This window comes from Allobosea sp. ASV33, from assembly GCF_016428755.1.
Taxonomy (GTDB): domain Bacteria; phylum Pseudomonadota; class Alphaproteobacteria; order Rhizobiales; family Beijerinckiaceae; genus Allobosea.
Window position 1 is genome coordinate 1 of record NZ_JAELTI010000044.1, and the last position, 40,469, is coordinate 40,469.

Consider the following 40,469-nt stretch of genomic DNA (forward strand, 5'->3'; position numbering starts at 1 on the left):
CGTCGGCGGCATGGCCTCCTCCTTCAAGGATGCCGAGGGTTACACCTACGATTTCGGCGCGCATTTCGTCAGCAACCGCCTGGCCGATGCGATGGGGGCGAGCGCGATCTCGCGGACGGTCCGGCACTATGGCGAGGCGGTCGCGCTGGGGCAAAAAAGCTACAGCTACCCGTTCGGCCTCGCGCTTTCGCCGCGCTACGCCACGAGCGCCGTCGCCGCCCGCCTGAAGCCCCGGCCGGTCGGGAACGCGGCCGACTGGTTCCGCAACGCCTATGGCGAGGCGCTGGCCGAGGATGTCGCGATCCCGCTCGCCGAAGCCTGGTCGGGCGCGCCGGCAGACCAGCTCTCGCCCGCCGTCGGCAACAAGCTCGCCGCCGGCGTCATGAAGACCTTCATGCTCAAGGCGGCGTCGCGCCTCTCGGGCCGGGCGGTCTGCAACGGCTATTCGCACGAGATGCCGGAAAGCCCGCGCGTCTACCATGTCTATCCGGAAGGCGGCGTCGCCAAGCTGCTTGAGCCGACGGTCGCCCGCCTCGGCGACAGCATCGCGCTCGAGTCGAAGGTCGAGCGCGTCTATGTCGAGAACGGCAGGGTCGCTGCTGTGAAGGTCAACGGCCGCGAGATCGGCGTGTCCGCCGTGATCAGCACGGCGCCGGTCCATGTCCTGCCCAGGCTCGTCGAGGGCACCGGTGCGCTCGATGAACTCGGCGGCTTCCGCTACCGCCCGATGATCTTCGTCAACCTGCGCTTCGAAGGCCGCAATCTCCTGCCCGACACCATGCTCTGGGTGCCGGATCGCACGCAGCCCTTCTTCCGGGTTACCGAGGCACCGTTCTCCATGCCCTGGCTTGCGCCGGAAGGACGGACGCAACTGACCTTCGACATCGGCTGCGAGGTCGGCGATTCCTGGTGGACGATGTCGGACGAGAAGCTGGCCGAGGCCTGCCTGGACGGTCTCTGCCGCATCTACCCGCATCTGCGCGAGCGCTATATCGGCGCCGGCGGCTTGCTGAAGACGCCCTTGGCCTACCCGGTCTATCTCGCGCGCTACGAGGAGCGCCGCCGGAATTTCGCCGAGAGCACCGGCGTTGACGGCCTTTACAGCATCGGCCGCAACGGCGAGTTCGCCCATCTCCTGATGGAGGACATCTACTGGCGCACGCGGAAGCGGATGGACGACGTCGCCGATTATGTCGGCCGGGACGTCGAAGCAGCCGCCGTCAGGTCGGCCGCGTAGCGCCGTTCGTATGCGTCATGACCGAATACAGCGAGGTCGTGCCGCAAATGAACAGGCGGTTGAGCCTCAGTCCGCCCCAGCAGACATTCGCGACGATCTCCGGGATCGCGAGCTTGCCGATCAGCGTGCCGTCCGGGTGGTAGATGTGGACGCCGTCGGCGGCGCTGGTCCAGATCCTGCCCTCGATATCGAGGCGGAAGCCGTCGAACAGCCCGGCCGTGCAGGTCGCGAACACCTTTGACGCGCCGAGCGTTTCGCCATCGGCCTCGATCGTGACGGCCCGGATATGCCGCGGCCCGTTCTCGGGGTCGTGGCTCGCGCCGGTATCGGCGATGTAGAGGATGCTCTCGTCCGGCGAGAAGGCGAGGCCGTTGGGCTTGACGAAATCATCGGCGACGACTGCGATCTCGCCGGTTCGCCCATCGATCCGGTAGACATGGCAGGCGCCGATCTCGCTGGGAGACTTGTCGCCCTCATAGTCGCTGAGGATGCCGTAATCGGGATCGGTGAACCAGATCGAGCCGTCCGACTTCACCACCACGTCGTTCGGCGAGTTCAGTCGCTTGCCGCCGAAATGGCTGGCGAGGACGGTGATCGAGCCGTCATGCTCGGTGCGCGTCACTTGCCGCCCGCCATGCTCGCAGGTGACGAGCCGGCCTTGCGCGTCGACCGTGTTGCCGTTGGAGTTGCGCGCCGGCTGGCGGAAGGTCCCAACCTGGCCGGTCAAGGCGTCGTAGCGCAGCATACGGTCGTTCGGGATATCCGACCAGACCAGCGTGTTATGGGCCGGGAACCAGGCCGGCCCCTCCGACCAGCGCGCGCCCGTCCAGAGCCGCTCGACCCGGGCCGAGCCCGGAATGACGCGATGGAACCGCGGATCGAGGACCGTAACCCCCGTGCCTTCGAGCACGCCGAACATGCCATATCTCCCTGAGGTTTTGCAGGAGCATCCCTGTTCGAGTTGAGAAGGGCAATGCCCTACAGGGCAAGCCCCGCATCCCAATAAGGCGTGGCGCCGTAGAGCTCGCCGAGATAGTCGACGAAGGCGCGCACCTTCTGCTCCATGTGCCGGCGGCTCGGATAGACCGCATAGATCGCGACGCGCGAGCCGACCGCATAGGCCGGCAGGACCCGCTGCAGCGCGCCGGACTTGAGTTCCGGCCCGACATCCCAGGTCGAGCGCAAGGCGATGCCGACGCCGCCGAGCAGCGCCTCGCGCACGACCTCGCTCGAATTGGTGCGCAACGGGCCGTTGACCCGCACCGAGACCGGCCCCTCCGGCCCATCGAGCCGCCAATGGTCGGCATTATGGGCGATCAAGGTATGGCGGGAGAGCTCGGCGATATCGGCCGGCGTGCCGTGCTCCGCCAGATAGCCCGGCGAGGCACAGAGAACCCGGTGGTTGCGGGCAAGCCGCTTGGCGACGAGGCTCGAATCCTGCAGGTCGGCGATCCGGATCGCCAGGTCGAAGCCCTCGCCGACGACATCGACGAAGGCGTCGCTGAGCACGAGCTCGACCGTCACCAGCGGGTTGGCGTCGAGAAAGCGCTTGAGATGCGGCGCGACATGCATCCGGCCGAAGGAGGTCGGCGCCGAGACGCGCAGCGTGCCGCGCACCTGCCCGGCACCGCTCGACACCCAGGATTCGGCCTCCTCGATCGAAGAGAGGATCGAGACGACGCGCTCGTAGAAACCCTGTCCGGCCTCGGTGAGGGCGAGCTGCCGCGTCGTGCGCTGGAGCAGGCGCACGCCGAGGCGCTCCTCCAGCCGGCGGATGCGCTTCGAGATCACGGCCGGCGACAGGTTGAGCTGCCGTCCGGCCGCCGACATGCTCTTGGTCGTCACCACATGGGCGAACACATCGAGATCGCCGAACCGGTCCATCGCCACGCCACCTTTTCCAATCTGGAAATAATGGCTGGCTTTGGCCGCACTGCAAGTGCCATTGAATTGATCTAATCTGCCGCGCAGAGAGAATGCCGTGCATGGCGTGTTGCGAGTCGTTGAAAGCGGAGGGGAGAGATGAGCGCGATAGCTTTTCCGGTGCCGGATGCCGGCATCCTCGCCCGCCGCGAATCGATCATCGCCGGCCTCGCGCGTCTCGTTCCGCCGCAGGCGCTGATCACCAGCGACGACGAGCGCCGCCCCTATGAGACCGATGCGCTGACCGCCTATCGCCGCATGCCGCTCGCCGTCGTCCTGCCCTCGACCACGCAGGAGGTTGCGGCCGTTCTGCGCTATTGCCGGGACGAGGGCGTGCCGGTGGTGCCGCGCGGCTCCGGCACCTCGCTCGCGGGTGGCGCGATCCCGCAGGAGGACGCGGTCGTTATCGGCGTGTCCAAGATGAACCGCATCCTTGAGATCGACTATGCCAACCGCGTCGCGCGGGTCGAGGCCGGTGTCACCAACCTCGCCGTCACCGGCGCGGTCTCGGCCGAGGGCTTTTTCTACGCGCCCGATCCGTCCTCGCAGCTCGCCTGCTCGATCGGCGGCAATATCGGCATGAACTCGGGCGGTGCCCACTGCCTGAAATACGGCGTCACCACCAACAACGTGCTCGGCGTGACCATGGTCATGCTCGACGGCTCGATCGTCGAGATCGGCGGCGCCCATCTCGATTCGCCGGGCTATGACCTGCTCGGCCTGATCAACGGCTCGGAAGGCCAGCTCGGCATCGTCACCGAGGCGACGGTGCGCATCCTGCGCGCGGCCGAGGGCGCGCGCCCCGTGCTGTTCGGCTTCCCGACCAGCGAGCAGGCGGGCTCGGCCGTGGCTGCGATCATCGGCGCCGGCATCATCCCGGTCGCGATGGAGTTCATGGACAAGCCGGCGATCGAGATCTGCGAGGCCTTCGCCAAGGCCGGCTACCCGATGGATGTCGAGGCGCTGCTGATCATCGAGGTCGAAGGCTCGGACGACGAGATGGACGCCCAGCTCGCCCTCATCGTCGCGATCGCCAGGGAGCACGGCGTCTCGACCGTCAAGGAATCGAAATCGGCGATGGAGGCGGCGGCGATCTGGAAGGGCCGCAAGTCGGCCTTCGGCGCCACCGGCCGCATCGCCGACTATATCTGCATGGACGGCACGATCCCGACTGGGCAGTTGCCCTATGTGCTCCGGCGCATGGACGAGATCGTGAAGGGCTATGGGCTTCGCGTCGCCAATGTCTTCCACGCCGGCGACGGCAATCTCCATCCGCTGATCCTCTATAACTGCAACGATCCGGTCGAGGCGCAGAAGGCGGAGGATGCCGGCATGGACATCCTCAAGCTCTGCGTCGAGGTCGGCGGCTGCCTCACCGGCGAGCACGGCGTCGGCATCGAGAAGCGCGACCTGATGACCTTCCAGTTCAATCCCGAGGATCTCGCCCAGCAGATGCGGGTGAGGGCGGTGTTCGACGAGCGCTGGCTGCTCAACCCGGCGAAGGTGTTCCCGCTGGAAGGCCGGGTGGCGGCGTGATCATCCACACCCCCACCACCGAGGCGCAGGCCTGCGCCGTCGTGAAATCGGTTGTCGACAGCGCCGTGCCGCTCACCCTGCGCGGCGGCGGCACGCGTTCCGCGCTCGGCCGCCCGGCCCAGGCCGCGAGCACGCTCTCCAGCGCCGGTCTCACCGGCATAACCCTCTACGAACCTGCCGAGATGGTCATCGCCGCCCGCGCCGGGACGCCGCTCGCGCTCGTTCAGGAAACCCTCGCCGAGCGCAGCCAGATGCTGCCCTTCGAGCCGATGGACCATCGCGCCCTCTATGGCAGCGAGGGCGAGCCGACGATCGGCGCCGTCGCCGCCTGCAACATCTCCGGCCCGCGCCGCATCAATGCCGGTGCCGCGCGCGATTCCCTGATCGGCGTCCGGCTGGTCAACGGCCGCGGCGAGATGATCAAGTCCGGCGGGCGGGTGATGAAGAACGTCACCGGCCTCGATCTGGTGAAGCTGCTCAGCGGCAGCCACGGCACGCTCGGCTTCCTCACCGAAGTCACCTTCCGCGTGCTGCCGCGGCCGGAGCGCATCGCGACGCTGCAATGGCGCGGCCTCTCCGACGAAGTGGGAGTTGCGCTGCTGGCGAAAGCGCTCGGCTCGCCCTTCGAGCCGATGGCGGCGGCGCATCTCCCGGCCCGGATCGCTGGCGAGGAGGCGCTGACCCTGCTGCGCCTGGAGAATTTTTCGGACTCGATCGATTACCGTGCCGCTGAACTCGCGCTGCTGCTCGGCGACTATGGCACGCCCGATCTGCTGGAAGGAACGGCCCCGGCCGAACTCTGGGTCGACATCCGCGACGCGACCTTCTTCGCCGGCAGCGATGAGGCGGTCTGGCGGCTCTCGCTCGCCCCCACCAGCGGCCCGGAGGCCGCCGCTGCGATCACGCAGATGATCCCGGCTGCACGCTGCTTCTACGACTGGGGCGGCGGACTGGTCTGGCTCGCGGTTCCCGCCTATGGCGATGCCGCCGCCGCTGTGATCCGCACCGCGCTGAAGCCCCTCGGCGGCCATGCCACGCTGGTCCGGGCGCCCGACGCGATCCGCGCCGGCGTCGACGTGTTCCAGCCGCTGGCCGAGCCGCTGATGCGGGTCACCGCCGGCATCAAGCAAAGTTTCGATCCCGCCGGCATCTTCGAGCCCGGCCGGATCTATGCGGGGATCTGATGACGCTCGCCGATACGCTTTCCGCCGAAACCGGCGATCGCCGCGCAAGCTGGGCGCCTAACCGCCTGGGCCCCGTCGCGCTCGTGCTGGTCGCCGCGCTGCTGATCGCCGGCGTCGCCGCGATCCTGCTCTGGATGGGCCGCGAGCCGATCTGCAAATGCGGGACGATCAAGCTCTGGCAGGGCACGGTGATGTCCTCCGAGAACTCCCAGCATATCGCCGACTGGTACAGCTTCTCGCATATCATCCACGGCTTCCTGTTCTACGGCCTGTTCTGGCTGATCCGTCGCATCACCGGCCTGCCGATTTCGTTCGGCCTGGCGTTGCTGCTCGCCATCATGATCGAGGGCGCCTGGGAGATCACAGAGAACTCGCCGGCCGTGATCGAGCATTACCGCTCGGCGACGATCTCGCTCGACTACTACGGCGATAGCGTCCTGAACTCGGTCTGCGACACCCTCTCGATGGTACTGGGCTTCCTGATCGCCCGCCTCGTGCCGGTCTGGCTGACGGTGACTAGCGCATTGGCGATGGAGCTGATCGTCGGCTGGCTGATCCGCGACAACCTCACCCTCAACGTCATCATGCTGCTCTGGCCGATGGATTGGATCAAAGCCTGGCAGGGCGGGGCCTGAACGATGCAGACCAACTTCACCCCCGAGCGCCTCGCCTCCGATCCGCGCATGCCGGCCTCGGAGAAGATCCTGCGCACCTGCGTGCATTGCGGCTTCTGCACCGCGACCTGCCCGACCTATTTGCTGCTCGGCGACGAACTCGATTCCCCGCGCGGGCGGATCTACCTGATCAAGGACATGCTGGAGAACGGCAAGCCGGCCACACCGGAGGTCGTGATCCATATCGACCGCTGCCTCTCCTGCCTCTCCTGCATGTCGACCTGCCCGTCCGGCGTGAACTACATGCACCTCGTCGACCACGCCCGCGCGCATATCGAGGAAACCTACACCCGCTCCTGGCATGACCGTTTGCTGCGCAAGGTGCTGGCGGCGGTCCTGCCCTATCCCGGCCGCTTCCGCGCGGCGATGCTGATGGCGCTGGTCGCCAAGCCGCTCGCACCGGTCCTCGGGGTCATCCCGGTCGTCGGTTCGCGCCTGAAGGCGATGCTGGCGCTGGCCCCGGCGCGTTTGCCGACCCGTTCCGCCATGGAAGGCCCGCAGAACTTTCCGCCGCCGGCCGAGCGCAAGCGGCGCGTCGCCTTGCTTTCCGGTTGCGCCCAGCCGGTGCTCGATCCCGCCATCAACGAGGCGACGATCCGCCTGCTCAACCGGCACGGCGTCGAGGTGGTGCTGCCGAAGGGGGAGGGCTGCTGCGGCGCGCTGGTCCATCATATGGGCCAGGAGCATGATGCCCTATCCTTCGCCCGGACCAATATCGACGCCTGGATGGCGGAGATCGACGGCGAAGGGCTCGACGCCATCCTGATCACCGCCTCCGGCTGTGGCACGACGATCAAGGATTACGGCTTTATGTTCCGCAACGAGCCTGCCTATGCCGAGAAGGCGGCGACGGTCTCCGCGCTGGCGAAGGACGTCACCGAATTCCTGGAGACCTTGGAGTTGTCGGCGGTGCGCGATGTCGCGATGCCGATCGCCTATCACTCGGCCTGCTCGATGCAGCACGGCCAGCAGTTGAAGGACGGGCCGAAGCGGCTGTTGTCGGGCGCCGGCTTCAAGGTCAAGGAGGTGCCGGAAGGCCATATCTGCTGTGGCTCGGCCGGCGTCTACAACATCCTCCAGCCCGAGATCGCGGGGAAGCTGCGCGAGCGCAAGATCGGCAATATCGAGCGCACGAAGCCGATGCTGGTCGCGACCGGCAATATCGGCTGCATGACCCAGCTCGCGAAGGGCTTTGCGGACAAGGGCTCAGGCGTGCCGGTGGTGCACACCGCTGAGCTGCTGGACTGGGCGACCGGCGGGCCACTGCCGGAGAAGCTCGCGCGGGCGGGGATCGAGGATCGGCCGCTGCGCGTTGCGACACTCGCGGCGGCCGAATAGCCAACAAGCGCATCATGCTCGGGCTTGACCCGAGCATCTCCTGCCGAAGGGGGCGTAGGCGCCTTCTCGTCGCGAGATTCTCGGGTCTGCGCTTCGCTCCGCCCGAGAATGACGCCCCGTGACTTGCTCCCTGCGTCGCGGCGGTCTAACCCGCCTCGTACGTTTGTACCGCACGCCCCAATCCGAGTTCGTCCCATGTCCGCCGACAAGACCGCCCCTGCCAAGCTGAAGGCCCGCCAGCCGCGCGGCTTCGTCGATCGCGGCCCGGCCGATGTCGCCGCCACCGAGCGCATGCTCTCCGTCATCCGCGAGAGCTTCTCGGTCTATGGCTTCGATCCCGTCGAGACGCCCTTCGTCGAGTACACCGACGCGCTCGGCAAATTCCTGCCGGATCAGGACCGGCCGAACGAGGGCGTCTTCTCCTTCCAGGATGATGACGAGCAGTGGCTCTCGCTGCGCTACGACCTGACGGCGCCGCTCGCCCGTTATGTCGCCGAGAATTTCGACGCGCTGCCGAAGCCCTATCGCAGCTATCGCGTCGGCTATGTCTTCCGCAACGAGAAGCCGGGGCCGGGCCGCTTCCGCCAGTTCATGCAGTTCGATGCCGATATCGTGGGCTCCGGCACCGTCGCGGGCGATGCCGAGATCTGCATGCTCGCCGCCGACACGATGGAGAAGCTCGGCATCAAGCGCGGCGACTATGTCGTGAAGGTCAACAACCGCAAGGTGCTCGACGGCGTGATGGAGGCCATTGGGCTGGGCGGCGAGGAGAATGCCGGGCGCAAATTGACGGTCCTGCGGGCCATCGACAAGGCAGATAAATTTCCCAGAGCTGAAATTGCGAAGCTGCTCGGCGAAGGCCGATTGGACGAGAGTGGCGACTTCACCAAGGGAGCCGGTCTATCGGAAGCCAACGTAACAGCGATATTCGGCTTAATGGACCTGAAGGGGTTTCACGGCCTTTTCGAGGATGGCACTTTTTCTATGAAGGCCGCCGAGAAGTTGCCATTTTCGGTCAATGAACGCTTCGTCGCAGGCATTGAAGAGCTTAAGCAGATTGGCGATTTAGTTGCTGCTGCGGGGTATGGTTCTGACAAGATTCTGATCGACCCCTCCGTCGTCCGCGGCCTCGAATACTACACCGGCCCGGTCTACGAGGTGGAACTGACCTTCCCGGTCACCAACGATGACGGGCAGGTGGTGCGCTTCGGCTCGGTCGCGGGTGGCGGGCGCTATGACGGTCTCGTCGGCCGCTTCCGGCCCGAGCCGGTGCCGGCGACCGGTTTCTCGATCGGCGTTTCCCGCCTTTTCTCGGCGCTGAAGGCGGTGAAGTCTCCGATCGTCGACAGCCGCAACGAACTCCCGCTCGTCGTCGTCACCGCGATGGACAACAAGTCGCCGGAATTCATGCCGGGCTATCAGGCGATGGTCTCGGCTCTCCGGCAGGCGAGGGATGAGAACGGCAAGCCTTTGCTGCGCGCCGATCTCTATCTCGGGGCCTCCGGTTTCAACGCCCAGATGAAATATGCCGACCGGCGCGGCGCCATCTGCGCGATCATCCAGGGCTCGTCGGAGCGCGAGGCCGGCACGGTCGTCATCAAGGACCTGATCCTCGGCGCCGAGCTCGCCGCCGCCAGCCGCGACGTCAAGGATTCCGCCGAGCACAAGGCCAAGCAGGCTGACGCCCAGTTCGCCGTGCCGGTCGCCGAGCTGGTCGAGGGCGTGAAGCGGGTGCTAGTGCGACATTCGTAAAGGGCGCCGCCGTAATGCTCGCCCTTGGGGCGAGCATCCACGTCTTGAGTGCAGCCTCAGTCGGGCGAAGACGTGGATGGTCGGGACGAGCCCGACCATGACGAGGGCGGCTCCCTTCGATTCCCGTTCACCCATTTCCCTCAAATCCCTCGAAAATGCGTCGCATCGCTGCTAGGACGGCGCTCGCAACAGGACAGGACGAGCCGTGCCCGCAAGCCGCGCCAGCATCGAGACCGTGATCGCGCTCTTCGCCGGCGAGGGCTATGCCCATGCCGAGCCGGCGATCCTGCAGCCGGCCGACGTCTTCCTCGATCTCTCGGGCGAGGATATCCGCCGCCGCATCTTCATGACGCAGGATGCCGATGGCCGCGACTGGTGTCTGCGCCCGGAATACACCATCCCCGTCGCGCTCGATCACATCGCCTCGGGCAAGACCGAGCCGGCGGCCTATGCCTATGCCGGCCCGGTCTTCCGCATGCGCTCGGGCGAGCCCGGCGAGTTCCTGCAGGCAGGGCTTGAATCCTTCGGCCGCGACGACTTCACCGCCACTGACGCCGAGATCATGGCGCTGGCCATCGATGCGACGGCCATGCTCGGCCTCGCCGAACCCCGCATCGTCATGGGGGATGTCGCCGTGCTCGGCGCGCTGCTCGACGGACTGAATGTTCCGCAGGGCGCTCGCCGCCGGCTGGTCCGCGCAGTGGTGCAGGGCCAGGGTGCGGACGCCGTCGACGCGCTCGACCCGCCCGCTGCCGAGGGCGAGGCCGCCCATGCCGGCCTGCTCAAGGCGCTGGAAGGGCAGGATCCCAAGGCCGCCCGCGCCTTCGTCGAGGACGTGCTCTCGATCGCCGGCATCTCGACCGTGGGCGGGCGCTCCGCCGCCGATATCGCCGAACGCTTCCTGGCGCGCGCCGCCGAGCGCGAGAACCCGGTCAATGGCGACGTCAAGGCGCTGCTGGCGCAGGTGCTCGCCGTCTCCGGCGATCCCGACGCGGCCTCAGCCTCGCTGCGCGCGCTCGCCGACCAGGCTTCGCTGGATATCGGCCGCCAGCTCGACGCTTTCGATGAGCGCACCGGCTTCCTCGCCGCGCGCGGCGTCGATATCGGCGCGATCCGCTTCTCGGCCGGCTTCGCCCGCAATCTCGACTACTATACCGGCTTCATCTTCGAGCTTCACGACACCGCCCGCGGCGACGGCAAGCCCGTGGCCGGCGGCGGCCGCTATGACAACGTCCTCGGGCGTCTCGGCGCCAGCCGGCCGATCCCGGCGGTGGGCGCCTCGCTCTGGCTCGACCGCCTGACGGGAGACGCCGCATGAGCCAATTGCCGGATAACGACGCCCCGCTCGTCCTCGCCGTGCCCTCGAAGGGCCGGCTGCAGGAGAACGCGACCGCCTTCTTCGGCCGCGCCGGTCTGAAATTCGTCAAGTCGCGCGGCGAGCGCGACTATCGCGGCGCCATCGCCGGCGTCGATGGGGCCGAGGTCGCCTTCCTCTCGGCCTCCGAGATCGTGGCGCAGCTCTCCTCCGGCGCCGCCCATATCGGCATCACCGGCGAGGACCTCGTCCGCGAGCAGCTTTCCGATGCCGATGCCGCGGTCGAGATGCTGACCCCGCTCGGCTTCGGCCAGGCCAATGTCGTCGTCGCCGTGCCGCAGGCCTGGATCGACGTGCGCAACATGGCCGATCTCGATGATGTCGCCTCCGCCATGCGCGCGCGCCACGGCAAGAAGCTGCGCGTCGCCACCAAATACGTGAACCTGACCCGCCGCTTCTTCGCGCAGCACGGGCTCGCCGATTATCGCATCGTCGAAAGCCTCGGCGCGACCGAGGGCGCGCCGGCCGCCGGCACGGCCGAGATCGTGGTCGACATCACCACGACCGGCGCGACGCTCTCTGCCAATGCGCTCAAGGTGCTCGACGATGGCGTGATGCTGGCCTCCGAGGCCAATCTCGTCGCCTCGATGCAGGCGCCCTGGGGTGCGCGGGCGAAGGCCGCGGCCAAGACCATCCTGTCGCGCATCGCGGCGGAGGAGGACGGGCGCACGCTCCGCGAGGTTCGCGCCCGGCTCGATCTCGCCGCGGATGCGCTGGCCACGCTGGAAGAGCGCTTCGGCGCCCGCCTGCCGTTCGGCGCGCCGGCGGCCGGCACGCCATTGACGCTGCATTGTCCCGACAAGGTGGTCTTCGCGCTGGTCGAGCATCTCGACGGGCTCGGCGCCGACGATGTGACGGTCAGCGCCCCGGCCTATGTCTTCCGCCGTGCCAACCGACTGCTGGAGCGGCTGAACGCCCGCATCTGATGCTGCATGGCAGCAACGGAATGACGGGATCGCGCAAGGTTCAGCCTTGATCCTGAACGAATTGGATTCTAGGCGTTAACCGGTTTGGCAGCCCGGCGCGCTGCCGTGCGAGTGAATGCAGGTAAGACGATCATGATCCGACGCCTTGGCCTTGCGGCCGTTCTTGCTAGCCTGATGGTGCCGATGTTGGTTCCGGGCGAAGCCGCTGCTCAGCGTCGCGGCGGCAAGGAAGGCCAGCCGACGCGCGAACAGATGGAGGCGATGGGCACGCCGATCTCGCAGCAGGAGAAGACCTTCCCGCTTGGTGCGAGTTGGAGTGTCGTGGCGCTGAACGGCAAGCCCGTCCAGGACCGTCGCGCGACCCTCATCGTCGATATGAACCTGCGCGGCACCGGCTTCGGCGGCTGCAACACCTTCTCGGCCGCCGCCTACCCGCTGCGCCAGCAAGGCTTTGCCGTCGGGCCGATCGCCCTGACCAAGCGCACCTGCGACAAGGGCCTGCTCGAGTTCGAGAAGGCTTTCCTGCTGGCGCTGCGCGCGACCAGCAAGTGGGATCTCGTCGAGGGCCGCCTCGTCCTGAAGGGCGGCGCCGGCGAAGTGACGCTCAGCCGCTCGCTCTGACGGGCTGGCTGCGCCTTCCGGAGAGCGCAAAAAGCCGGATCGAATAAAAAAGGGTCGCGCAAGCGACCCTTTTGTTTTGGCGAGCAGCACTCGCGATGTCTGTGGTGCCGGCAGCCTCAGGCAGCCGGCGCTTTCGCGGTGGGGGTCGGCGTGAAGGTGCCGTCCGCATTCGGCTCCATCGTCACGATGGAATCGTGCATGGCGCGCAGGGTCGCGCGATGGCCGATCGAGACGATGCGGGTCAGCGGCAATTCGCGATCTATCGTCCCGTAGATTTCGCCTTCCAGCTTCTCGTCGAGCGAGGCGGTCGCCTCGTCCAGGAAGAGCCAGTCCGGCTTGTTCAGCAGAGCGCGCGCGACGGCCAACCGCTGCTGCTCGCCGCCCGAAAGACGCTGCCCCCAGAGATCGACCTCGTCGAGCCTGTCCGCGAGATGGCCGAGCTTGACCTTCTCCATCGCGGCGCGCGTGGCGGCGTCGTCATAGGCGCCTTCCTCGGCCGGATAGGCGAGCGCCGCCCTGAGCGAGCCCTGCGGCAGATAGGGGCGCTGCGGCAGCAGCATGATCCGCGCCTCCGCGGGAATGCCGACCTTGCCGTCGCCGAAGGGCCAGATGCCGGCGATGGCGCGGAACAGGGTCGACTTGCCCGAGCCCGAGGGGCCGATGACCAGCGTCGAGCGGGCGGTGCCGAGATCGAGCGCGCCGAGCTTCACGATCGCCTTGCCGTTCGGCAGGAGCAGCGTGGCGTCGCGGATATGCAGGCTCTCGTCGCGCGAGGTCTCGCGGCCGAGTGCCTCTTCGCTGATCGAGCCATGCTGCGCATCGGCAATCGCCGCCTCGAAGGTGGTCAGACGGCTGATGGCGGCAAGATACTGTGCGATCGAGGAGTAGCTGTTGATGATGAAGGACAGCGCCGTCTGCACGCGGTCGAACGCGCCCGAGACCTGCTGCAGGATGCCGAGCGTGATCGTGCCCGCGAAGAAATACGGCGCCAGGATGATGGTCGGGACGACGACGCTCGCCTGGTTGTATGAGAAGGTGAAGGCGGTGAGCTTCAGCCGGCGCCAGACCAGGCGGTAGAAGTTCTCGACGATGTCGCGGAAGCGCTGGGCTAGATGGCTGCGCTCGGTCGGCTCGCCCACCATCAAGGCTATCTGCTCGGAATATTCGCGCAGGCGGGCCAGGGAGAAGCGGAAATTCGCCTCCCGCTTCTCCTGCTCGAATTCGAGGCGGATCAGGGGGCGGCCGATGATATGCGTCAGCCAGGTCGCCGCCGCCGCGTAGAAGAACGCCACCCAGAAGATGTAGCCGGGCACGGCGAAGGAGGTGCCCGGGAAGGTGAAGGCGACGGGGAGGTTCCACAGGATGATCGAGAACGAGACCAGCGTGGAGACCTGCGAGAGCAGGGGCAGCGCGAAGTTATAGGTCGAGTTGACGAAGGAGCGCGTGTCTTCGGCGATACGCTGGTCGGGGTTGTCGACGCTGCCGGCCAGCGCGATCCGGTAATGCGTCGCATGGTCGAGCCAGCGCTGCGTGTATTCGTTCGCCATGAACTGCCGCCAGCGGATCAGGATCGTGTAGTTGGCGAACAGCTCGACCAGGTTCGAGACGACCCAGATCGTCGCCCACGGCACGAAGACCCAGAAGATCTGGTACCAGAAGGTCGGCGCATCCTTGTTCTGCAGCGAATCGAACATGTCGCGGCTGAAGAACGATATCCTGAGCGAGATGCCGACCTGAAGCTGGTTGATCACGATCAGGAAGACGAAGAGCGAAACCGCGAGCACGCCGAGCCGGATCTTGAACGGACCGATCGGCCAGAGATTGGCGGTCGTGACCTCGTTGGACTCGAAATACGGCGACGCGAGGCGGGCGATCTTCGCGATCACCGGCACGAAGGAGATCGCGTAGATCAGGATCGCGAAGACGCCGACCGTCGTCGGCAGGCTGGTCGGCACGGGCGGGATGCCGAGAGCCGCAGGCCACCAGCCGATCAGGGCTGTGATCGCGGCGGCGCCGAACAGCAGGTATTCGATCGCGAAGACGCCGGAGAATATCCGCAGGAAGAAGGGCAGGGCCGGCGAGCGGAAGGTCACCACCGCCAGAAGCAGGCCGATGACGCCCATGCCGATCACGCTGGCCGATCCGGCCTGCTGGCCGAAGACCAGCGTGGCAGCCGCCAGCGCGGCGACGAGAATGCTCAACAGGCGCATAGGCGGGAATCCTGGCGGAAGACGATGAGAGCCACGATTCGGACCATGTCGCAGCGCGAACGCCCTTTCAATGGCGCCGCGCCCGGATGAGCAAATTGTCATCTGGTGGAGAGGTGGCAGCGAGCCACGAAACGACACCGCGGGTCGACTTCCAGCGAAACGCGCGGTCATCCCGGGCGACCGCAGGGAGACCCGGGATCCATGCCGGAACCTCTACCGGAAAGGCTCCGGCATGGATTCCGGATCGGCGCTGCTCCGCAGCTTGTCCGGGATGACCCGCGCCACGGCCAAATGCGGCACCAGGGTAATGAATCGAGACGCCCCGGGCGAGCGGGGCTCGTCCGGGGCGCAAAAGCTGGCGGGGACAGGCGGTGCGACCGCCGGTCGACTACTGCGCGGCGACGATCTTGCCGGCGTCCCACTTGTACATCGAGAAGCTCGGCGAGCTCAGGTCGCCGGTCTTGCCATAGGTCAGCGTGCCGATCGCGGTCTTGACCGGCATGCCCGACTGAAGCGCTTTGGCGGCGCCGTTCGCATCGCCCGGCTTGCCGGCCTTCTCGATCGCGGCCTTGAGCACCTCGACGGCGGCATAGGCGTTGAGCGTGAAGGCTTCCGGCGGGATGCCCTTGTCCTTCAGCGCCGCGACGGCCTGGGCCGAGTCGGGGTTCTTCAGCGCGTCGGTCGCGTTGGTGAAGAGCGTACCGGTGGCGTGGTCGCCGCCGATAGCCGCGTATTCGGTATTGGACAGGCCCTCGCCGCCGATGATCGTCGCCTTGAGCCCGGCATCGGCGAGCTGGCGCGCGAGCAGGCCGCCCTCGGGATGGTAGCCGCCGAAATAGATCACCTCGACATTGGCGGCCTTCAGGCGCGTCACCACGGCCGAGAGGTCCTTGTCGCCAGGATTGACGGTGAGCGCCGCGACTTCCTTGAGCCCGCCGGCATTGATGCCCTTCTGGAAGGCATCGGCCAGGCCCTTGCCATAGGTGCCCTTGTCGTGGACGATCGCTATCTTCTTATCCTTCAGGTTCTTCAGGACATAAGAAGCGGCGATATCCGCCTGCTGGTCGTCGCGTCCGCAGGTGCGGAAGACGTTGGTCAGGCCGCGCGTCGTCAGCGCCGGCGAGGTCGCGGTCGGCGTCACCATCAGCACGCCGCTCTCCGAGAACACGTCCGAAACCGCCATGGCGACGCCGGAAGTCACCGGCCCGACAACGAACTTGACCCTCTCACCGACCAGGAGGTTGGCCGAGGATACGCCCTGCTTGGGGTCGCCGGCATCGTCGGCAAGCTTGAGCACGAGCTTCTCGCCGAGCACGCCGCCCGCCTTGTTGATGGCCTCGACCGCGGTCTGGGCGCCGTTCTTGACCTGGTCGCCATAGGCCGCGACAGGGCCGGTCAGCGGTGCGACGAGGCCGATGGTGATGTCGGCCTGCGCGACCTGCGAGGCGAGCAGCGTGGCGGCGAAAGCGACGCCGGTAAGGAATGCGGAGGTTTTCATGGGCCTCTCCCGATGATTGCCGATCGGCGCGCCAGAAATCGGCGCGCTTGCCGTTTTTATAGGCGAAGAGACATGGCGGCGGCATGGCGGACGCGGTCGAACGGGGCGCCGTGAACGCATGGCGCGCTCGCCTCGCTCCCAGCCGTGTTCCGATGAAGCGCTCGGTCATCCCGGACGACCGGAGGCAGACCCGGGATCCATGCCTGAACTCTCATCGGAAAGGCCCAGGCATGGATCCCGGATCGGCGCCGCTTCGCGGCTTGTCCGGGATGACGGCGAAACGAGTGTCCAAAAGAAAGAAGGCCCGGCTTGCGCCGGGCCTTCCTGTCTTTTCGCTGGGAGCGGTGGATCAGAAGTCCATGCCGCCCATACCGCCGCCGCCCATCGGGGGCATCGGGGCGTCCTTCTTCGGCAGATCGGCGACCATCGCCTCGGTGGTGATCAGCAGGCCCGCGATCGAAGCCGCGTCCTGGATCGCCGTGCGGACGACCTTGGTCGGGTCGATGATGCCGGCCTTGACCAGATCGCCGTACTCGCCGGTCTGGGCGTTGTAGCCGTAGGTGTAGTCCTTCGACTCGAGCAGCTTGCCGATCACGACCGCGCCGTCATCGCCGGCGTTGTCGACGATCTGACGGGCCGGAGCCATGATCGCCTTGCGGACGATCTCGACGCCGGTCTTCTGGTCGTCGTTCTGGGTCTTGATCGACTTGACGGCCTGGAGCGAACGCAGCAGGGCGACGCCGCCGCCCGGCAGGATGCCTTCTTCCACCGCAGCGCGGGTGGCGTTCAGGGCATCGTCGACGCGGTCCTTCTTCTCCTTGACCTCGACCTCGGTCGCGCCGCCGACGCGGATGACCGCGACGCCGCCGGCGAGCTTGGCCAGACGCTCCTGGAGCTTCTCACGGTCGTAGTCCGAGGAGGTCTCCTCGATCTGGGCCTTGATCTGGCCGACGCGAGCCTCGATGTCCTTCTTCTTGCCGGCGCCGTCGATGATCGTGGTGTTCTCCTTCTCGATGCGCACGCGCTTGGCGCGGCCGAGCATGTTGAGCGTCACGGTCTCGAGCTTGATGCCGAGGTCTTCCGAGATCATCTGGCCGGCGGTCAGGATCGAGATGTCCTCGAGCATGGCCTTGCGGCGATCACCGAAGCCCGGAGCCTTGACGGCCGCGACCTTCAGGCCGCCACGGAGCTTGTTGACGACGAGCGTGGCCAGGGCCTCGCCCTCGACGTCCTCGGCGATGATGAGCAGCGGCTTGCCGGTCTGCACGACGGCCTCGAGGATCGGCAGCATCGCCTGGAGCGACGAGAGCTTCTTCTCGAAGACGAGGATGTAGGGGTCGTCGAGCTCGGCGACCATCTTCTCGGAGTTGGTGATGAAGTACGGCGAAAGGTAGCCGCGGTCGAACTGCATGCCCTCGACGACGTCGAGCTCGGTCTCGGCGGTCTTGGCTTCCTCGACGGTGATGACACCCTCGTTGCCGACCTTCTGCATGGCCTTCGAGATCATCTCGCCGACCGACGAGTCGCCGTTGGCCGAGATGGTGCCGACCTGCGCGACTTCCGCGTTCGAGGTGACCTTCTTCGAGTTCTTCTTAAGGTCCGAAACGATCGCCTCGACGGCGAGGTCGATGCCGCGCTTCAGGTCCATCGGGTTCATGCCGGCCGCAACCGACTTGGCGCCTTCACGGACGATCGCCTGGGCGAGGACGGTGGCGGTGGTGGTGCCGTCGCCGGCATGGTCGTTCTGGCGCGAAGCGACTTCGCGGACCATCTGGGCGCCCATGTTCTCGAACTTGTCGGAAAGCTCGATCTCCTTGGCGACGGTGACGCCGTCCTTGGTGATGCGCGGAGCGCCGAACGACTTCTCGATCACGACGTTGCGGCCCTTCGGACCCAGCGTGACCTTCACGGCATTGGCGAGGATATCCACGCCGCGCAGCATCTTGTCGCGGGCTTCCGTGCCGAATTTGACGTCTTTGGCAGCCATGAGAGCTACTCCTTGGACTGAAATTGAATGGTTGAGAAAGCGGTCAGGCGGCTATCAGCCGACGACGCCCATGATGTCGGATTCCTTCATGATCAGGAGGTCCTGACCATCGATCTTGACCTCGGTGCCCGACCACTTGCCGAACAGGACGCGGTCGCCCTTCTTGACGTCGAGGGCAACGAGCTTGCCGGCCTCGTCGCGCGCGCCGGAGCCGACGGCGATGACCTCGCCCTCCTGGGGCTTTTCCTTGGCGGTCTCGGGGATGATGATGCCGCCCTTGGTCTTCTCTTCGCTGTCAAGGCGGCGGACCACGACGCGGTCATGCAACGGACGGAACTTCATGGTTCTGTCTTCCTCTCGATCTTATTCGGTTCGGGCGCCGCTGACGGGCACCCGGGGGATGCTGTTAGCAGTCACCAAGCAAGAGTGCTAACAGATGCAGCCGGAGATAGGCGCGGGGGTCCGGAGAGTCAAGGAAGCACCCCGCGATAAAGTGAACGTCGGCGGATGCGGTGTCGCAGGACGCTTCAGGCCGGCTGGCAGCAGCGCTTGAACACGCTAACATGGCGGAATGACGACGCCCGCGCCCGACCCCCGTCTCGACGCCATCGCACGCTCCTGCGTCGCGCTGCATGTGCGCATGACCGCGCGGGCCGTGACTCGCGCCTATGACGAGGCGATGCGCCCGAGCGGCCTCAAGATCACCCAGTTCGTGCTGCTCTCGGCGCTCTCGACCGGGCAGTGGAAATCGGTCACGGAACTGGCCGAACGCTTCGCGCTGGAGCGAACCTCGCTGACGCGCAATCTCCAGCTTCTGGCGGCCGAGGGCATGGTCGAGCCCGTGGAATGCCGGGGCCGGGCCTCGGTCTATGCGGTGACCGAGAAGGGCAGGGCCGCGATCGAGGCCGCGATTCCATACTGGCGCGCGGCGCAGGATAAGATCGAGGGCGGCTTCGGCGAGGAGCGCTGGCGCGAGACCCGCGACGGCCTCAAGGCGTTGCGCCGGGCCGCGCGCGGCGAGCGCTGAAGCCGGGTTCGCCGGTTGACCATAGCGCGATCTTGTCCCTATCGTGCAGATACACGAATGGAGATCGGCATGAAGCGCGCGGTTGGGGTGGTGACTCGCGAGGAGCTGGTCGCGGGCGATGGCTTGAGCTTCCTGCGCGGGATCATCGCCGGCACGAATCCGGCGCCGCCCTTCGCCGACGCCATGGATTTCGAATTGGTGGAAGCTGACGAGGGCCGGGTGGTCTTCGTCGGCCAACCCTCGCCGCGCTTCTTCAACCCGCTCGGCACTATCCACGGCGGCTGGACCGCGACGATCCTCGATTCCGCCATGGCCTGCGCTGCGCACGCCACGCTGAAGCCGGGCGAGGGCTACACGACGCTGGAGATGAAACTGAACTATGTCCGGCCGGTGATGCCGGACAGCGGGCCGGTGCGTTGCGAGGGCAAGCTGATCCATCGCGGCAGCTCGGTCATCACGACGGAGGGTAGGCTGGTCGACGCGCGCGGCAAGCTGCTCGCGCACGGCACCGAGACTTGCCTGGTGTTTCCGGCGAAGCCTAAAGCTTGATCTGAGCCGGTTGAATCAAGCTGGCCACGCTGGCCTCTAAGTTACTGCAGGAAAAAGAATTTGCTAACGCCGGCTGACGGCGACGGCCCCTGCCACGATCAGCAGCGCGCCGAGATAGGTCGTATAGAGCGGCACCTCGTCGAACAGGAAGAAGCCGAGCAGGCTTGCCCAGACCAGCGCCGTGTATTCGATCGGCGCAAGGCGCGAGGCGGCGGCCCGGGCATAGGCCGAGGTCAGGGTGAGATGCCCGGCCACGCCCAGCGCCCCCGCCAAGAGATAGATGGCGAGATCGCCAAGGCTCATCGGCACGAAGGCGTACCAGGCCGGTACCGCAAGGCAGAGCGCCGGCCCGACAGTCTGGAAGGCGACGATGACGGTCGGATGCTCCCTAACCGCGATGCGCCGGAGCATGATCAGGTTGAAAGCGTAGCTGACCGCCGAGAACAGCGCCGCCGCGACGCCGAGCCCGGCGCCGCTGACATGGCCCTGCAGCCGCGGCCAGACCATCACCAGCATGCCGGCGAGCCCGAAGCCGAGCGCCTGCAGGATGCGCCTGTCGATCTTCTCCTTGAGCAGCAAGCCGCCGAGCAGGGCGACGAAAACCGGCGCGAGGAAGGAGAGGGTCAAAGCCTCCGCCAGCGGCAGCACCGAGATCGAGTAGAAGAAGCTGCCGGCGGTCAGCACGACGAGCGGCACGCGCGCGGTGTTGCCGATCAGGCTCTCCCGCATCGGCCGGGCGGGGCGCGCGATCGCCAGCACCGCAAGCGCGCAAAGCCCGCCCATCGCGAAGCGCATGAACAGCGCGACGATGAAGGGATGGTGGTGTATCTGGCCCTTGACCACCGCGTCCATGACGGTGAGCAGGGCGATACCGAACGCGGCCCGGAAGGCGACGGCCGCGTTCATGACTTGCGAGGCAGCGGCTTGCGGAAATGGTATTCCCAGCTTTCCGAGACGTCGCCGAGGTAGCGTTCGCCCGGCCAGCGCGCGAAGCCGAGCTTCTCGTAGAAGCGATGGCCGCGCGTGAAGCGCGTATCCGACCAGAGCGTCATCTCGGCGAAGCCGCCCTGTGCCGCGAAGTCGATCGCCCTCGCGAAGAGGGCTTGCGCCAGCCCGGCACCTCGGAAGGCGGGGTCGACATAGACCTTGGCGAGTTCCACGGCGTTCTGCCCGGGTACCGGCAGGACGCCGAGCGAGCCGGCGATGCGGCCGTTCTCCCCATCCGCGATCCAGAGCACGCCGCCCTTAGCCGCGAAATAGGATGCCGGCCGGCGCAGTTCCGGCAGTTCCTCCTCGACGAAGATACAGCCCGGATACTCGGCGAAGCTCGCCGCGATGAGGGCGGAGAGCGGGCCGGAATCGTCGTCGCGGGCAGGCCGGATGGGCAGGGTCATGATATTGGCCTTAGGATCAAATCCGGCCGCCGGGAAGAGGCGGGAACGGCGCCGGGCAATGCCATGGCAGCAGAGCGGCGCTGGGGGCTCTTTCAACAGCCCCTTGGAAAACGTGCCCTGCGCGGCTACGCCCAAGCTGAATGCGGCGCGGCCGGTTGAGTCGCTGGCGTCGGTCGTGGCAGGGCGGAGATCGGGACGAAGTGGGCAGGGCACGATGACCGTTCTTCTGCCCTTCATCGTCAATGCCGGGCTGAATTTCGTCCTCGGACTGCTCGTCGCCCTGTTCCTTGGCCCGGAGGCCTTCGGGCTCTACGCCATTGGCGCCGCGACCATCGTGCTCATCAACACGGCGCTGCTCGACTGGCTGAAACTCTCCGTCGTCCGCTTCTATTCCCTGCAAAGCCGCGAGAGCGACCCCGGCATCCGGGCGACGCTCGACCTGCTTTTCGCCGGCGTCAGCCTGTCGCTTTGCGCGCTTCTCGCGGCGGCGCTGCTCGCGGGGATCGATGCCGGGCTGCCGGCGGCGCTCTTGATGGTATCGGTCGCGGGCGGCATCGCCGCCGGCTGGTTCGACTATCACGCGGCCATCGCCCGCGCCCGCTTCCTCGATGCGGCTTATGCCCGGCTCGTCCTCGTCCGCAGTGTCGCGGCGCTGCTGCTGATGGTCGGCGGAGCCTGGTGGTTCCATGATCCGGTTATCGTCCTGCTCGGCGGCGTGGTGAGTGCGGTCACTGCCGTTCTGGCTATTCGCGGGCGTTTGGCTGATGCCAAGCCGGCATCCGGTGTCTTGCGCATCGACCTGATGCGCAATTTCGCGCGCTATGCCCTGCCGCTGGTCGCGGGCAACGCGGTCTATGCCGCGATCCCGCTTCTGAACCGTGCGATCCTGGCCGAGAGCCATGGCTTCGCCGAGGCCGGCTACTTCTCGCTGGCATCCGATATCGGCTTGCGGCTCTTTCCGGTGTTGGCTTCGATGCTCGAGATCGTGCTGCTGCGCGAGGTCATCCGCCTCGACGAGACGCGCGGCCGTGTCGCCGCGCAGAAGCGCATCGCCCGCAACATGGTCCCGGTGCTCGCTTGCGTGCTCCCGGTCGCGCTCGGGTTCTGGCTGATCCTGCCGGCCTTCGAGCGGCTTTTCGTGCCCGCAAGCTTCCGCGGCCATTTCGCCGCTCATATGGCGCTGCTGCTGCCGGGCTTCGCGGCGATCGCGCTGTTCCAGGCGGCGCTCGCGCCCGTCTTCCTGCTGGCGAAGCGCACGCTCGTGGCGATTCTGGCGTCCCTGATCGGGCTTGCCATCAATCTCGCCGTCATCTTCGCCCAGCCCGGAACGCTGGCGCCGATGACGGTCTCGATCGCGCAGAGCGCCGCCTATCTCGCCGCGCTGCTGGTCATGGCGGTGATCGCCTTGCGGGCGTTGCCGGTCCGGCCGCCGCTGCGCGATCTCGCCTGCATCCTGGCGGCGGGCGCTGCGATGGGGCTCGCGATCTGGCCGTTGCGCGGCACGCTTCCGGCCGGGCTCGAATTGCCGCTTCAGGTCGGGCTCGGTGGGCTGATCTATGCGGCGGTCATCCTGGGCTGGGATGTCGGCCGCTGGCGCACGGGCCTGAAGCTGCGCTGGCTCGCCCGGCGCGCCGCGCGCCGGTGAGGGGCAAGGTTTCCTTCACCTTGTCGCTTGACGGCTCGCTAAGGTTAATTCCGCGAATTGCGTGATTTAAGGCTGGTTTTAGCGCCTGAGAGTCAACGATTCACCATTCCTTTGAGCGCGCCCCGCAGGCTTCCCGGCAGTCGATGTCGAGAGTGTTTGCGTCATGCGTCGAAAGATCCTTCTTCCGCTCCTGGCCGTTGCCGGAGCCCTGGCTGCGGCCGGGCCGGCCGTCGCGCAGGGCTATCGCCAGAATTACGGCTATGCCGCGCCGAACGATCCGATGGCGTCCGGCGGCGGACGCGGCACCTATGGCGGCGGCTTCATCGAGATGCTGATGACCGGCCGCGACCCGACGCCTTATGGCCGCGGCGGCGCGGTCTATAACCGCCCCGGCGGCTATGCCTATGGCCAGCGCATGCAGCCGCAGGGCGGTTACGAGCCCGATCCGTTCGAGGCCGCGCGCCAGCCCCGCGCCACGCGGCGCATGGCGGCGCTGGGCGAGCCTGTCGAGCCGCAGCAGGGCATCCAGCAGATCGTCGATCCGCGCTTCCGCAAGCAGGAGGTGGCCTATGACGGCCCGCACAAGCCCGGCACGATCATCATCGACACGCCCCAGCGCTTCCTTTTCCTGGTGCAGCCGGGCGGTCGGGCCCTGCGCTACGGCATCGGCGTCGGCCGGCCGGGCTTCTCCTGGGCCGGCATGAAGACGATCACCCGCAAGGCGGAATGGCCGAGCTGGACGCCTCCGGGCGAGATGCTGAAGCGCCGGCCGGACCTGCCGCGCTTCATGGCCGGCGGCCCCGACAACCCGATGGGCGCGCGCGCTATGTATCTGGGCTCGACGCTCTATCGCATCCACGGCACCAACGAGCCGAACACGATCGGGCAGGCGGTCTCCTCGGGCTGCATCCGCATGACCAATGACGACGTCACCGATCTCTACGAGCGCGTCCGCGTCGGGGCGAAGGTGCTGGTGATCTGAGGTTCGGCGGTCTGCGGAACCACCACCGTCATTCCGGGGCTTCGCGTTGCGAAGAGCCCAGAATCCAGAACCGACGTAACTTCCTCCAAGGGCTCGGTTGGCGGCCTCCCCAAATCCACGACGGTATCGGTTCTGGATTCCGGGCGCGGCCCAAGGGCCGCCCCGGAATGACAGCGGTTGTTTCAACGCTTCGTTGAGGCTCTACGAGCTCCCGATCAGGATGCCGACGGCGAGCACCGCCAGGCCGCCGATGACGATCTGCACGATCGCCGAGGCGAAGGGCGTTTCCATATAGCGCCAGCGCACCCAGGCGATCACCACCAGCTCGCAGGCGACGATCATGCCGGCGATGGCCGTCGCCATCCAGAAATCGGGGATGAGATAGGGCAGGGTGTGGCCGAGCCCGCCGATCGTGGTGGCAAAGCCGCAGGCGGCGCCGCGCACCCAGGGGTGGCCGCGCCCCGTCACCACTCCGTCGTCGGAGAGGGCTTCGGTCAGGCCCATGCTGATGCCGGCGCCGATCGAGGCGGCGAGGCCGACGACGAAGGCATTCCAGGAATCATGGGTCGCGAAGGCGGCGGCGAAGATCGGCGCCAGCGTCGAGACCGAGCCGTCGATCAGCCCGGCCAGCGCCGGCTGGACGATCTGGAGGACGAAGAGCCGCTTGCGCGTCTCCTCTTCCTCGTCGGCCGCGCCGGAGGTCTTGAGCTCCTCGCCGAGCCGTTCGGCCATGCTCTCATGCGCACGCTCTGCTTCCGCGAGGTCGGCGAGCAGCTTGCGCGTGCCGGTGTCGAAGGCCCGCTCCGCCGCACCGGCATAGAAGCGGCTCGCTTCGAGCTCCATCACGGCCGCATGCTTGCGTGCCGCGTCGAGCTGCAGGTCCTCATGCAGCCAGACCGGGTTGCGCTTCAGGAAGCCCTTCACGTCCTGGCGCGTGATATGCGGCAGCTCCTTGCCGAAACGGCTCTCATAGAGCGTGAGCAGGCTGTGGCGATGGCCCTGCTCCTCGACGGCCATGTCCTCGAACATCCCCGCCGAATGGGGATAGTTCGCGCGCAATCGCTGCGCGAAGGAGAGGTAGATGCGCGCGTCCTCCTCCTCGTTGGAGATGGCGAGGGCCAGGATTTCGGCTTCGGTGAGATCGGCGACGCGTTTCATGTGCGGAACCATAGATTAGAATAATTCTAAATCAAGACCCTCTCGGTGACAGGATGGCGCAGACAGCAAAAAGCCCGCCTCGGAGAGGCGGGCTGATAGGGGTGATCGATTCCTCGAAGGGCAGGCGCGGCCGGGTCAGACCCAGCTGTCGTCGTCCCCGCCGCCATCGTCGAAGCCGGGATCGTTGTCGTCGTCCTGGCTCGCGTTCTGGTAATTGGCCTCGCCGTCATAGCCCTGGCCGTAGCCACGGTCCTGCTGTGCCTGGTCGGAGGAGCCCTTGTCATAGGCCGCCTGATCGTTGGCGCCCTGCTCGTAGGCGGCCTGCTGCGGCGTAGCCCCTGCCGGGTTGGTCGCGCTGGTATCGCTCGCGGTCTGAGCCGCAGGCTTGCTGCCGCCGCCGAAGGCGTTGGTCAGGACATTGCCGAGCATCAGGCCGCCGGCGACGCCGGCTGCGGTGGTCAGCGCGCTCGCCATGAAGCCGCCGCCGCGGGACGGCTGCTGCGGCTGGTTGCTCCACGGGCCGGGCTGCGGCGCTTGTGGCTGCATCGGCATGCCCTGGGCGGGGGCTGCAGCTTGAGCCTGCGGCTGGGTATTCCAGGCGGAGGAGGGGGCTGCGGCATCGGCGCGCGGCGGCACGGGCGGAACCGAGCCGGTGCGCGGCACGGACGCACCGCCGAAGATGCCGGACAGGAAGCCGCCGGCCTGCGGCTGAGCCGGCTCGCTGGCGCGGCTCTGCGCCTCGCGAAGCTGCGCCTGCAGGCTCTCGACCTGCTGATGCAGATTGGTGATCGCCTGCTCCTGCACATAGACCGCCTGGGCCATGGCATAGGGCGCATAAGGGCTGCTCGCGCAGGCGTTCTGCGATGAAATTCTCAGCCTCGGGGTCGCGGGGCTGATTGGCCGCCTGCTTCAGGCGGTCGAAAATCCCGGCGATCACGTCGCGTTCTTGCGGCGTCATCGTCATCTCCTCTCGTTGGGCGGCACGGTTGCGCCGCGCTCAAGAGGTGGGATCGCCCTGTGACGGTATCAAGGCGTCGCTGCGACAACCGTAGGCTGGCGTCAGATGTTGCCGAAATCGTCGTCCGGCGGCGGCATCTCGTCGGCGTCGGACGGCGCCTGCAGCGTGCCGCGATTCAGCACCACGACGGTCGTGCCGGTCGGGACGCGGCTGAAGAGGTCGATGATGTCCTGGTTGAACAGGCGGATGCAGCCCGACGAGACCGACTGGCCGATCGACCACGGCTCGGTGGTGCCGTGGATGCGGTACATCGTGTCGCGGTTGCCCTGGTAGAGATAGAGTGCACGGGCGCCGAGCGGGTTCTCGAGGCCGCCGGCCATGCCGCCGGCCCATGGCCGATTGCGCTCCGGCTCGCGCGCGATCATCGCCGCCGTGGGGGTCCAGCGCGGCCACTGCGCCTTGCGGGCGACCGTGGCGCGGCCGCGCCAGGACATGCCCTGCTTGCCGACGCCGATGCCGTAGCGGATCGCCTTGCCGCCTTCCTGGACGAGATAGAGGAAGCGGTTGTCGGTATCGACGACGATCGTGCCGGGCTGCTCGCGGGTCGGGTAGGAGACGATGCGGCGCAGGAACTGGGGATCGACCTCGGAAAGGTCCGTCGCCGGCAGCGGGTGCAGCTCATCGGGCCGCTCGCCATACATCGAGAGATATTCGGCGCTGATCTGCCGCCCCCGGTTCGGCACCTCGAACGGCTCCTGGCGTTGCGTCGCGACGCAGGCCGCAAGGAACAGCGGGCTCAGCGCGGCGAAGACGCGGCGTGTCGGCCGGGCGAGGGGGGAGGCGGACGGCTGGACGGGGGACATCGACGGGAAACTCGGCGTTGCAGGCGACAATGAACGGCGGGACGGCGCCAGAGTTCCATGCGCCGTTGACGACCTCCGTTCAAGGTTGCCGAGATGGCCGTGGGGTGAACAGGAGATGGCCAAATTGTGTCCGTGCAACGCTGTTGCCGTTCGGCAACAGGCCGGATCGCGGCCTTTCGGCTCAGGCCGCCTCGTGCAGCCCCCATTTGAGCAGCCCCAGCCGTTCCCGGGCCCGCCAGCGCCACAGCATCATCACGGCGACGACCGAGAGCCCGATCACCAGCCCGATCCAGATCCCGCTGCCCGCGAGCGGGGTCAGGAAGCCGAGCCCAGCCGAGAGCGGCAGGCCGATGCCCCAGTAGCCGATACCCGCGAGGATCATCGGCAGGCGCGTATCGCCGAGGCCGCGCAGGATCGAGGAGCCGATAACCTGCGCCCCGTCGGCGATCTGGAAGACGGCGGCATAGAACAGGAAGATCGCCGCGATCTGCGCCACCGCCTCCGCGCCGGGCTTCGACCGGTCGAGGAAGGGCGCGATCAGCCAATCCGGCACGGTCGCCATCAAGAGCGCCGTGAAGCACATGAAGCTCAGTGCCAGGATCAGCGCCATCATGCCGGCGCGCCGGATGCCCTCCTTGTCGCCGGAGCCGAAGGCGCGCCCGACCCGCACCGTCCCGGCTTGGCCGATTCCGAGCGGCACCATGAAGGCGAGCGAGGCGATCTGGATCGCGATGGCATGGGCGGCGAGCGCGGTCGACCCGAGCAGCCCCATCATGAAGGCCGCGCCGTAGAAGATCAGCGATTCGAAGGCGAGCGTCAGCGCGATCGGCAGGCCCATGCGCCAGAAGGCGCGGTAGCGCGGCCAGTCCGGCACCCAGAAGCGACCGAACACCCGGTAGCGCCGGAACCGCCGGTCCAGCATGACCACCAGCGCGAGGCCGAGGAACATCAGGGCCGAGGAGAGCGCCGTCGCCATGCCCGATCCCGGAAGGCCGAGCGCCGGGAAGCCAAGCCGCCCGAACATCAGGCACCAGTTGGCGAAAGCGTTGAACGCCACCGCGAAGAGCACGACGATGAAGGCCCAGCGCGGCCGCTGCAGCGCGGCCACGAAGCCGCGCAGGCAGAGATAGAGGAAGAAGGGCAGCAGGCCCCATTGCAGCGTGTGGATATAGGACGCCGCGGCCCTCGACAGGGCGGGGTCCTGGCCCATCGCCCTCAGGATGAACTCGGCCTGCCAGAGGAAGAGCCACATCGGCCCGACCATGGTGGCCGCGGCCCAGAAACCTTGGCGGACCGTGCGGCGCAAATCCCGCACCGCGTGCCTGTTGCGGCCGAGCTCGATCGCGATCATCGGCGAGACCGCGCCCATCGCGCCGATCCCGAAGATCAGCGCTGCATTGTAGAGATTGGTGCCGAGCGCGCCCGCCGCCAGCGCGTCCGGGCTGAGATGGCCCATCATGATGACGTCGGTCGCCGTCATCGCGGTCTGAGCGACATTGGTCAGCACCATCGGCCAGCTCAGGGCCAGCATGGCGCGGGCTTCCGCAAGCCAGGGACGATGCGGACGGGACTCGGCGATTGCGGACATGGGGTGCCGCTTCTACCGCCGATCGGGGCATAGAAATAGCCGCGGCCACGCGCTCCGCCGCCCTGAGCCGATGCGCTGGACGCGGGTCGACAACCGCTGCCGCGGTCTGCATCTTGCCTTGCCGACTGCGGAGGAGCGTAAGCCGATGAGCACCAATCTGAGGATCGACGGCGCGAGACTGACTTCGCGCCTTGCCGAGCTTTCGAAGATCGGTGCGACGCCGGAAGGCGGCTGCCGCCGCCTCGCCCTGACTGATGAAGACAAGCAGGGGCGCGACTGGCTGGTCGGCCAGATGAAGGCGCTCGGCCTCGATACCCGTGTGGATGCGATCGGCAATATCGTCGGCATCCTGAGGGGACAGCAGGACGGCCCGGCCGTCATCATGGGCTCGCATATCGACACGGTCGGTACCGGCGGGCGCTTCGATGGTGCGCTCGGTGTCGTCGCCGGCGTCGAGGTTCTCGCCGCCTTGCGCGATGCTGGGCTGACGCCGAAGCGCGACATGGCGGTGATCGCCTTCACCAACGAGGAGGGCGCGCGCTTCCACCCGGACATGCTCGGCTCCTATGTCTGGGCCGGCGGCATGAGCGTCGAGGCGGCGCACCGGGAAGTCGATTCCGAAGGCATCGGGCTGGGCGCCGAGCTGAAGCGCATCGGCTACGAGGGCGCGGAGAAGCCGGGCTTCCTGCCGGCCCATGCCTATCTGGAGATGCATATCGAGCAGGGGCCGGTGCTGGAGAACGAGGGCGGCGGGCTTGGCGCCGTCACCGGCATCCAGGCGATCTGCTGGCTCGAACTCACCGTGAAGGGCCGCCCGAGCCATGCCGGCACGACGCCGATGGCCTATCGCAAGGACCCGGGGCTTGCCGCCGCGCGCATCAATATCTTCGCCAATGAACTGACCAAGACCATTCCCAACCAGCTCGCCAATAGCGGCGTCATCCGCGTCCAGCCCGGCAACGTCAATGTCGTGCCCGAGACCGTGGTGATGACGCTCGACCTGCGCAATCCGCTCGATCAGCCGCTGGCCCAGGCCGAGGCCGCGGTGCGCGCCTTCGGCGCCGAGTTGGCCGCGCGCGACGGCATCGAGATCTCCTTTCGCGACCTCGCGCGCTTCCCAGCGACGCCCTTCGCCGAAGAGCTGATCGCCGAGGTCGAGCGCAGCGCGGGCGAATTCGGTCTGCCGATCCGCCGCATGATCTCCGGCGCCGGCCACGATGCCCAGATGATGGCGCGGCTCTGCCCGACGGCGATGGTGTTCATTCCCTCGATCGGCGGTCTCTCGCACAACCCGGCCGAGTTCAGCACCGACGACGACATGGTCGCCGGCGCGAATATCCTGCTCACCACGGCCTGGCGCGTCGCCAACGCCTGAGAGGTCCCCTCATGACGACGATCGCCACGCTTTCCGCCGCCGAGCTCGGCCCGCTCTATGCGAGCAAGCAGCTCTCCCCCGTCGAGGTGGCGAAGGACACGCTCGCCCGCATCGAGCGCTTCGAGCCTGCGGTGAACGCCTTCGCCGTCCGCGACGAGGCGGTCACGCTCGCCATGGCCGAAGCCTCGCAGGCGCGCTGGCTGAAGGGCGAGGCGATCGGCCCGCTCGACGGCGTGCCCGTCACCATCAAGGACAATCTCGGCGTCGCCGGCTGGTCGATGCAGCGCGGCTCGGCCATCGCCTCCGACGCGCCCTTTCCCGAGGATTCTCCGGTCACGGCACGATTGCGCGAGGCCGGCACCGTCTTTCTCGGCAAGACCACGATGCCGGAATATGGCTGGAAGGGTGTCGGCGATTCGCCGCTCACCGGCATCACCCGCAATCCCTGGAACACCGGCACCGGGCCGGGTGGCTCTTCGTCGGGCGCGGCGGTCTGCGCCGCGCTCAATCTCGGCTGCATCCATATCGGCACGGATGGCGCGGGCTCCGTGCGCATTCCCGCCGCCTTCACCGGCGTCGTTGGGCTGAAGCCGAGCTATGGCCGCGTGCCGGCCTGGCCGATCTCGGTCATGGGCTTCCTTGCCCATCTCGGGCCGTTGGCGCGCACCGTCACCGATACCGCGCTCGCCATGAAGGTGATCGGCCAGCCCGACGCGCGCGACATGACCGCGCTCACGGATCGCCCGCCGGATTATGTCGACGGGCTCAAGGGCAGCATGAGAGGCCTGCGCGTCGCCTGGTCGCCGCGCCTCGGCCAGAACGTCGCTGTCGATCCCGAGATCGCCGCGCTGACGGCTGCGGCCGCACAGGTCTTCGCCGAGCTCGGCGCGACTGTGGAGGAGGTCGATCCCGGTTTCGACGATCCCATCGAGATCCTGATGACGCTCTGGTCCTCGGGCGCGGCGCTGGCGCTGAAGAGCATCGATGCCGCCGGGCGCAAGCGGATGGACCCGGGCCTCGTCGCTGTAGCGGAGCAAGGAGAGCGGGTCCCGGCTTCGGCCTATGTCGATGCGCTCCTGAACCAGCGCAATGCGCTGGCTTACCGGATGGCGCAGTTCCACCAGAAATACGACCTGCTGCTGACGCCGACCTTGCCGTTGCCGGCCTTCGCCGTCGGGCGCGATACGCCCGAGCACGGCGCCTATGGCGAGGACTGGACGCGCTGGACGCCTTTCACCTACCCGTTCAACATCACCGAGCAGCCCGCGGTCTCCGTGCCTTGCGGCCTGACCAAGGCAGGCCTGCCGGCCGGGCTCCAGATCGTCGGCGCCTTCGGCAAGGATGCGCTCGTTTTGCGGGCGGCCGCGGCCTTCGAGCAGGCGCGTCCGTTTGCCCGTGTGGATGAACCGGTCAAACCGATTTAATCGCGGATTTTTTCGCTTTTCCCGGAACGGGCCGAAAAAGCCCCTTCGGGCGCCCAAACCCTGCGTTCCCCCTGCAGAAGTTCCGTCTGGCACGAACCGTGCAGGCGGTTGGCGGGCTCTAGCGGGTGCTGCTGCGTGTTGTCAGGCGGATTTTTTCTGCTCAAACTTGCGGCAAGGCAGCCCGTTCAGAGGCGCCGCTTCAGGGGAGAGCATGATGGATCGCAGGACGTTTCTGAAATCCGCGACGGGCGCCGGCATGGCCGCCGCGACAGGCGGGCTGGCGATGCCCGCCCTGGCGCAAAGCCCAGCCAAGACGCTACGCTTCGTACCGCAGGCCAATCTCGCGAATTTCGACCCGATCTGGGGAACGCAATACGTCGTCCGCAACGCCGCTGCGCTGGTCTGGGACACGCTTTACGGCATCGATTCGAAGTTCCAGCCGCAGCGCCAGATGGTCGAGACGGAGGAGGTCTCCTCCGACGGCTTGACCTGGACCTTCAAGCTGCGCTCCGGCCTCAAGTTCCATGACGGCACGCCGGTCACCTCCAAGGACGTGGTCGCCAGCCTCGTGCGCTGGTCGGCGCGCGATCCGATGGGCCTGATGCTGCGCGCCATCCAGGTCGAGCTCGCGCCCGTCGACGAACTGACCTGGAAATGGTCGCTGAAGCAGCCCTTCCCGAAGATGCTGCTGGCGCTGGCCAAGAACAACGCGCCCTGTTCCTTCGTGATGCCCGAGCGCATCGCCAAGACCGACCCCTTCACGCAGATCACCGAATATATCGGCTCCGGCCCGATGAAGTTCCTGCGTAACGACTGGGTGCCCGGCGCCAAGGCGGTGTTCGAGAAATTCGCGGACTACAAGCCGCGCTCCGAAAAGGCGGACTGGCTCGCCGGCGGCAAGAACATCCTGGTCGACCGCGTCGAATGGGTGATCATGCCGGACGCCGCGACCGCTGCTGCCGCGCTCCAGAACGGCGAGGTCGACTGGTGGGAGACCCCGCTCGCCGATCTCGTGCCGGTGCTCAAGGGCCACAAGGACATCAATGTCGATATCGGCGATCCGCTGGGCAATGTCGGCGCCTTCCGCATGAACCACCTGTTCCCGCCCTTCAACAACCTGAAGGTGCGCCAGGCGGTGCTCACGGCGCTGAACCAGGAAGACTACATGCGCGCCGTCGTCGGCGACGACGACAAGCTCTGGAAGCCGCTGCCGGGCTTCTTCACCCCGGGCACGCCGCTCTACACCGAGGAAGGCGGCGACATCCTCAAGAAGCGCAATGTTGCCGAAGCCAAGAAGCTCCTCGCGGAATCCGGCTACAAGGGCGAGCCTGTGGTCTGCGTCGTCGCGCAGGACATGGCCGCGACCAAGTCGATGGGCGACGTCACCGCCTCGCTGCTCAAGAGCATCGGCATGAACGTCGATTTCGTCGCCACCGACTGGGGCACGGTCGGCTCCCGCCGCGCCCAGAAGACGCCTCCGGGACAGGGCGGCTGGAGCATGTTCCACACCTGGCATGCCGGCGCCGACTGCATCAATCCGGCCGCCTATACCGCGATCCGCGCCAATGGCGACAAGGCCTGGTTCGGCTGGCCGGACGTGCCCGCGGTCGAGACCGAGGTCACCAACTGGTTCAATGCCAAGGATCTGGCCGAGGAAAAGGCGGCGATGGGCCGCCTCAACAAGGCCGCCGTCGAGAACGTCGTCTTCGCGCCGACCGGCTTCTATCTCGGCTACCAGGCCTGGCGGAAGAACGTCACCGGCGTGGTCAGCGGGCCGCTGCCGTTCTTCTGGGACGTCAAGAAGGGCTGATCGCCCGCGCGGAGCAGCAAGGCGCTCCGCGCTCCCGGAGCTGCTCCGGCTCCGTTGCCTCGCTTCGTCGCGACCCGGAAGAAATCCGGGCCGCGGCCCCTGCTATCGCTTTGAACGAGGTCCCCCGGCCCCATGCTTAGTTTCGTCGTCAGGCGCATCATCACGACCATCCCGGTGATGGCCTTCGTGGCGTTGTTCGTCTTTTCGCTGCTCTATATCGCGCCGGGCGATCCCGCCGCCATCATCGCCGGTGACCAGGCCTCGCCCGCCGATGTCGAGCGCATCCGCGCCAGCCTGGGCCTTGACCGGCCTTATCTGGTGCGCTTCGCCGAATGGTCGTTCCGGGTGATCCAGGGCGATCTCGGCACCTCGATCTTCACCAACCTCCCGGTGACGCAGCTCATCGCGCAGCGCATCGAGCCGACGTTGTCGCTGATGGTCCTGACGCTGATCTTCGCTGTCGTGGTCGCCGTACCGATGGGCGTGGTGGCGGCCTGGAAGGCCGGCAGCTGGGTCGACAAGGCGGCGATGGGCTTCGCCGTGCTCGGCTTCTCCGTGCCGGTCTTCGTCGTCGGCTATCTGCTCGCCTATCTTTTCGCGCTCAAGCTCGATTGGCTGCCGGTGCAGGGCTACACGCCGATAGCGCAAGGCTTCTGGCCCTGGCTCAGGAACCTGATCCTGCCGGCCGTCACGCTCGGCCTCGTCTATATCGCGCTGATCGCCCGCATCACCCGCGCCACCATGCTCGAAGTGCTGCAGCAGGATTATGTCCGCACCGCCCAGGCCAAGGGCGTGGCGCAGAAGGACGTGCTCTTCCTGCATTCGCTCAAGAACGCGGCGGTGCCGATCGTCACGATCATCGGCATCGGCATCGCGCTGCTGATCGGCGGCGCGGTCGTCACCGAGAGCGTCTTCGCCATTCCCGGCCTCGGCCGGCTCACCGTCGATGCGATCCTGCGCCGAGACTACCCCGTCATCCAGGGCGTCGTGCTCATGTTCAGCCTGGTCTACGTGCTCGTGAACCTGCTGATCGACCTGACCTATACCCTCGTCGACCCGAGGATCCGCTATTGACCGCTCAATCGACCCCCGCGACCGTCGCAGCTCCCGCCACCGAGCCGGTGAAGGCCGAACTGAGCCGCGCCGCCCGCTTCCGCCGCTATCTGCGCCGGCACCCGTCCGTCGCCGTCGGCGGCGGGCTCCTCATCCTGATGGCGCTGATCGGCATCTTCGCGCCGCTGCTCTGGACCACCGATCCGACCGCGATCTCGCCATCGCGCCGCACCCGCGTGCCCTCCGAGCTCTACTGGTTCGGCACCGACATGCTGGGCCGCGACGTCTATTCGCGCGTGATCTATGGCGCCCGCGTCTCGCTGCTCGTCGGCTTCAGCGTGGCGGTCCTGGCCTCGGTCATCGGCCTGGCGATCGGCCTCTTCGCCGGCTTCATCCGCTGGGCCGACGGCATCATCATGCGCATCATCGACGGCATGATGTCGATCCCCCCGATCCTGCTCGCCATCGCCCTGATGGCGCTGACGCGCGGCTCGATCCAGAACGTCATCATCGCCATCACCGTCGCGGAGATTCCCCGCGTGGCGCGCCTCGTGCGTGGCGTCGTGCTCAGCTTGCGCGAGCAACCCTATGTCGAGGCTGCCGTGGCGAATGGTGCGCGCGTGCCGCGCATCATCTTCCGCCACATCCTGCCCAACACCTTCGCGCCGATGAGCGTGCAGGCGACCTATATCTGCGCCAGCGCCATGATCGTCGAGGCGATCCTGTCCTTCATCGGCGCGGGCGTGCCGCCGGCGACGCCGTCCTGGGGCAACATCATGGCCGAGGGCAGGGCGCTTTGGCAGGTCCGGCCGCACATCATCCTGTTCCCGGCGGTGTTCCTCTCGATCACCGTGCTGGCCGTCAACCTGCTCGGCGACGGCCTGAGAGACTCCCTCGATCCGCGCCTGGCCAAGACGCTCTGAGGGCCCGCCCCGCAGCTGGGACAACCCACGCCCCGCATTGCCGGCGCTTGACGCGCCGGCTCGGCACATCGAAGCCTTCCCCTCAGGGTGATCCTCATCCGGAGTCTATGCCGTGACCCGTATCCTGACCGTCGCCGCCGCCCAGCTCGGCCCCATCCAGCGTGATGAAAGCCGGGCTTCGGCCGTCGCCCGCCTGATCGAACTGATGCGGCAGGCGAAGAGTCACGGCGCCGATCTCGTGGTCTATCCGGAGGCCGCGCTCACCGCCTTCTTCCCGCATTGGTGGATCGACGACGAAGCCGAGATCGATAGCTGGTTCGAGAGCGCCATGCCCTCGAACGAGACCGCGCCGCTCTTCGAGGAGAGCAAGCGCCTCGGCATCGGCTTCCACCTCGGCTACTGCGAACTCGCCTTCGAACAGGGCCGCAAGCGCCGCTTCAACACCGCGATCCTCGTCGACAAGGCGGGCTCGATCGTCGGCAAGTACCGCAAGATCCATCTGCCGGGGCATCCCGAGCATCGCCCCGCGGCGCCCTTCCAGAATCTGGAGAAGCGCTATTTCGAGACGGGCGAACTCGGCTGGCCGGTCTGGCGGACGATGGATGCCAATATCGGCATGATGATCTGCAACGACCGCCGCTGGCCGGAAAGCTATCGCTCGATGGGCCTGCAGGACGTGGAGCTCATCGTGCTCGGCTACAACACGCCCAAGCACAATCCGCCCGCTCCGGACCATGACCGGCTCGGCAATTTCCACAACCAGCTCGTGATGCAGGCCGGCGCCTATCAGAACGCCACCTGGGTCGTCGGCGTCGCCAAGGCGGGGCTGGAGGCCGGCGTCGATCAGATTGGCGGCTCCTGCATCATCGCGCCGACCGGCGAGGTCGTGGCGCAGGCCGTAACCGAGGGCGACGAACTCGTCGTCGCCCGTTGCGACATGGATCTCGGGAAGAGCTATAAGGCCTCGACCTTCAACTTCGCCAAGCATCGCGAGCCCCAGGCCTATGGCCTGATCGTCGAGCGCAAGGGCGCTATTTCAATTTAGTGTACAATAAAATAAAAACCAATAATTGAGGCATATAATGGATATAATCGTAAATTCTTGGAATGAATTGAATGATGAATTGTTCAAAGATACGTTTAATCCAAGTATAAGTAGATTTAGATCAAATTTTGCTTATAGGGGATTGAATAAAAGCTCGTATAAACTTGAAAATGGAATAATCAGGATGGGAAAACCCTATCCGAACATGGAAAAGAATCTAATTAAGCAGTTTAAGAAATACGCTCATGACCGTGTTGTTGAGCGAGATACTGAGTGGCATTGGCTAAGTATTGCTCAGCATCACGGGCTGCCGACAAGGTTGTTGGATTGGACTTATTCGCCTTTTATAGCGCTTCATTTTGCCACGAGTTCTATGGCCGATTTTGGCCATGATTCTGCGGTTTGGAAGGTGAATTTTGCAGAAGTTCACGAGCTTCTTCAGGAGGAGCATAAGCAAAAATTAAATGCACTCGGATCGCAGATATTTTCTGCAGATGTTCTTGCTGATACGATAAGAGATATTGATGTTCTAAGTTCAAAGCATTCAAGTAATTTCGATATTGCTGTATTCTTTGAACCTCCTGCGATTGATGATAGAATAGTAAATCAATTTGCATATTTTTCGGCTTTGAGTGATCCGTATTTAGCGATGGATGATTGGTTAAATAAGCAATATGTATCCGGAAAGGTTACGATAAGCCGAATAATAATACCATCAGGTCTTAAGTGGGAAGTGAGAGATAAGCTTGATCAGTCAAATATTAACGAGCGTGTCCTTATGCCCGGGTTGGATGGTCTATGTCAGTGGTTGCAGCGTCACTATAAGCCAGTATAGAATTCAAGGATAATACAATGACTCATGATCTCATCCTGAAGGGCGGCCGCGTCATCGACCCCTCCCAGAAGCATGACGGCATCCTCGATGTCGCCTTCACGGACGGCAAGGTCTCCGGCTTCGGCAAAGACCTGAAGGGCGCCAAGGAAATCCGCGACGTCTCCGGCTACATCGTCTCGCCCGGCCTGATCGACCTGCACACCCATGTCTATTGGGGCGGCACCTCGCTCGGCATCGACGCCGACGAGTTCTGCCGCGTCTCCGGCGTCACCACCTCGGTCGATACCGGCTCGGCCGGCCCCGGCAACTGGCCGGGCTTCCGCAAGCACGTCATCGAGCCGAGCCAGGCGCGCATCCTCGCCTATCTCCATGTCTCCCATGCCGGCATCTACGGCTTCGACCACCGCGTCATGGTCGGCGAGAGCGGCGACCTGCGCCTGATGAACCCGATCGACTGCGCCAGGGTCGCCGACGAGAACCGCGACTACATCGTCGGCATCAAGGTCCGCGTCGGCCTGCACGCTTCGGGCGACCAGGGCACCAAGCCGCTGAACATCGCGCTGCAGGTCGCCGACGAGGTCGGCATGCCCCTGATGTGCCATATCGACCATCCGCCGCCGTCCTATGAGGAAGTCATCGCCATGCTCCGGCCGGGCGACGTGCTGACCCACGCCTTCCGTCCCTTCCCGAACGCGCCGGCCACCGCGCAGGGCACGGTGAAGCCTGAGGTTCTGGCGGCCCGCAAGCGCGGCGTCATCTTCGATATCGGCCACGGCAAGGGCTCGTTTTCCTTCAAGACCACGCGCGCCATGCTCGCCAACGGCTTCGAGCCGGACGTGATCTCGTCCGACGTGCACAAGCTCTGCATCGACGGCCCGGCCTATGACCAGGTCACGACGATGTCGAAATTCCTCTGCATGGGCATGAGCCTGAACAACGTCATCGCGGCTTCGACCGTGAACGCGGCGATGGCGCTGAAGCGCCCGGAATACGGTTCGCTCAAGGTCGGCTCGCTCGGCGACGCGACGATCCTCACCGTCAAGGAAGGCAAGTTCGCCTATGAGGACGTCGTCGGCGAGATCCTGACCGGCGACCGCAAGATCGTATCCGAGGGCGTCGTGCTCAAGGGCAAGTGGTGGCACCCGAAGCGGACCAGCAAGTTCCCGAAGGTCGCGGCGTAAGCGTTCATGGCCAACGAAACGAGCTGGCGCCGCATGGCGCCGGCCGACCTGCCGGCCGTGATGGCGATCGCGGCCGTCGTGCATCCCGACTATCCCGAGGATGAGGCAATCTTCGCCGAACGCCTGCGCCTGGCGCCCGAAGGTTGCCATGTCCTGGCCGGCGGCGATGGAGCGCTTCAGGGCTATCTCGTTAGCCATCCCTGGCCGGCGGGCGCGGTTCCTGCCTTGAACTCCCTGCTCGGCGGCATCCCGGTCGGCATCGCGAACTGGTACCTGCACGACCTCGCCTTGCTACCTGCCGGGCGCGGCAGTGGCGCGGCCGCGGCGATCGTCGCCGCAATCGTCCGCCAGGCAGCCGAGACCGGCTATACGAGCCTGGCGCTGGTTGCGGTCAACGATTCGACCGGCTTCTGGCGGCGGCAGGGTTTTCGCGAGGTGCATGACCCCGCGCTTGATCGCAAGCTTGCAAGCTATGACGATGCGGCCCGCTATATGCGCCGCGATATGAACGGCTGATGCCGCGGGCATCGGCAGGGCAAGATTGAAGTGAGGAGAGAAACGCCATGAGCGCCGAGGACAAGCTGAAGGAGCTGGGGCTGACCCTGCCGGACGTGCCGACGCCGGTCGCGACCTATGTCAGCTTCAAGCAGGTCGGCGACATGATCTATCTCTCCGGCCAGGGTCCCAAGCGCGCCGACGGCACCTATCCGACCGGCAAGGTCGGCGCCGATGTCACGATCGAGCAGGCCTATGAACATGCCAAGCAGACGGGCCTCGGCTTGCTCGCGGCGATGAAGAAGGCTGTCGGCTCGCTCGACAAGGTCGAGGTGGTCAAGCTGCTCGGCATGGTCAATGCCGCCCCCGATTTCTCGGACCATCCCAAGGTCATCAACGGCTGCTCCGACCTCTTCGTCGCCGTGCTCGGCGACCGGGGCCGCCATGCCCGCTCGGCCGTCGGCATGGGCTCGCTGCCGAACCGCATGACCGTCGAGATCGAAGTCATCGTCAAGGTGCACCCATGAGCGTGACCGCAACCACCTCCAAATCAGTCGACGAGCCGGCCGCGACCCCGCTCGCTGCCGAGATCGCCCGCGTCTACGGCACGCCCGCCGTGGTCATCGATCTCGACAAGGTCGATGCCAATATCGCTCGCCTCCAGGCTGCCTGCGATGCCGCCGGCGTCGCCAACCGCCCGCATATCAAGACGCATAAGTCGCCAGAGCTGGCGCGGCTCCAGATCGAGGCCGGCGCGCGCGGCATCACCTGTCAGAAGCTCGGCGAGGCCGAGATCATGGCCGATGGCGGCATCGACGACATCCTGATCAGCTACAACATCCTCGGCGAGGAAAAGCTCGGCCGTCTCGGTGCGCTCCAGCGCCGCGTCAGGATGATCGTCGCCGCCGACAACCCCGTCACCATCTCCGGCCTGCCGCGCGCCGGCGAGATCGCCGGGCGCGACCTTGAGGTCGTCATCGAATGCGACACCGGCCGCAAGCGTGCCGGCGTCGAGACCCCCGGCGAGGCGGTCGAGCTTGCGAAGATGGTCGCGGCCTCGCCCGGCCTGCGCTTCGCCGGCTTCCTGATGTACCCGCCCGAGGATGGCTGGGAGCGTACGCAGGTGTTCCTCGACACGGCCAATGCCGGCCTGCGCGATGCTGGCCTCAAGGCCGACATCGTCTCGACCGGCGGCTCGCCCAACATCCCCAACATGGGCAAGCTGAAGGGCTCGACCGAGCATCGTTCGGGCACCTCGATCTTCAACGATCGCATGCAGATCGCGGCGGGCGTCGCGACGCTCGAGGATTGCGCGCTGACCGTCTACGCCACGGTGGTGAGCCGTGCGGGGCCGGAGCGCGGCATCCTCGATTCAGGCTCGAAGACGCTGACCAGCGACAAGGGCAATCTCGACGGCCACGGCTATATCCTCGAATATCCGGCGGCGCGGATCGCGCAATTCGCCGAGGAACACGGCTTCCTTGACCTCTCCGCTTCGAACAAGCGTCCGCTTGTCGGCGAGGTCGTGCGGGTCGTGCCGAACCATGTCTGCGTCGTCGTCAACATGGTCGATCGCCTGGTTACCGTGCGCGGCGACAAGCTGATCGGCGAATTGCCGGTCGCGGCGCGCGGCAAGCTGACCTGAGTCGGGCTTAGAGCTCGTTTGGCTCAGCCCTCATCCTGAGGAGCCATTCCTTTTCGAATGGCGTCTCGAGGGATGTTTCAGGAGGCTCCGGAACCATCCGGACCATTCTTCGAGACGCCGCTGACGCGGCTCCTCAGGACGAGGGCTGAGCAGAGAGCGGCCTCTAATTTTTGCAGGCTCAATTCTGCAGGATCTTCGATCCTTTGATCGTAACATTGCCGGACGCCTTGGCTTCGAGGCGTCCGGAAGCCCTGATCG

36 protein-coding genes and 1 pseudogene are annotated in these 40,469 nt (G+C 66.4%); 24 read left to right on the forward strand and 13 right to left on the reverse strand.

Annotated elements, in window-relative coordinates; translation table 11 throughout:
• Positions 1–1,237 (forward strand): protoporphyrinogen/coproporphyrinogen oxidase (locus JHD80_RS14360; protein WP_199088479.1); only part of this gene is annotated, 1,237 nt, incomplete at its 5' end.
• Here JHD80_RS14360 and JHD80_RS14365 read toward each other — a convergent pair.
• The gene (locus JHD80_RS14365; RefSeq protein ID WP_199088481.1) at positions 1,221–2,156 is read right to left on the reverse strand and encodes an SMP-30/gluconolactonase/LRE family protein; all 936 of its coding nucleotides are present in this window, start codon (positions 2,154–2,156) and stop codon (positions 1,221–1,223) included. The two genes, JHD80_RS14360 and JHD80_RS14365, sit on opposite strands and share 17 nt — an antisense overlap.
• A 59-nt stretch (positions 2,157–2,215) precedes the next feature.
• Positions 2,216–3,121 carry a LysR family transcriptional regulator gene (locus JHD80_RS14370; RefSeq protein WP_199088552.1) on the reverse strand — a complete coding sequence of 302 codons (906 nt, stop codon included), beginning with the start codon at positions 3,119–3,121 and terminating at the stop codon, positions 2,216–2,218.
• 138 nt (positions 3,122–3,259) lie between these two features.
• On the opposite strand from JHD80_RS14370, the gene JHD80_RS14375 reads away from it, so the two are divergent.
• The 8 genes from JHD80_RS14375 (at position 3,260) to JHD80_RS14410 (ending at position 12,566) form a co-directional block, all read left to right on the forward strand.
• Complete coding sequence (locus tag JHD80_RS14375) at positions 3,260–4,696, forward strand: FAD-binding oxidoreductase (RefSeq protein ID WP_199088483.1); 1,437 nt, start codon at positions 3,260–3,262, stop codon at positions 4,694–4,696.
• Positions 4,693–5,880: an FAD-binding protein gene (locus tag JHD80_RS14380; RefSeq protein ID WP_199088485.1), complete on the forward strand. Its 1,188-nt coding sequence runs from the start codon at positions 4,693–4,695 to the stop codon at positions 5,878–5,880. Before JHD80_RS14375 ends, JHD80_RS14380 begins: the two co-directional genes overlap by 4 nt.
• The gene (locus tag JHD80_RS14385; protein WP_199088487.1) at positions 5,880–6,515 is read left to right on the forward strand and encodes a DUF2585 domain-containing protein; all 636 of its coding nucleotides are present in this window, start codon (positions 5,880–5,882) and stop codon (positions 6,513–6,515) included. Before JHD80_RS14380 ends, JHD80_RS14385 begins: the two co-directional genes overlap by 1 nt.
• Before the next feature lie 3 nt (positions 6,516–6,518).
• Complete coding sequence (gene glcF / locus JHD80_RS14390; protein WP_199088489.1) at positions 6,519–7,892, forward strand: glycolate oxidase subunit GlcF; 1,374 nt, start codon at positions 6,519–6,521, stop codon at positions 7,890–7,892.
• A 195-nt stretch (positions 7,893–8,087) separates the two neighbouring features.
• A complete protein-coding gene (gene hisS / locus JHD80_RS14395) occupies positions 8,088–9,644 on the forward strand; it encodes a histidine--tRNA ligase (RefSeq protein WP_199088492.1) in 1,557 nt (518 codons plus the stop codon).
• Positions 9,645–9,849: 205 nt separating this feature from the next.
• Positions 9,850–10,962 (forward strand): ATP phosphoribosyltransferase regulatory subunit, encoded by a 1,113-nt coding sequence (locus tag JHD80_RS14400; RefSeq protein WP_199088494.1) that lies wholly within the window; start codon positions 9,850–9,852, stop codon positions 10,960–10,962.
• Positions 10,959–11,945, forward strand: a complete 987-nt coding sequence (hisG, locus tag JHD80_RS14405) for an ATP phosphoribosyltransferase (protein ID WP_199088496.1) — start codon at positions 10,959–10,961, stop codon at positions 11,943–11,945. Before JHD80_RS14400 ends, hisG begins: the two co-directional genes overlap by 4 nt.
• A 132-nt stretch (positions 11,946–12,077) precedes the next feature.
• Entirely contained in the window at positions 12,078–12,566 is a 489-nt protein-coding gene (locus tag JHD80_RS14410; RefSeq protein ID WP_199088498.1) for an META domain-containing protein, read from the forward strand.
• Positions 12,567–12,682: 116 nt separating this feature from the next.
• Here the strand turns inward: JHD80_RS14410 and JHD80_RS14415 are convergent, their stop codons facing one another.
• The 4 genes from JHD80_RS14415 to groES all read right to left on the reverse strand — a co-directional run bounded on the left by JHD80_RS14415 (position 12,683) and on the right by groES (position 18,603).
• Positions 12,683–14,776: an ABC transporter ATP-binding protein/permease gene (locus JHD80_RS14415; RefSeq protein ID WP_199088500.1), complete on the reverse strand. Its 2,094-nt coding sequence runs from the start codon at positions 14,774–14,776 to the stop codon at positions 12,683–12,685.
• Between the two features lie 388 nt (positions 14,777–15,164).
• On the reverse strand, positions 15,165–16,274 hold the full coding sequence (locus JHD80_RS14420) for a branched-chain amino acid ABC transporter substrate-binding protein (RefSeq protein ID WP_199088502.1): 1,110 nt from the start codon (positions 16,272–16,274) through the stop codon (positions 15,165–15,167).
• A gap of 349 nt (positions 16,275–16,623) precedes the next feature.
• Positions 16,624–18,261: a chaperonin GroEL gene (groL, locus tag JHD80_RS14425; RefSeq protein WP_199088504.1), complete on the reverse strand. Its 1,638-nt coding sequence runs from the start codon at positions 18,259–18,261 to the stop codon at positions 16,624–16,626.
• A gap of 54 nt (positions 18,262–18,315) precedes the next feature.
• On the reverse strand, positions 18,316–18,603 hold the full coding sequence (gene groES, locus JHD80_RS14430) for a co-chaperone GroES (RefSeq protein WP_047576256.1): 288 nt from the start codon (positions 18,601–18,603) through the stop codon (positions 18,316–18,318).
• A 229-nt stretch (positions 18,604–18,832) separates the two neighbouring features.
• Here groES and JHD80_RS14435 point away from each other — a divergent pair, with 229 nt between their 5' ends.
• Together JHD80_RS14435 and JHD80_RS14440 are read left to right on the forward strand one after the other, a co-directional pair.
• Entirely contained in the window at positions 18,833–19,288 is a 456-nt protein-coding gene (locus tag JHD80_RS14435; protein ID WP_199088506.1) for a MarR family winged helix-turn-helix transcriptional regulator, read from the forward strand.
• Positions 19,289–19,357: 69 nt separating this feature from the next.
• Complete coding sequence (locus JHD80_RS14440; protein ID WP_199088508.1) at positions 19,358–19,837, forward strand: PaaI family thioesterase; 480 nt, start codon at positions 19,358–19,360, stop codon at positions 19,835–19,837.
• 63 nt (positions 19,838–19,900) lie between these two features.
• On the opposite strand, the gene JHD80_RS14445 is transcribed toward JHD80_RS14440, so the two are convergent.
• Together JHD80_RS14445 and JHD80_RS14450 are read right to left on the reverse strand one after the other, a co-directional pair.
• Positions 19,901–20,743 carry a DMT family transporter gene (locus JHD80_RS14445; RefSeq protein WP_199088510.1) on the reverse strand — a complete coding sequence of 281 codons (843 nt, stop codon included), beginning with the start codon at positions 20,741–20,743 and terminating at the stop codon, positions 19,901–19,903.
• Positions 20,740–21,231 (reverse strand): GNAT family N-acetyltransferase, encoded by a 492-nt coding sequence (locus tag JHD80_RS14450; RefSeq protein ID WP_199088512.1) that lies wholly within the window; start codon positions 21,229–21,231, stop codon positions 20,740–20,742. Before JHD80_RS14450 ends, JHD80_RS14445 begins: the two co-directional genes overlap by 4 nt.
• Before the next feature lie 214 nt (positions 21,232–21,445).
• On the opposite strand from JHD80_RS14450, the gene JHD80_RS14455 reads away from it, so the two are divergent.
• Both JHD80_RS14455 and JHD80_RS14460 read left to right on the forward strand, forming a co-directional pair.
• Positions 21,446–22,876, forward strand: coding sequence for a lipopolysaccharide biosynthesis protein (locus tag JHD80_RS14455; RefSeq protein ID WP_199088514.1), 1,431 nt, complete (start codon positions 21,446–21,448; stop codon positions 22,874–22,876).
• A 163-nt stretch (positions 22,877–23,039) separates the two neighbouring features.
• Entirely contained in the window at positions 23,040–23,858 is an 819-nt protein-coding gene (locus JHD80_RS14460) for a L,D-transpeptidase (RefSeq protein ID WP_199088516.1), read from the forward strand.
• A gap of 201 nt (positions 23,859–24,059) precedes the next feature.
• On the opposite strand, the gene mbfA is transcribed toward JHD80_RS14460, so the two are convergent.
• The 5 genes and pseudogenes from mbfA to JHD80_RS14480 form a co-directional block, all read right to left on the reverse strand.
• Positions 24,060–25,016, reverse strand: a complete 957-nt coding sequence (gene mbfA, locus JHD80_RS14465) for an iron exporter MbfA (RefSeq protein WP_199088518.1) — start codon at positions 25,014–25,016, stop codon at positions 24,060–24,062.
• 135 nt (positions 25,017–25,151) lie between these two features.
• Positions 25,152–25,838, reverse strand: a complete 687-nt coding sequence (locus JHD80_RS14470; protein WP_248311559.1) for a DUF2076 domain-containing protein — start codon at positions 25,836–25,838, stop codon at positions 25,152–25,154.
• A gap of 73 nt (positions 25,839–25,911) precedes the next feature.
• A pseudogene (locus JHD80_RS28720) lies at positions 25,912–25,980 on the reverse strand (hypothetical protein); the annotation flags it as partial.
• 95 nt (positions 25,981–26,075) lie between these two features.
• Positions 26,076–26,837: a L,D-transpeptidase gene (locus tag JHD80_RS14475; RefSeq protein ID WP_199088520.1), complete on the reverse strand. Its 762-nt coding sequence runs from the start codon at positions 26,835–26,837 to the stop codon at positions 26,076–26,078.
• A gap of 181 nt (positions 26,838–27,018) precedes the next feature.
• Entirely contained in the window at positions 27,019–28,425 is a 1,407-nt protein-coding gene (locus tag JHD80_RS14480; RefSeq protein ID WP_199088522.1) for an MATE family efflux transporter, read from the reverse strand.
• 145 nt (positions 28,426–28,570) lie between these two features.
• Here JHD80_RS14480 and JHD80_RS14485 point away from each other — a divergent pair, with 145 nt between their 5' ends.
• From JHD80_RS14485 to JHD80_RS14535, 11 genes are all read left to right on the forward strand, one after another.
• Positions 28,571–29,800: a M20 family metallo-hydrolase gene (locus JHD80_RS14485; RefSeq protein ID WP_199088524.1), complete on the forward strand. Its 1,230-nt coding sequence runs from the start codon at positions 28,571–28,573 to the stop codon at positions 29,798–29,800.
• 11 nt (positions 29,801–29,811) lie between these two features.
• A complete protein-coding gene (locus JHD80_RS14490) occupies positions 29,812–31,224 on the forward strand; it encodes an amidase (protein ID WP_199088526.1) in 1,413 nt (470 codons plus the stop codon).
• Positions 31,225–31,438: 214 nt separating this feature from the next.
• Positions 31,439–33,034, forward strand: coding sequence for an ABC transporter substrate-binding protein (locus JHD80_RS14495; protein ID WP_199088528.1), 1,596 nt, complete (start codon positions 31,439–31,441; stop codon positions 33,032–33,034).
• Positions 33,035–33,166: 132 nt separating this feature from the next.
• The gene (locus JHD80_RS14500) at positions 33,167–34,108 is read left to right on the forward strand and encodes an ABC transporter permease (RefSeq protein WP_199088530.1); all 942 of its coding nucleotides are present in this window, start codon (positions 33,167–33,169) and stop codon (positions 34,106–34,108) included.
• A 47-nt stretch (positions 34,109–34,155) separates the two neighbouring features.
• Positions 34,156–35,010, forward strand: a complete 855-nt coding sequence (locus JHD80_RS14505) for an ABC transporter permease (RefSeq protein WP_349237271.1) — start codon at positions 34,156–34,158, stop codon at positions 35,008–35,010.
• Positions 35,011–35,122: 112 nt separating this feature from the next.
• Positions 35,123–36,055 carry a nitrilase-related carbon-nitrogen hydrolase gene (locus JHD80_RS14510; protein ID WP_199088534.1) on the forward strand — a complete coding sequence of 311 codons (933 nt, stop codon included), beginning with the start codon at positions 35,123–35,125 and terminating at the stop codon, positions 36,053–36,055.
• A gap of 37 nt (positions 36,056–36,092) precedes the next feature.
• Entirely contained in the window at positions 36,093–36,890 is a 798-nt protein-coding gene (locus tag JHD80_RS14515) for an FRG domain-containing protein (RefSeq protein ID WP_199088536.1), read from the forward strand.
• Positions 36,891–36,907: 17 nt separating this feature from the next.
• Positions 36,908–38,071 carry an amidohydrolase/deacetylase family metallohydrolase gene (locus JHD80_RS14520; RefSeq protein WP_199088544.1) on the forward strand — a complete coding sequence of 388 codons (1,164 nt, stop codon included), beginning with the start codon at positions 36,908–36,910 and terminating at the stop codon, positions 38,069–38,071.
• A 6-nt stretch (positions 38,072–38,077) separates the two neighbouring features.
• Entirely contained in the window at positions 38,078–38,587 is a 510-nt protein-coding gene (locus JHD80_RS14525) for a GNAT family N-acetyltransferase (RefSeq protein WP_199088546.1), read from the forward strand.
• A gap of 47 nt (positions 38,588–38,634) precedes the next feature.
• Positions 38,635–39,093 (forward strand): RidA family protein, encoded by a 459-nt coding sequence (locus JHD80_RS14530; RefSeq protein ID WP_199088548.1) that lies wholly within the window; start codon positions 38,635–38,637, stop codon positions 39,091–39,093.
• On the forward strand, positions 39,090–40,211 hold the full coding sequence (locus tag JHD80_RS14535) for an alanine racemase (protein ID WP_199088550.1): 1,122 nt from the start codon (positions 39,090–39,092) through the stop codon (positions 40,209–40,211). The genes JHD80_RS14530 and JHD80_RS14535 overlap by 4 nt, the downstream gene beginning before the upstream one ends.
• Positions 40,212–40,469 lie beyond the last annotated feature (258 nt).

What these genes read in the sequence shown, in the direction of transcription:
- JHD80_RS14480 (WP_199088522.1), bottom strand. Translation starts at nt 28,425, where the DNA reads ATGTCCGCAATCGCCGAGTCCCGTCCGCATCGTCCCTGGCTTGCGGAA.
- hisS (WP_199088492.1), top strand. Translation starts at nt 8,088, where the DNA reads ATGTCCGCCGACAAGACCGCCCCTGCCAAGCTGAAGGCCCGCCAGCCG.
- JHD80_RS14460 (WP_199088516.1), top strand. Translation starts at nt 23,040, where the DNA reads ATGCGTCGAAAGATCCTTCTTCCGCTCCTGGCCGTTGCCGGAGCCCTG.
- JHD80_RS14495 (WP_199088528.1), top strand. Translation starts at nt 31,439, where the DNA reads ATGGATCGCAGGACGTTTCTGAAATCCGCGACGGGCGCCGGCATGGCC.
- JHD80_RS14455 (WP_199088514.1), top strand. Translation starts at nt 21,446, where the DNA reads ATGACCGTTCTTCTGCCCTTCATCGTCAATGCCGGGCTGAATTTCGTC.
- JHD80_RS14440 (WP_199088508.1), top strand. Translation starts at nt 19,358, where the DNA reads ATGAAGCGCGCGGTTGGGGTGGTGACTCGCGAGGAGCTGGTCGCGGGC.
- JHD80_RS14410 (WP_199088498.1), top strand. Translation starts at nt 12,078, where the DNA reads ATGATCCGACGCCTTGGCCTTGCGGCCGTTCTTGCTAGCCTGATGGTG.
- JHD80_RS14370 (WP_199088552.1), bottom strand. Translation starts at nt 3,121, where the DNA reads ATGGACCGGTTCGGCGATCTCGATGTGTTCGCCCATGTGGTGACGACC.
- JHD80_RS14535 (WP_199088550.1), top strand. Translation starts at nt 39,090, where the DNA reads ATGAGCGTGACCGCAACCACCTCCAAATCAGTCGACGAGCCGGCCGCG.
- glcF (WP_199088489.1), top strand. Translation starts at nt 6,519, where the DNA reads ATGCAGACCAACTTCACCCCCGAGCGCCTCGCCTCCGATCCGCGCATG.
- JHD80_RS14525 (WP_199088546.1), top strand. Translation starts at nt 38,078, where the DNA reads ATGGCCAACGAAACGAGCTGGCGCCGCATGGCGCCGGCCGACCTGCCG.
- JHD80_RS14500 (WP_199088530.1), top strand. Translation starts at nt 33,167, where the DNA reads ATGCTTAGTTTCGTCGTCAGGCGCATCATCACGACCATCCCGGTGATG.
- JHD80_RS14530 (WP_199088548.1), top strand. Translation starts at nt 38,635, where the DNA reads ATGAGCGCCGAGGACAAGCTGAAGGAGCTGGGGCTGACCCTGCCGGAC.
- hisG (WP_199088496.1), top strand. Translation starts at nt 10,959, where the DNA reads ATGAGCCAATTGCCGGATAACGACGCCCCGCTCGTCCTCGCCGTGCCC.
- JHD80_RS14385 (WP_199088487.1), top strand. Translation starts at nt 5,880, where the DNA reads ATGACGCTCGCCGATACGCTTTCCGCCGAAACCGGCGATCGCCGCGCA.
- mbfA (WP_199088518.1), bottom strand. Translation starts at nt 25,016, where the DNA reads ATGAAACGCGTCGCCGATCTCACCGAAGCCGAAATCCTGGCCCTCGCC.
- JHD80_RS14450 (WP_199088512.1), bottom strand. Translation starts at nt 21,231, where the DNA reads ATGACCCTGCCCATCCGGCCTGCCCGCGACGACGATTCCGGCCCGCTC.
- JHD80_RS14415 (WP_199088500.1), bottom strand. Translation starts at nt 14,776, where the DNA reads ATGCGCCTGTTGAGCATTCTCGTCGCCGCGCTGGCGGCTGCCACGCTG.
- JHD80_RS14420 (WP_199088502.1), bottom strand. Translation starts at nt 16,274, where the DNA reads ATGAAAACCTCCGCATTCCTTACCGGCGTCGCTTTCGCCGCCACGCTG.
- JHD80_RS14490 (WP_199088526.1), top strand. Translation starts at nt 29,812, where the DNA reads ATGACGACGATCGCCACGCTTTCCGCCGCCGAGCTCGGCCCGCTCTAT.
- JHD80_RS14470 (WP_248311559.1), bottom strand. Translation starts at nt 25,838, where the DNA reads ATGGCCCAGGCGGTCTATGTGCAGGAGCAGGCGATCACCAATCTGCAT.
- groL (WP_199088504.1), bottom strand. Translation starts at nt 18,261, where the DNA reads ATGGCTGCCAAAGACGTCAAATTCGGCACGGAAGCCCGCGACAAGATG.
- JHD80_RS14485 (WP_199088524.1), top strand. Translation starts at nt 28,571, where the DNA reads ATGAGCACCAATCTGAGGATCGACGGCGCGAGACTGACTTCGCGCCTT.
- JHD80_RS14445 (WP_199088510.1), bottom strand. Translation starts at nt 20,743, where the DNA reads ATGAACGCGGCCGTCGCCTTCCGGGCCGCGTTCGGTATCGCCCTGCTC.
- JHD80_RS14365 (WP_199088481.1), bottom strand. Translation starts at nt 2,156, where the DNA reads ATGTTCGGCGTGCTCGAAGGCACGGGGGTTACGGTCCTCGATCCGCGG.
- JHD80_RS14375 (WP_199088483.1), top strand. Translation starts at nt 3,260, where the DNA reads ATGAGCGCGATAGCTTTTCCGGTGCCGGATGCCGGCATCCTCGCCCGC.
- JHD80_RS14475 (WP_199088520.1), bottom strand. Translation starts at nt 26,837, where the DNA reads ATGTCCCCCGTCCAGCCGTCCGCCTCCCCCCTCGCCCGGCCGACACGC.
- JHD80_RS14520 (WP_199088544.1), top strand. Translation starts at nt 36,908, where the DNA reads ATGACTCATGATCTCATCCTGAAGGGCGGCCGCGTCATCGACCCCTCC.
- groES (WP_047576256.1), bottom strand. Translation starts at nt 18,603, where the DNA reads ATGAAGTTCCGTCCGTTGCATGACCGCGTCGTGGTCCGCCGCCTTGAC.
- JHD80_RS14435 (WP_199088506.1), top strand. Translation starts at nt 18,833, where the DNA reads ATGACGACGCCCGCGCCCGACCCCCGTCTCGACGCCATCGCACGCTCC.
- JHD80_RS14515 (WP_199088536.1), top strand. Translation starts at nt 36,093, where the DNA reads ATGGATATAATCGTAAATTCTTGGAATGAATTGAATGATGAATTGTTC.